At 36.4% G+C, this 54126-nt stretch carries 52 protein-coding genes and 3 pseudogenes (1 of these 55 cut by a window edge); 10 read left to right on the top strand and 45 right to left on the bottom strand.

The window, feature by feature from the left end:
- Positions 1 to 117: 117 nt before the first annotated feature.
- Positions 118 to 276: pseudogene (locus tag AAIE21_RS22685) on the top strand (IS4 family transposase); the annotation flags it as partial.
- 300 nt (positions 277 to 576) lie between these two features.
- Here the strand turns inward: AAIE21_RS22685 and AAIE21_RS22680 are convergent.
- From AAIE21_RS22680 to AAIE21_RS22665, 4 genes are all read right to left on the bottom strand, one after another.
- A complete protein-coding gene (locus tag AAIE21_RS22680; protein ID WP_343268852.1) occupies positions 577 to 948 on the bottom strand; it encodes an ATP synthase subunit I in 372 nt (123 codons plus the stop codon).
- A gap of 37 nt (positions 949 to 985) precedes the next feature.
- Positions 986 to 1441, bottom strand: a complete 456-nt coding sequence (locus AAIE21_RS22675; RefSeq protein ID WP_343268851.1) for a MarR family winged helix-turn-helix transcriptional regulator — start codon at positions 1439 to 1441, stop codon at positions 986 to 988.
- A gap of 151 nt (positions 1442 to 1592) precedes the next feature.
- A complete protein-coding gene (locus AAIE21_RS22670; protein ID WP_343268850.1) occupies positions 1593 to 3122 on the bottom strand; it encodes a cardiolipin synthase in 1530 nt (509 codons plus the stop codon).
- A 314-nt stretch (positions 3123 to 3436) separates the two neighbouring features.
- Positions 3437 to 4621 (bottom strand): YhgE/Pip domain-containing protein, encoded by a 1185-nt coding sequence (locus AAIE21_RS22665; RefSeq protein ID WP_343268849.1) that lies wholly within the window; start codon positions 4619 to 4621, stop codon positions 3437 to 3439.
- 205 nt (positions 4622 to 4826) lie between these two features.
- On the opposite strand from AAIE21_RS22665, the gene AAIE21_RS22660 reads away from it, so the two are divergent.
- Positions 4827 to 5441, top strand: a complete 615-nt coding sequence (locus AAIE21_RS22660) for a TetR/AcrR family transcriptional regulator (RefSeq protein ID WP_343268848.1) — start codon at positions 4827 to 4829, stop codon at positions 5439 to 5441.
- Positions 5442 to 6009: 568 nt separating this feature from the next.
- Entirely contained in the window at positions 6010 to 6777 is a 768-nt protein-coding gene (locus AAIE21_RS22655; RefSeq protein ID WP_481858706.1) for a hypothetical protein, read from the top strand.
- A 170-nt stretch (positions 6778 to 6947) separates the two neighbouring features.
- Here the strand turns inward: AAIE21_RS22655 and AAIE21_RS22650 are convergent.
- The 5 genes and pseudogenes from AAIE21_RS22650 to AAIE21_RS22630 all read right to left on the bottom strand — a co-directional run bounded on the left by AAIE21_RS22650 (position 6948) and on the right by AAIE21_RS22630 (position 11415).
- Positions 6948 to 7135, bottom strand: a pseudogene (locus AAIE21_RS22650) (hypothetical protein).
- Between the two features lie 223 nt (positions 7136 to 7358).
- Positions 7359 to 7670, bottom strand: coding sequence for a heavy metal-binding domain-containing protein (locus AAIE21_RS22645; protein WP_033678739.1), 312 nt, complete (start codon positions 7668 to 7670; stop codon positions 7359 to 7361).
- Between the two features lie 309 nt (positions 7671 to 7979).
- Complete coding sequence (locus AAIE21_RS22640; protein ID WP_343268846.1) at positions 7980 to 9263, bottom strand: hypothetical protein; 1284 nt, start codon at positions 9261 to 9263, stop codon at positions 7980 to 7982.
- Positions 9264 to 9678: 415 nt separating this feature from the next.
- The gene (locus tag AAIE21_RS22635; protein WP_343268845.1) at positions 9679 to 10533 is read right to left on the bottom strand and encodes a phospholipase C; all 855 of its coding nucleotides are present in this window, start codon (positions 10531 to 10533) and stop codon (positions 9679 to 9681) included.
- Between the two features lie 120 nt (positions 10534 to 10653).
- Complete coding sequence (locus tag AAIE21_RS22630; RefSeq protein WP_343268844.1) at positions 10654 to 11415, bottom strand: hypothetical protein; 762 nt, start codon at positions 11413 to 11415, stop codon at positions 10654 to 10656.
- 678 nt (positions 11416 to 12093) lie between these two features.
- Here AAIE21_RS22630 and AAIE21_RS22625 point away from each other — a divergent pair.
- Positions 12094 to 12339 carry a hypothetical protein gene (locus AAIE21_RS22625; protein WP_343268843.1) on the top strand — a complete coding sequence of 82 codons (246 nt, stop codon included), beginning with the start codon at positions 12094 to 12096 and terminating at the stop codon, positions 12337 to 12339.
- A gap of 165 nt (positions 12340 to 12504) precedes the next feature.
- Here the strand turns inward: AAIE21_RS22625 and AAIE21_RS22620 are convergent, their stop codons facing one another.
- On the bottom strand, positions 12505 to 12819 hold the full coding sequence (locus AAIE21_RS22620; RefSeq protein ID WP_343268842.1) for a hypothetical protein: 315 nt from the start codon (positions 12817 to 12819) through the stop codon (positions 12505 to 12507).
- Positions 12820 to 13281: 462 nt separating this feature from the next.
- Between AAIE21_RS22620 and AAIE21_RS22615 the strand changes: the two genes are divergently transcribed.
- Entirely contained in the window at positions 13282 to 14172 is an 891-nt protein-coding gene (locus AAIE21_RS22615) for a Vgb family protein (protein ID WP_343268841.1), read from the top strand.
- Between the two features lie 142 nt (positions 14173 to 14314).
- Here the strand turns inward: AAIE21_RS22615 and AAIE21_RS22610 are convergent, their stop codons facing one another.
- Together AAIE21_RS22610 and AAIE21_RS22605 are read right to left on the bottom strand one after the other, a co-directional pair.
- Positions 14315 to 15655 (bottom strand): hypothetical protein, encoded by a 1341-nt coding sequence (locus tag AAIE21_RS22610; protein WP_343268840.1) that lies wholly within the window; start codon positions 15653 to 15655, stop codon positions 14315 to 14317.
- 257 nt (positions 15656 to 15912) lie between these two features.
- A complete protein-coding gene (locus AAIE21_RS22605) occupies positions 15913 to 17376 on the bottom strand; it encodes a pyridoxal phosphate-dependent decarboxylase family protein (RefSeq protein WP_343268839.1) in 1464 nt (487 codons plus the stop codon).
- 650 nt (positions 17377 to 18026) lie between these two features.
- Here AAIE21_RS22605 and AAIE21_RS22600 point away from each other — a divergent pair.
- The gene (locus AAIE21_RS22600; RefSeq protein WP_343268838.1) at positions 18027 to 19700 is read left to right on the top strand and encodes a M4 family metallopeptidase; all 1674 of its coding nucleotides are present in this window, start codon (positions 18027 to 18029) and stop codon (positions 19698 to 19700) included.
- Positions 19701 to 19828: 128 nt separating this feature from the next.
- Here the strand turns inward: AAIE21_RS22600 and AAIE21_RS22595 are convergent, their stop codons facing one another.
- Positions 19829 to 20539: an IS6 family transposase gene (locus AAIE21_RS22595; RefSeq protein WP_343268837.1), complete on the bottom strand. Its 711-nt coding sequence runs from the start codon at positions 20537 to 20539 to the stop codon at positions 19829 to 19831.
- Positions 20540 to 20745: 206 nt separating this feature from the next.
- Between AAIE21_RS22595 and AAIE21_RS22590 the strand changes: the two genes are divergently transcribed.
- Positions 20746 to 20880, top strand: coding sequence for a hypothetical protein (locus AAIE21_RS22590; protein ID WP_343268836.1), 135 nt, complete (start codon positions 20746 to 20748; stop codon positions 20878 to 20880).
- A gap of 76 nt (positions 20881 to 20956) precedes the next feature.
- Positions 20957 to 21589, top strand: coding sequence for a type 1 glutamine amidotransferase family protein (locus AAIE21_RS22585; RefSeq protein ID WP_343268835.1), 633 nt, complete (start codon positions 20957 to 20959; stop codon positions 21587 to 21589).
- Between the two features lie 402 nt (positions 21590 to 21991).
- Here the strand turns inward: AAIE21_RS22585 and hfq are convergent, their stop codons facing one another.
- The 3 genes from hfq to AAIE21_RS22570 form a co-directional block, all read right to left on the bottom strand.
- Positions 21992 to 22180 carry an RNA chaperone Hfq gene (gene hfq, locus AAIE21_RS22580; RefSeq protein WP_343268834.1) on the bottom strand — a complete coding sequence of 63 codons (189 nt, stop codon included), beginning with the start codon at positions 22178 to 22180 and terminating at the stop codon, positions 21992 to 21994.
- Positions 22181 to 22211: 31 nt separating this feature from the next.
- Complete coding sequence (locus AAIE21_RS22575) at positions 22212 to 22541, bottom strand: transposase (protein ID WP_343268833.1); 330 nt, start codon at positions 22539 to 22541, stop codon at positions 22212 to 22214.
- A gap of 169 nt (positions 22542 to 22710) precedes the next feature.
- A complete protein-coding gene (locus tag AAIE21_RS22570; protein WP_343268832.1) occupies positions 22711 to 22989 on the bottom strand; it encodes an AbrB/MazE/SpoVT family DNA-binding domain-containing protein in 279 nt (92 codons plus the stop codon).
- Between the two features lie 223 nt (positions 22990 to 23212).
- Here AAIE21_RS22570 and AAIE21_RS29665 point away from each other — a divergent pair.
- A pseudogene (locus AAIE21_RS29665) lies at positions 23213 to 23290 on the top strand (ribbon-helix-helix domain-containing protein); the annotation flags it as partial.
- Between the two features lie 207 nt (positions 23291 to 23497).
- Here AAIE21_RS29665 and AAIE21_RS22565 read toward each other — a convergent pair.
- From AAIE21_RS22565 to AAIE21_RS22435, 27 genes are all read right to left on the bottom strand, one after another.
- On the bottom strand, positions 23498 to 24109 hold the full coding sequence (locus tag AAIE21_RS22565) for a restriction endonuclease (RefSeq protein WP_343268854.1): 612 nt from the start codon (positions 24107 to 24109) through the stop codon (positions 23498 to 23500).
- A gap of 43 nt (positions 24110 to 24152) precedes the next feature.
- On the bottom strand, positions 24153 to 25160 hold the full coding sequence (locus tag AAIE21_RS22560; RefSeq protein ID WP_343268831.1) for a DUF3991 and toprim domain-containing protein: 1008 nt from the start codon (positions 25158 to 25160) through the stop codon (positions 24153 to 24155).
- A 75-nt stretch (positions 25161 to 25235) separates the two neighbouring features.
- A complete protein-coding gene (locus AAIE21_RS22555) occupies positions 25236 to 27890 on the bottom strand; it encodes a type IA DNA topoisomerase (protein ID WP_343268830.1) in 2655 nt (884 codons plus the stop codon).
- A gap of 30 nt (positions 27891 to 27920) precedes the next feature.
- Positions 27921 to 28043: a hypothetical protein gene (locus AAIE21_RS22550; RefSeq protein ID WP_255299145.1), complete on the bottom strand. Its 123-nt coding sequence runs from the start codon at positions 28041 to 28043 to the stop codon at positions 27921 to 27923.
- On the bottom strand, positions 28040 to 28228 hold the full coding sequence (locus AAIE21_RS22545) for a hypothetical protein (protein ID WP_187427796.1): 189 nt from the start codon (positions 28226 to 28228) through the stop codon (positions 28040 to 28042). Before AAIE21_RS22545 ends, AAIE21_RS22550 begins: the two co-directional genes overlap by 4 nt.
- A 68-nt stretch (positions 28229 to 28296) precedes the next feature.
- Entirely contained in the window at positions 28297 to 29286 is a 990-nt protein-coding gene (locus tag AAIE21_RS22540; RefSeq protein WP_343268828.1) for a hypothetical protein, read from the bottom strand.
- 93 nt (positions 29287 to 29379) lie between these two features.
- Positions 29380 to 31194 (bottom strand): ArdC-like ssDNA-binding domain-containing protein, encoded by a 1815-nt coding sequence (locus AAIE21_RS22535; protein WP_343268827.1) that lies wholly within the window; start codon positions 31192 to 31194, stop codon positions 29380 to 29382.
- Positions 31187 to 31468, bottom strand: coding sequence for a hypothetical protein (locus tag AAIE21_RS22530; protein WP_343268826.1), 282 nt, complete (start codon positions 31466 to 31468; stop codon positions 31187 to 31189). The genes AAIE21_RS22535 and AAIE21_RS22530 overlap by 8 nt, the downstream gene beginning before the upstream one ends.
- A 33-nt stretch (positions 31469 to 31501) precedes the next feature.
- Positions 31502 to 31735 carry a hypothetical protein gene (locus AAIE21_RS22525; RefSeq protein WP_343268825.1) on the bottom strand — a complete coding sequence of 78 codons (234 nt, stop codon included), beginning with the start codon at positions 31733 to 31735 and terminating at the stop codon, positions 31502 to 31504.
- Between the two features lie 22 nt (positions 31736 to 31757).
- A complete protein-coding gene (locus AAIE21_RS22520) occupies positions 31758 to 32225 on the bottom strand; it encodes a hypothetical protein (RefSeq protein ID WP_174104013.1) in 468 nt (155 codons plus the stop codon).
- On the bottom strand, positions 32222 to 33430 hold the full coding sequence (gene mobP2, locus AAIE21_RS22515) for a MobP2 family relaxase (protein ID WP_343268824.1): 1209 nt from the start codon (positions 33428 to 33430) through the stop codon (positions 32222 to 32224). The genes AAIE21_RS22520 and mobP2 overlap by 4 nt, the downstream gene beginning before the upstream one ends.
- A complete protein-coding gene (locus tag AAIE21_RS22510) occupies positions 33427 to 33684 on the bottom strand; it encodes a hypothetical protein (protein WP_098720199.1) in 258 nt (85 codons plus the stop codon). The genes mobP2 and AAIE21_RS22510 overlap by 4 nt, the downstream gene beginning before the upstream one ends.
- A 248-nt stretch (positions 33685 to 33932) precedes the next feature.
- Positions 33933 to 34805: a hypothetical protein gene (locus AAIE21_RS22505; RefSeq protein ID WP_343268823.1), complete on the bottom strand. Its 873-nt coding sequence runs from the start codon at positions 34803 to 34805 to the stop codon at positions 33933 to 33935.
- Positions 34806 to 34825: 20 nt separating this feature from the next.
- On the bottom strand, positions 34826 to 35425 hold the full coding sequence (locus tag AAIE21_RS22500) for a MerR family transcriptional regulator (RefSeq protein ID WP_343268822.1): 600 nt from the start codon (positions 35423 to 35425) through the stop codon (positions 34826 to 34828).
- A gap of 49 nt (positions 35426 to 35474) precedes the next feature.
- Positions 35475 to 36596 (bottom strand): bifunctional lytic transglycosylase/C40 family peptidase, encoded by a 1122-nt coding sequence (locus AAIE21_RS22495; protein WP_343268821.1) that lies wholly within the window; start codon positions 36594 to 36596, stop codon positions 35475 to 35477.
- Between the two features lie 3 nt (positions 36597 to 36599).
- Positions 36600 to 38540 (bottom strand): VirB4 family type IV secretion system protein, encoded by a 1941-nt coding sequence (locus tag AAIE21_RS22490; protein WP_343268820.1) that lies wholly within the window; start codon positions 38538 to 38540, stop codon positions 36600 to 36602.
- Between the two features lie 9 nt (positions 38541 to 38549).
- Positions 38550 to 39410 carry a hypothetical protein gene (locus AAIE21_RS22485; protein ID WP_343268819.1) on the bottom strand — a complete coding sequence of 287 codons (861 nt, stop codon included), beginning with the start codon at positions 39408 to 39410 and terminating at the stop codon, positions 38550 to 38552.
- A gap of 13 nt (positions 39411 to 39423) precedes the next feature.
- Positions 39424 to 39714, bottom strand: coding sequence for a DUF5592 family protein (locus AAIE21_RS22480; protein ID WP_033798162.1), 291 nt, complete (start codon positions 39712 to 39714; stop codon positions 39424 to 39426).
- A 63-nt stretch (positions 39715 to 39777) separates the two neighbouring features.
- Positions 39778 to 41994, bottom strand: coding sequence for a pLS20_p028 family conjugation system transmembrane protein (locus AAIE21_RS22475; protein WP_343268818.1), 2217 nt, complete (start codon positions 41992 to 41994; stop codon positions 39778 to 39780).
- An 18-nt stretch (positions 41995 to 42012) separates the two neighbouring features.
- Positions 42013 to 42213: a hypothetical protein gene (locus AAIE21_RS22470; protein ID WP_343268817.1), complete on the bottom strand. Its 201-nt coding sequence runs from the start codon at positions 42211 to 42213 to the stop codon at positions 42013 to 42015.
- A complete protein-coding gene (locus tag AAIE21_RS22465) occupies positions 42213 to 44927 on the bottom strand; it encodes a VirD4-like conjugal transfer protein, CD1115 family (RefSeq protein WP_343268816.1) in 2715 nt (904 codons plus the stop codon). The genes AAIE21_RS22470 and AAIE21_RS22465 overlap by 1 nt, the downstream gene beginning before the upstream one ends.
- Before the next feature lie 68 nt (positions 44928 to 44995).
- Positions 44996 to 46648, bottom strand: coding sequence for a hypothetical protein (locus AAIE21_RS22460; RefSeq protein ID WP_343268815.1), 1653 nt, complete (start codon positions 46646 to 46648; stop codon positions 44996 to 44998).
- Between the two features lie 16 nt (positions 46649 to 46664).
- The gene (locus AAIE21_RS22455) at positions 46665 to 47750 is read right to left on the bottom strand and encodes an LPD25 domain-containing protein (protein WP_343268814.1); all 1086 of its coding nucleotides are present in this window, start codon (positions 47748 to 47750) and stop codon (positions 46665 to 46667) included.
- A 100-nt stretch (positions 47751 to 47850) separates the two neighbouring features.
- Positions 47851 to 48144 carry a hypothetical protein gene (locus AAIE21_RS22450; protein WP_174103674.1) on the bottom strand — a complete coding sequence of 98 codons (294 nt, stop codon included), beginning with the start codon at positions 48142 to 48144 and terminating at the stop codon, positions 47851 to 47853.
- 25 nt (positions 48145 to 48169) lie between these two features.
- Positions 48170 to 48409 carry a hypothetical protein gene (locus AAIE21_RS22445; RefSeq protein WP_343268813.1) on the bottom strand — a complete coding sequence of 80 codons (240 nt, stop codon included), beginning with the start codon at positions 48407 to 48409 and terminating at the stop codon, positions 48170 to 48172.
- Between the two features lie 25 nt (positions 48410 to 48434).
- Complete coding sequence (locus AAIE21_RS22440) at positions 48435 to 48884, bottom strand: hypothetical protein (protein WP_343268812.1); 450 nt, start codon at positions 48882 to 48884, stop codon at positions 48435 to 48437.
- Between the two features lie 590 nt (positions 48885 to 49474).
- Positions 49475 to 49723 carry a hypothetical protein gene (locus tag AAIE21_RS22435; RefSeq protein WP_098337359.1) on the bottom strand — a complete coding sequence of 83 codons (249 nt, stop codon included), beginning with the start codon at positions 49721 to 49723 and terminating at the stop codon, positions 49475 to 49477.
- A 296-nt stretch (positions 49724 to 50019) separates the two neighbouring features.
- Between AAIE21_RS22435 and AAIE21_RS22430 the strand changes: the two genes are divergently transcribed.
- Positions 50020 to 51210: an IS110 family RNA-guided transposase gene (locus tag AAIE21_RS22430; RefSeq protein ID WP_343268811.1), complete on the top strand. Its 1191-nt coding sequence runs from the start codon at positions 50020 to 50022 to the stop codon at positions 51208 to 51210.
- Between the two features lie 231 nt (positions 51211 to 51441).
- Here the strand turns inward: AAIE21_RS22430 and AAIE21_RS22425 are convergent, their stop codons facing one another.
- Entirely contained in the window at positions 51442 to 52017 is a 576-nt protein-coding gene (locus AAIE21_RS22425) for a TraM recognition domain-containing protein (protein ID WP_343268810.1), read from the bottom strand.
- 26 nt (positions 52018 to 52043) lie between these two features.
- Positions 52044 to 54126: the 3' portion of a SpaA isopeptide-forming pilin-related protein gene (locus AAIE21_RS22420; RefSeq protein WP_343268809.1), read on the bottom strand. Its footprint extends 155 nt past the window's final position; the window shows 2083 of its 2238 coding nt (coding positions 156-2238); the start codon falls outside the window, past its right edge; its stop codon occupies positions 52044 to 52046.

Here is a 54126-nt window from a genome sequence, read left to right as displayed (position 1 = left end):
CTCACCCCTAGTAAAAAAACGAGTATATATTAGGGGTCTTTGGTATGCATGATAACAAGTACTTGTTCATTCTGATATTCACTCCAGTAAAAACCTAAAAATACAGGTTGACTAATCGTAAGAAAAAACACCCAAGAGCTATCAAAGGTGTTACTTCGCCTGTTCAATCTCCTACAGCAAAACGGGCGGAAATCTCATCGATATGAGAAAAAAACGGTCTTTGATATATTAGGTGTCATTTACAATTGTACCCTGTCTTATAATCAAACCGCTTAATTCAAAAAAGTGAAACTCGCTAGGGTTTATTTCGTATGCAAATCTTCCAATCACCTACACTTGCCCTTTAGAAAAAAGAAACAATCTCGCCTAAAATTGACTTTGCATAAGCTTAGCTTGATAGCGATGTGGCGGGACCCCAATAAAAAATGAAACCCGTTAGGGTTTATTTGATATGCAGAATTTCCAATAATCTACACTGATTTTTTAGAAAAAGAAAAAAGCCATTTTTGAAAATGACTTTTATTAACCTTAGCTTAATAGCGATGTGCTGTGCCCCAAAAAAAGTTTTATGCTAATCTATTTCTTCGCATCTTTCATGCTATAATACCCTAAATTAATCACAATTAAGAAATAACCACCCATAATTCCGGAAGCAAATGTCCATATGACACTATGGTGTTCAATCTCATACATAATAATCGCACCGAGTATCGCTGCTGCAAACCGATTAATCATACCAAGCGTCGGTGTTTTTGTTTTTTTTACAATGCTATCTCCAAACTTTTCAATACGCCTTCCTAAAATCCAAACACAATACATACTAACAAGCAAGCCAATGCTTGCACCTAAAAAATGGGGCGAAAAAGGCGTCATAATCCATCCTAATAACATCGCGCCTAGCAAATAATACATTTGTATTTTAAATGCCCTTAGTGCCATACGAATCATGCTGTACTCCTTTACCTTTCTCATTGAGACTTTATTACTATTTAGGCTCAAAGGTCTTCTTTTTTTCTTCCAGTATAATTTGATTTATTTTAATTAAGGTATCGGTCATTTGCTGCAAGGCTTCGATATCAATTTTAGAGAAGTATTTCTCAATAAGTAAATCATCTAGCTGAGATAATCGTTCTATATACTTGCTACCGTTAGGACCAAGTGTAAGGAAATACTCACGTTTATTGTTAGGATTTACGTGTTTCGAAATCATATTATGTTTCAACAATTTAGATAAAACTTGGCTGACAGCACTTTTGGATATATTAAAAGTGGTCGCAATACTGTTAGCTGTAGTATTCTTATTTAAATTAATATAGATTATCATGTTCTCTTGCTGCGCTGTAAGACCAAACTCATTCTTTAACTCCTGAGATAGTAAAATGTTTAATTCATTGTAGGCTCGGTTCATGTCGGTAATTACTTCTTTATAAGAACTAGTCATATTATTCTTCCTCCAATCATTCTGTTATTTCATTGTACGCCGTTTTTCCGTTTCGACATATAGTTAAGTTCAGTTAACTTAACTATATGATATCTTTATGTTAGTGTAAAGGAAAAAGTAAGCAAATTTGTTTTGATTACTTTTTTCGGAATTATAATAAAGGGGAAATTAGACGCATTAGGGATTCCAGTATTCGTTTTCGAATACTACGTTTTTGAAATGATTTCCATCGAATTTCAGACGAATGGTTAAAGTCCTCTTCAAAATCACGTTTAATATCAAGAACTGTCTTAGATTCATAAAGTACGCTAATGATTTCATAATTTAGTTCAAAGCTACGGACATCCATATTTGCTGTACCAATTGTTGCAATTTCATCATCTACAAGTACAATTTTAGCGTGCACAAAACCATCTTTATAGCTGTAAATTGAAGCACCGGCTTTTAGAAGTGGTGCGAAGTATGATTGAGATGCTAGATCACTAATGATTCTATCTCTCTTCCCTGGATATAGAATGCGGACATCTATTCCAGCTATTGCACTTAAACGTAGTAATGTTAATGTTTCTTGGTCTGGAATGAAATAGGGTGTTGCGATCCAAATTGCTTTCTTAGCAGAACCTATAACAGCAAGTAAAGTATTACGAATGTTTGTATCATCTGAACTTGGTCCACCTGCTACAATTTGAACAGCCCCTTCTGCATGAGAATTTTGTTTACCTGGAAAGTATTTTATATTCATAAATTGATTCCAAGAATAAGTGTTTAAACCATTAGTGGCATAGAGCCAATCCTCAAGGAATATTGCTTGTAATTTGTACAATGCTTTTCCTTCTATTCTTAAGTGGCTGTCACGCCAAATTGGGAATTTTTTAGAACGACCAAAATACTCATCGCCAACGTTGAGCCCACCTGTAAAACCAATCTCTCCATCTACAATGACAATTTTACGATGGTTACGATAATTGACTGTTTCAAGTGGCCATGACGAAAGAATAGGATCAAATGCCACAACCTCAATTCCTACATCTTTCATGGGTTGCAAGAAACGATTTCGTAATGAATTACTTCCGATCCCATCATAGAGAAAGCGTACAGTTACACCAGATTTTGCTTTCTTAATTAATGCATCGCGAATTTTTGTACCAATTTCATCTACTCGATAAATAAAATATTGAATATGTATATGATGTGTAGCATTTTCAATAGCTTGTATAATGTTTGTAAATGTTTGATCACCATTTGTTAAGAGTTTTGTTGTGGTATTATTGGCAACAGGACCGCCACCGAATTTTTGTACAACCTGTGTTAAATAAGTAGAGCGCTCACTTAATGAGGAAGTGAATGATAAATCTAGGCGTTTTCCTTCTAAAATTTCACGGAATAATTTTCTTTGCTCTTCTGAACGATGTAGATGCTTCTTTCTTCTCCAACGACTTCGGCCAAAAAGAGAGTACAAAATCACACCAACAACAGGAAAAAGTGCTAATACTAAAAACCACGCTAAAGTACTTTGTGGGGAACGGTTTTCGATAAAAATAATGAAGGCAATTCCTACTATTGTGATAGACAATAGTACGTCGACAAAGTTGTATAGTGAGATAATGGATGTATTCAACAGAAAGTGAATGATAGAGACAAGTGTAAATACAAATAATAATTGAACTTTAGGGTTTTTCATCTTTATAAAATTCACCTATTCTTTCTTAAATATAGGATTCGTATATGGAAGCTGTAACCTAACGTTTCTATTAGAGAGAATCACAGGGTTGCTACTCTAGTCCGTCATATCATTTACATAAAATATAATGGATTAATAAATTATGGGGTTTCTAAGGCTCGTTTCTTCAAATTTTCTCTAATGTATTGTCCGATAAATGGAATTTTGTGATATTCCATTTCCTTTTTAATGATGCTGAATAAAGTCGAGTTCATGAAAGCCAAAGAGATACAAGGGAAATCCCTTGTATCTCTTTGGCTTTAGATCTACTCTCTCTACACTGACTCAGTAGATAAAGAACCTTTTTGTTTTTCTTTCCCTTTGAATACAACCAGTACCATAATTATAAGAGATACAAGTCCAAGAAACCCCATCGTCTGAACATATGAGCCTATCCCGTATCCTCCAAAGAAGAAGCTGCTACGAAATGCTTCTACACTGTACTTAAAAGGAGTCCAAGAATACAACCAGTGTTTTGTCACATCCGGAAGAAATTCGTGTGCCAGTGATAAGACTGGCATAGAAGAGAAGAAGACTACCATTAATATTGGTACCCCGACACGGCCAATCCAGTTGAGTACTGCACTTTGCAAAAGGAAGAACATGAAGCCAAAGAAAAGTAACAATAAGAACATTTCTCCTTGGTTCGGTATGTTTACATCGAGTATGATATGAGCAATGAAAAGAGTTAAACTTGCAATTACTGTCACGAAAACAGAACCTGCAAGAATCTGTGATAGGACTGATTTTCCTGTAACGCGTCCGTTTGTAAACTTTTGGACAGCTATAAATAAGACTAAGGAGCTGATAAGAGTAGTAATCCATAAGATTTGTGTCAGCATTATAGGAATATTTCCATTACCTGTACGTGCTTGAACTGGATGAATCAACTCCGTTTTAGCAATAAATGGGTTTGCAAATAACTTTGCCTGTTCAGTTGTTAGTGTCATATTTCTTTGTGAAAGCTGATCAAGCAAGGTATTACGGATATTTTCGTTTATCCCTCCAATGAACTTATCAATCATTTGGCTCGAAACCATTGCGGCATTATAGTTCATTCCTTGATTCACCAAGACTTGTACCTCGGCTTGTTGTCCCTTAGGTGTGGTCAGCGATACAAGTTGCTGGGATATTTCTGCTGGAAACACGATGGCAGCGTAGTACTTCTTATCCTTCATCCCTTGCAATACATCTTCTTGCGTTTGTAAGAACGTCCATTTAACTGGACTTTGCTTATTTTGCAGAATTTGCTCTTTTATTTTATCTCCTAAATTTACACTTCCTTGTCCTGGTAAGTTCACACCTGTATCCTGTATTACCATAGCGATCGGCAAGTCTTTTGGTATAGGATTAACAGTTGATCCCATAAAAGCAAAACTAGCGATGATAACAGCAGCCATAATGCCTAAAACGCCACCTAGAATCATCTTTTGTTTGAAAAATTGCTTTACTGTAAGCATTTTAAATTATTCCTCCTAGCATTCATCCAACAAAAAGATAGATAACAAACAACGTGTAGTTTATAATAAAAACATGTTGTTTATAATGAAATTATATCGTTTTTGCTACACAATGCAATTTACATTTAGGGCATAAATGTAAGATAAGAAACAACCGGATGAAATTTGTTGTTTATAATGACAATAACGAACAGGGAGGTATAAGATGTTGAAAAAGGCGGATCTGCGGATTATTCGGACAAAGAAATTTATATATGATGCTTTTATCAAACTGATAGCGGAAAAGGGATACGATGCTATTACCATTCAAGACATCACAGATGAGGCACTCATCAATCGGGCAACATTTTACTCGCATTACAGGGATAAACAAGATTTGTTAACAAAGCTTAGTGAGAATGTACTAGAAGAGTTGACAAGTAAGATGGTCCTATATGCCCATGTGCAGGGACATCAAATAGATCTTTCGGAATTCGAGGGGATTTTACAATCCATATTTGAGTGTATATTAAAACATGCAGACTTTTATAAAAGCATGCTTGGACCTCATGGCATTCATGATTTTAACCTAAAAATGCAGCAGACTATTATGGATAATCTTGAACAAAATTTCATTGAGCTTAAAATTGAAGACCATGACTTAGATATTCCAAAGGATATGGTATTCCATTTCATCACTTCCTGTGTTGTTGGGATGTCAATTTGGTGGCTTCAAAATGACATGAAATATTCACCGAAATATACTGCAAAACAATTAGTGAAGCTTATGACTAAAGGACCCTTGTGTGCAGTGGGTTTTACTTTGTTTAATGAGGGCTAGAAGGAGCAACTGTGCCGGGAAGTGCAAAGTGGTTTCTAATAAATATATTAAAGAAGAAACACGAAGTTTTTTACTACTGTGTTTCTTCAAATTTTCGCTAATGGATTGCTCGATAAAGAGAACCTTACAAAGAAAGGAATAAAATATTCTCCTCGTAGTAAACAACTCAATGGTATCAATGTATATATGGTGCCCTCTACTACCATAAGGAAGTTTCTTTTTTGAAAAATCTTAAGAAGATCTCTGGAGTGTTAGACGTTCTTTCATATTTAATTTGAATGTCCCATATGGATTTACGTGGGCATAGATAAGTGGTGTTAAAGCTCTAAAATCTTCTGGCACTAACTTTTGCAGTAAAGATTTATTTTTGCACCAGAACCACCTTTTATCAGTATGGTCAAGATAGCAACAATTCTTACGAAAACAGGGAAAGTCAAAGAAAGACTTTTGTAACAATTACGAAAGAAATTTGAGAGGTATTTAAATTAAGATAAACTTACCGATATTAATTTAAATATGTTGGTAACAGTATAATTAGAAAGTAAGGAACAAAGTCATGAAAGAAAAGATAAAGAGAAGTATAAAAAAAAGTATAAAAAAAATTCCCCCTGTAGGAATAGCGATGGGAATCTTATTCAGTTTCAACCCAATTACAAAACATAAAGCTAAAGCAGACGTTGATACAAGAGAAACGATTCTTACAACATTTGGAGATACCTATGATACGTTTCTAAAAGAGCCTTTTGTTATTCTTTTATCAGAACAAAGTGCTAAATATGATTATACAGCTAACAATGAAAACCGTGCTTACAAAGCTCCTACTTTTAACAAAGGAGAATTTGGTATTAGCATGTATGATTATTATAAAAACCAAAACTTTTCTAAAAGAATTAAAATTTTCTATGAAGATGGGAAAGTTGAGTATAAAACGATAAAACATGGTCAACAACTTCTGATTAAGCAAGCTGGTATAATAGTGGATTTAAATCCAGATGCCTCAGATCTATATGAACATGATATTTTGTATATTACACAAAAACAATTAGATGGAGGAAATACTGGTATTGCGCTTACAAATTGGCAAACATATTACTTAAAAAGTGACAATAGTGGTCAAATGAATGGTCCTTTAGCTCTAAAATATATTAAACAGGAATTCCCAAATATAAAACCAGGTAATGCTTCTTTTGACCTAATGAAACTTTTTCATGCACTACCGGAAGAGAAACGAAAACTGGCAACGATAACTTCAAATCCAGTAAAAGAATCTGGAATTTTTAGTTATACCTCTGCTGAACTTGCTGAGATAAAGAAACATAAAATCGCCGTATTTTGAGAAAAAGTAAATTTGTATATTTTTCACAAGAAAAAAATAGATTTAATCCTTGTGAGGAAAATAAGCCTTTTTACTATTTAGACTCACACAAATGATCTGCACATCAATTCATCTTTGATATACAGATCATTTGTATGATAATTTTTACAAATAATTGCGGAATAATGAGCTTACATTACTGCTTTTAAAAGTTCTGCTACTAACGGAAGTACTCCACCTACAAATTTTAAAACTGCCATTGCGATTGTCATATTATTTCCTCCTCTTTTTTGATTATTAAGATGTGGTAAATCTTTATACCCTCATTATAGTAAACGCTTATATGCATATCAATACATTTTGATATGCAATATTTCATCTTAAAACCATGTTTTATACTGTTATAATAGCATAGGTAAATTCTACAGCATTTTTCGATGAACTAAACAGCTAATGAACATGAAATTTCTCGTAAATAAAAAAGGAAGAGAATTTTTATAATTCGCTTCCTTTTTTATTTGTTGTGATGTGTTCATAAACATAATGCATCTATATTTATAGAAAATACATAACAACTATAGAAAAATCCACATTCTATCTATTTACACGCGTACCGCTGTACCGCTTACAGCCACCATTAACATTCCATCACGAACGACTTCGTAGTCTACATCAATACCAACAATTGCATTTGCACCTTTTTGCTTCGCAAGAACTTTCATTTCTTCCATTGCAATATCACGCGCTTCTTTCAATTTACTTTCATATGCACCAGAACGGCCACCAACAACGTCACGAACAGAAGCAAATAGATCGCGTACGATATTTGCACCCATAATTGCTTCACCGTTTACAATGTCAATATACTCAATAATTTCTTTTCCTTGAATCGTAGAAGTTGTTGTTACAATCATTACTAGCACTCTCCTATAATATCTAAAAATTTATTATTTCTTATACTTTTATCATCACCTTGAAATCGTAAATGCACTATCTAATTACCTTACATAAAAATGACAATTTTGTAAGATTTCATAAGTGAAAAAAATGAAAGTAAGTTTTATATGGTAGTTCTAATTGGTGAATTTATTTAAGAATTAACAGTTCATTAAGAATATAAGAATTTAAAATTTTATTAATTACACGAATAATGACATAGAATATATATTCTATGTCATTATATAAGGGGGATTCAGAAAATAAGGTATCTTTTCCGTATCTTCTTACTTTTCTAGTACATCTGAACGAACTAGTTTTAAATCATCTGTTTTAATTGCACCTGTTGAAGTAGAAGATACCTTAACTTTTGTAGCTGTATCCCAATAACCGCCACCTTGCCAAAACTGTGCAAAAGGTGAGTTTATTGTTTTATTTACAGCTCCCGCAGCGACCGATCCAGGTTTTAGGCTATACTCAGCAGTAACTTGATATAATGCTGCTGTAATCGTTTTATCAGTATCGTTAGTAAGACTAAATTTACGGGATACTGTTTGTTCTTCACTTAATGAGATACTTGTACCAAATGTACTTTGGAACTCATAACTTGCTCCAATGTTAAATATATCTTCAATACCAAAACCGGCATTCACACCTACTGTGTGGGCAAATGATTGTGATTGTTCATTAGTCAACCCTGTTTTGATGTCAAATGTTACTTCATATCCTGTATTTTTTGCTGGAATTGATGCTGATCCACCAGGAACTTTCTTAAGGTATTTCTTTTCAGTTAGTTCAGCATCCTTTAGTGGGTTAAATGGTGTCTTCGCTGAATAACCAATTGTTACAGCCTTTTCAGCGCCCCAATTATTGTCGCCCCAAATGACTTGGATTCCAAGTTCATCTAAACTTTTCTTTCCAAATTCCTCCATAATGGCTCTTTTTAAGTCACCTGGTCCTTCGAAAAATTCTGGGTTTCTCCAGTCATCTTCAGCATCGCTTTTTTCGTAATATTTAGATTGCAATATTTTTTGCACATCAGGATCATTTGGATCTTGTGCATATCGAGTTTGGAAAAAGTTTTCTAACGTTTCCATAACAAGCCCTTTTACAAAAGCCTCTCCGTAAGTGCCTCCAAAATATTCTGCAATTTGAGAGTCGTCAAGCCCCAGGAATTTTAAGTCATAATAAAATCTAGGTTTTGGATCCATATGTTTTAGTTCTTTGTTTCTCCAGTCCCCAATAATTTTATTGTTGTTTGTATAAAAATAATCTAAGTATACATATTCAAGAGGTTTCGCTTGCTTGATATGAGGTGGTGTAACAGATGGAAAATTCGCTCTAATAATATTATTATTGATATAATTTGCATCAAATTCTTGGTTTACATTGGAATTTTCTTCAGATACCTGTCCCTCTTTAATATTTAATGATGGATTTTCTTTTTCAACAGAAGTAATTGCGCTAGAACCTGAAGATACTGTACTTGCTTCTGCTTTTAAAGAAAAAACTGGACTTGCTAAAACAGCAAATGCTAATGCTGCGGGAATTACTTTTTTCTTATAATTCATATGATCTCTCCCTTTCTTTTATCATCTCTACAAGATTACAAAAAATGAAATTATACTGTACATTGCTTATACTTTTTACTTCGGATTAAAATAAAATCACTTTCGATATATTTATCTTATTATATATATCTTTCAATTTACTTTCATAAATGTTACAAAAGTCTTTCATTGATTTGAAAGGCTTGGAACTTTCTAAAATATACTTATCAAACTCAAATTATAGTATTTACTCTCAGGATGACCCTTGAACCCAATAGTCGTTTCCGTTTTACTTGATTCCGCTATTTGCGGTCAGCAAGACTTCCACATCAAGATTCAGAGAGAAACAAAGAAAATAGGTGGGGGATGAAGCCCCCACCGTTGGAAGTTTCACTTTATAACATACATAACTTTTGCCATGTATAAGTGTATTTTGTTATTTGTTATTCACGTACGTATCAAACCATAAATGAATATATCCAGCTGTAATACGCTGTGCTTCCATTAAACGTTTTCCTGTTACCGGTGTTACTTCAGAACGCCATTTGTCAGCAGAGTCTTGTGATACCGCTGCTTTTAAGAACCAATTCTTCGTATTGTCATTAACAATTGATGGGAAATCAGCTTTTGCTGCTGATGCTGATGCATGAACCCACTCTTCTGGATTTGCACTTTTCCAATTCCAATAGCCATTTCCATCTGTTACTTTATAATTGTCTTTCACTGTATCAACGAAGTTTTCATATTTTGAGTGGAAGCCAAATGGATGCGAAATGTTAGTAAAGTTGGCTGCATGCATTGGTTGGTTGACATCCCCTAAATAGTGAAGTGATAATCCTAAATAAAAGAATGCATTTTTCAGATCTTTATTTTGATAAGCTTCGCCAGCTAGTTTAAAATATTTCGCTCCTGTTTGCTTTGCTTGTTTAGCAAATGGAATATACGTTTTTCCTGAATCAGGATCATAGAAATGTGAAGCGAATGTGGAATTATCATAGTATGGGTTTTCATAATCCGCAGAGTAAATGCCTTTCTCTAGATCCGTACGCCATTCATTTAATAGAGCTGTCTCATTTTGCTTCACAACAGTCGTATTTTGGGACATAATATCAATGGCTCTGTTTACAATCCATAAATGAGAACTTACTCCTTCATTATGTATAGATTCTGCTGACCATCTTTGAGCAATAGGTGGATCATACTGGTGATTACCTTCATGTGCAAACGCCACACTTTGAATAGGAGCTGTTAAAGCAATTACAGAAGCTATAGCAAACATTTTTCTTTTCATAAATATTCCTCCATTTGATATATAATTTAACTTTCCTTCATAGCGTTTTCTCTTACCTTACCGGAAGACACGTTAAATGCTAATAAGTACAGTTTTATAAAGCTGAATGTAACAAATACCCTATTGTAAAGGTACCAATTCATAACCAGATTGATATGGCGGCGCAGAACTTCCCCATAGTTTATCTTGATTTGAAAATGGTTGCCCTGAAGGCTCTAGTTCGAAATATGATGTAACTCCATACTCAGAATTTTGTGGATCTGCACTGTACCAATCACAAGGTCTACCCATTTTATCTCTAAGATAATCAGTTTTACCTGTTATTAAATTGATTTCCTTTGCATTTTGTTCCTGAACTGTTAACGTACTTTTTGATTGATCGCTAAAATAGATCCAGCCGCGATTCCCTGCATTGACATATTTTTTAATTCCTCCTGCCTCAGCATTTGGTCCCCCAATCCACATTGACATGGTAACTGGCGTATTATGTCTTATATATCCATCACTTTCTACCCCATCTGGAGTTTCAAAATTGATAGGTGTACCATAGTACTCATTACCTTTTGTATCCTTATGAGTCTCAGCAGTACCATAATAAGATTTATCTTTATACTGAATTACATAATGCCAACCCGCAAACTTCTCATAAGTTACTCCAAGTCTCTTCTCACCTACACCTGCATAAGCAGCATACCGAGGCTTACCATCCCAAATTTTACGTACCATTATATAATCTTTAGATGTCTTGACTGGATCCCCATAAATATCAAGTATACGACTGTCCTCAGCTGCATAAACAGAATTTGTAGGGAAAACAGTAACGATCAAACTAAATATGAATGCTAATAATGTAAGTATTGGTAGTTTCCTTTTCATAAACATGTCATAGTCCCTTCTTATTTTTACTAATGGTTTTACCATCTGCGCGCATCGTCTACTAGTAGATAAGCCTCATCCTAAATAACAAATCTTTCATTTCTCTTTCATAAATATTACAAAAGTCTTTCGAAGGTCTGACCTCTTTGCTGATGAAACTAGCACACAAAAAAGAAAACCCGCATGTTCATTAGCTATATGATTAATCTATTTAATTATATATATAAATTATATAAAAATATGTAATATTGCATATCGAAATGTATCGATATTAATGTAAGCGTTCACTATAATGAAGACATAAAGATGTACCACATCTTAATACATAAAAAGAGGAGGAAATAACATGGCAATCGCAATGGCAGTTTTAAAATTTGTAGGTGATTACTTCCATTCGTACAAGAGCTTTTAAAAGCATTTATGTAAGTTTATTATTCCGCAATTATTTATAAAAATTATCATACAAATGATCTGTATATCAAAGATGGATTGATGTGCAGATCATTTGTGTGAGCAAACTTTAAACAAGAAAAAGAATCCCAAAAATCATAAGGGATTCTTTTTCTTTATTTGTAATTATGGCTTTAACATTTTTCTACCGATAATGAGACGTTATGTTAACCTATCATGTATGGAATATACATTCCCTATATATGGTAAAATCCTTTTATAAGGGGGATGCATATGGAAAAAGATACGGACGTAATTAAAGAGTTACGGGAACTAAATCAAAAAGTTTCTCACCTTGAAAAAATACTTGAAGAGACAAAATATGAGACAAGAAAAACAACTAAAAGGGTAGGGCCTGTTCGTACCTTTACAGAAGCTGTAATATCTTTGCTATTTGGTTTGTTTATCGTTGGACCAGTTATAATATTAGTTATAACAGCTGTTATGTATGCTTTTGCATGGATAGGACCAAAAATATAAAGCCTTGTCTTAAAAGATAAGTTAAATTATTTCTAGATTATTTAACTTCCGAAAACGATAATTATGTAAATTAGCTGTCCATATAGACGGCTCATTGTATTTTTTGCTTAGCATGAGTTTTTTCTAAAATGCTGGCGTCGTAAATAATTGTTTTTTATAAAACAATTATTTACGACGCCTTCTCTTTGCTTTTTTACGCTGATTTGTATGACTATATTTTTTTATATGAGTACTTCTGTTCTTCTTATAATTAGGTAACTTAACTATAAGAACAGTAATTGCACAAAAAATGAAAAATATAAGGTTTGCAATCATCCAAAGCTTAATATCATAGTCATATAGCTTACTAAAATACTTTTTGTCAGGAGTAATATGGCTTACGTTACTGTCAATTGCTTCGAGGGTGTAAGGAATAACCCAAAAGGAACCAATTAATATAACAATTGTTCCAAGAATGAAACTGAGTATATGTTTTATCAAGTTCTATTCCCCTTTAATTATGTTTATTGTATACGTTCATATAGTATATATGATTCTGGTGCAAAGACTGTATTTATTTGAAAAAGGTATTTAAATTTCTATTGGAATCTATTTTTATAAATGGGTTCTCGCCACATCACAATCAAGCTAAGAAAAGCAAATATCCCAAAACAAGAAAATTGGCACCTCCAGGTGAAAATGTACAATTTTTTGTTTTGGGGGCGTTATAAAATTCTTAAGTTGATGGGTATGTGACGGTACCCCACATCCATCAACTTAACGTATATTTTTATACAAAATGAGGTCTTTCCACTTAGTTTTTTATTATCTTTTATAGATGCTATAAAAGTAGGCATATTAAATAAACCCTGACGGGTTTCAAATTTTTTTACTATGCTACCTGATGAGTAGAAGTGGTATACTCATCAACAACACCCAAAATTTTCAATGGGAGGAAATGATATGAGGATCAAGATACAAGAATATGTAGTCAATGAAATAGATTCAGGACCATATGGAATAACCGTAGGAAAAGACGGGGCATTGTGGTTTACGGAACAGAAAGGGAATCGAATTGGTAGAATAAATGCTAATGGTGAAATAAATTCTTTTCCCATTCCGACAGCAAATGCAGGAGTTATGTCAATTATTTCGGACCAGAATGGTGACTTATGGTTTACGGAATATAACGCAAGCAAGATCGGTAAAATGTCGATGAACGGTCTTTTTGAAGAATATGCACTCCCTGCAACGAATGCTGCACCTTTTGGCATAACGGAAGGACCAGATGGAGCAATATGGTTTACAGAAATGAATAACGGTAGGATCGGAAGAATAACAAAGTCAGGGGAAATCACCGAGTTTGAATTGCCTAACTCCAAATCATTTCCCTCTTTTATTACTCTGGGATCAGACGGGGCATTATGGTTTACACAGAATCAGAACAATACGATTGGGAGAATAACCACTAAAGGTGAGGTGACAGAATATCCAATCCCAACACCTAACTCCGGGCCAGTTGGAATTGCGAGCGGACCAGATGGAGCAATATGGTTTGTGCAAATCATGGGCAATAAAATTGGTAGAATTACGTTCGAAGGTGAGGTCAAAGAATTTGTTATACCGACGCCGAACGCTCGCCCTCATGCCATAATACCCGGGAAGAACGGAGATCTTTGGTTCACGGAGTGGGGAGGTAACCAAATCAGCCGAATTACAGTTGAAGGAGTTATTACGGAATATACGATACCTACAAATAATGCAGAGCCACATGGTATCACGTTTTGTCCGAATGGCGATATTTGGTTCGCTGAAGAGTGTAATCAAATTGGACGCCTAACAATCATTACATAATAGGTATATCATCCATCACTATGAAACTCAGAAAAGTAAATAGCCCAAAACGAGAAAATTGGCATTTCCAGGTGAAAATGTACAATTTTTTTGTTTTGGGGTGTTATAAAATTCTTAAGTTGATGGGCATGTATAGTGACCCCTAAGAAACAATTACCTCAGTATTACCCTTGAAAAAGTCTGTTAGAGGAATTTCATTCTCTGACGCCACTTTTCTGAAATCGGATATAAATTGCGGATTTACTTGAATATGTGTTTTCATACTTTCGTAAAAACTACCTGATGTTAATCCTGCAAATAATGTGTTCAACTCTTTTACAACAACACCATCTAAAGGAATGTTTTTAATATAATACATTATTCTATGGGAGTTACTATTTGCCATTTTGTAACCACCATATTTATTTAAATTTCCGCTTTCAAAAAAATCTTTTTTCATAAAAGCAAAAAATCCGGTTCCCTTTAAAACTTTGGTTTGATCTTCATTAGGCATACTAAAGATAGAAAGGCAATTAGTAAGTTTTTGAATAAAACCTTGCAATTCTATATCAGGTATAAGTTTATGTGTAAGTAAAACATAAACCAATTCCCAAAAATTACTATAATCAATATATATTTTAGAAAATATGCGTTGTTTCCAAAGAACTCGAACAAACTCATCGTTACTGTCTTTCAATTCGATAAGTTTATCAGGAAAATGTGTCATAAAATCACAAAATATTTTTTCCTCAGACATAATAAACTCTAAAGAAGCATTATAAACTTTTGAATCTGAAGAATATATTATTTGTCTCCAAAATAATCTTACTGATTCGTCTGGATCAAAGCTTAAACTGATATTTTTATCATAAATCTCTTTTAAGAGCTCAGATATCTCAGATGGTTTCACCACTAATGGAATATCTTTAATTAAATAAGATGCATCCGATGTAGGGTCAATATAAATAGATTTAAAATGCTTATCTATTCTAGCTAATAATCCTTCTTTTCCTCCATTTACTACGAACTTCATAAGGTTTGATTCAATAAATAACCAAAACATATCAACATGACTATATCCAATAACAGTATCTTTAGCATGAGCACATTCATTTCTTTTTCTCTTCCAAAATTTTATATCTTCCATTATTTCATCATTAATTAAATAATAGTTATTTTGTGATCCTGCTCTGGATTGCGTCGTATTAAACACAGCAGTTTCCCAAGCATTATCATTTTTTATTTTTTCTCTTACTTCTTCCCATTTATCATCTTTAACCAAAGCAGGACATTCACTTTTCAACAAACGCTCCTTTAATATTTTCATAAAACCTAAATAAGACATCAAAAATGACGCTCGATATGCTCCCACTCTATAACATAATATAGATTGGGGTCCCGCCAACATTTTAACGAAAATATACGCTAAGTCTTCGATAATCACCGGCTTGGCGTTTTTTCTTACTCTAATCCGAATAGTCCGGGTCGTGCTGCCCGGAACCAACGGTTATTCAACGTCCTACTGTTTAAGCAGTCATTGGCGGACATCAAGTATACGTTCTGAAATACCTAATGACTACTAATCTTAATTAGTGATCATTAGAAATGCGGAAGGTCTATTATGGAAAAAGACGAGTCAAAATTTAGACGACCTTAATAAAAAGAGATAGAACGGCTTTCAAAAAAACATTGGACTATTCTATGTCGTGACATGACTATTGGAACAGCTCACTAATGGTATAATGTCTTCCTTGGCAAAATTCAGCTCAGACCGTTCGGATGTCTCTCCAAATATTTTGCTCTTGCTCCATTCAGCAACTCCATCAATACCATAATATCTTCCTCAGTTGAATCGTAGTTCGTAATGCAAGCTCGCAGTACTGGAGCCTTGTTTATTTCGTATACTGAAATCCATGCCTGCCCTGAACGTAATATCTCTTGACATATAAATGATGCGAAATTCGATTGGATCTTTGAGTGAATATTGGAATCTGTAAAGCATACGACAGGCAATACGGTATCATTGACAACCTTCCAGTTAGAGCAAGCAAGCTCCCAGCGTAACCGATTGCCCATCTCTGTCTGGTGCTGCACCATGCTGCGATAGCCTTCCCAACCAACCGTTACAAGCGATAAATACACTTTCAAACCGATAAACCTTCGCGACCATTGAATCGAATGGGTGAACGGATCAATAACATCCAGATCAAATCCTTCTTTCGGCATATAATCTGCCGTGATACTGAATGTTTTATGTAAGATGTCCTTATGTCGTGTAATATAAATTCCCGCCCCCATCGGGACAGACATCCACTTGTGCGCATCGAAGGTAATGGAGTCAGCTCGGCCAATACCATGAAGTAGTTCAAGCAGTTCTGGTGCAAACACGGAGGCTCCACCGTACGCAGCATCCACATGCAGCCACAGTTGCTCACGTTCAGCCAAGTTTGCCATTTCGTTAATGGGATCAATCGCTCCGGCGCCGGTCGTTCCACCCGTCGCAATGATGAGAAAAGGAGTGTATCCAGCAGCGCGATCCACTTGAATTTGATGATGAAGCGCATGAACATCGATATGCATTTCAGAGTCCGTCGTAATAATGCGAAGGGAATCCGTACCCAGGCCGCAGGAACGCGCTGCCTTTACCAGAGAATGGTGGCTCTCAGCAGAGGCGTACATGACGGGATTCGTGGGGAGTGACCTCAGCCCCTCTTTGGTATAATATGGAAAATGATGCACTAGTGCGGTCAGTACGGCCGTCAAATTTGCTTCCGCTCCCCCCGTTGTAAATGTCCCATCTGCTGCCTCTGCTGAATAACCGAATTTTGAAGCTATCTCTTTCAATACATAATTCTCCATTTCGACCGCTACAGGTGCATGGCTCCAGGCTGCAAGCTGCGGATTGAATGCTGCAGTAATCGTATCCGCCATAATTCCCATGAAGTTGGGCCGCGGATTATATAGACCGAAATATCGCGGGTGTGGCGTATGTACCTGGTATTGCCTTAATCCCTCCAGGATATGATAAATCGCCTCGCGCGCGCTGACGGGATGCTCAAAAGATAATCTACGTGCGTATTCTGCAACCGCATCCACGCTGAGTTCAGGTGAGACACGAACCTCGCGTATGTGCGTCATATAGTCATTGATTTGCTCCAACAGATAGATTCCAATGTCCATGCGTTCGTCCGTATCAAGATTAAGAATTGAATTATGCTTCATCATGTGGAAAATGCATCTCCCTTCATCTTGTAAAATTCCATTGCTGATTCAGATTATACACTCGTAGAACTCGGGTGTATGCATCTTTGAATAAAACCGCAACATTTCGAAACAATATCTCTCCACTTGGCGACGCGGTCGGCGCACGCCAGCGACGGTAGCCAAAATGAATAATCCACCATAAAATTTGAAACGTGAGCAAGCATCTATACTTAGAGTAGGAACTATTGGCTTTATTGTATTGAATATTGGCTTAGCGTATATTTTCGTTAAAATGTTGGCGGAACCCCTATATGAATAAGCCAACAGGTAGCGAGTGATTCCTTAATTCGATTGTGTAGTTAATTAATTATTAAATGATATTTGATTCCCCTTCTCGCTTAAACCATCATTTGAATTTTTTATAAAATCTCTATTTCTCAATTTATATTTATATAATATGCAAAATTGCATATTCATTATGAAAACTTAGAAAACTCAACAGTTTAAGGTCTTGTACAACCAAAATATAAGTAAACAAACCGGAATAATTTGAATTATTTCCCATTTTTTACAACCCCCTACCTTTACAGGATGTATATATATAAATATAATTTTCAAAAAATATAAATATTCTGTTTGAAACAGGATGTAAAAACAAAGGAGAAGAAAAAATGAAAAAATCCGTCGTTACATTACTAGCAACCGGGATGGTTTTAGGCGCTCCATTTTCAAGTGCCTTTGCAGCCGAACAAGTATCACAGCAAGAAGCTTTGAACAAAATGGAAGTCGTTCAAAAACAGTGGAATGATGAAAAAGGAAATCCATCCTTCCTTTCAGGAGAATTATCTGATAAAAAGGTAGATTCAGAAAAAGCAGTAAAATCGTTCCTTGAAGAAAATAAAGAATTATTTAAAATCAACCCACAAACTGACTTAACACTGAAAGAAGTAAAGTCAGATGATTTAGGAATGAAACATTATGTGTACATTCAATCTATTAATAAAGTTCCAGTTGATGGGGCACGTTTCATTGTTCATACAAATCGTGATGGAAAAGTAACAACAGTAAACGGAGACGTACATCCCGCTGCCGCTGACCGTTTGAAAGGAAATACAAAGGCAAAGATTTCAAAAGAGACTGCCCTTTCAAGTGCATGGAAACATATTAATCTAGCAAAAAAAGATACATTGGTAGAAACAAATGGGACTCCGTTAGAACAAATAAAAGAGCAAGCAAACTCTACAAATGAAAAAGCAGATTTAGTTATTTATGAAAAAGACGGGAATTATTACTTAGCTTATAAAGTACAATTACAATTCGTTAAACCTTATGGAGCAAACTGGCAAATCTATGTAAACGCAGCAGATGGAACAATTGTAAAGTCATATAATGCAGTTACAGATGCAGATACTCCGCAAAAAGGCTATGGTAACGGCGTATTTGGGGATCGAAAAAGTCTGAATACAACTTACAGCAGTCAATATGGAAAATACTATTTAAAAGACACAACAAAGCCGATGAACGGCGGCTTCATTGTGACAAATACAGTCAAAAACGCTACTAATTGGCAAAATCCAACTAATTACTCTCTATTCGATGCAGATAATGCTTGGGTAGATAAGAGCCAAGGTCCTGCAGTTGATGCCCATTTTAATGCAGGAAAAGTATATGATTATTATAAAAATGTTCATAACCGCAATAGTTTTGACGGAAATGGTGCAACGATTCGTTCTGGAATCAATTTCGGAACCAAGTACAATAATGCATTCTGGAATGGACAACAAATGGTTTATGGAGATGGTGATGGTATTAAATTCGCACCGCTGTCAGGTTCGCTTGATGTTGTTGCACACGAACTAACACATGCGGTAACTGAAAAATCAGCTAATCTTGAGTACTTAAGTCAATCCGGGGCACTAAATGAATCTTTTTCTGATGTATTTGGATATTTTGTTGATCCAACCAACTGGGATTTAGGAGAAACTGTATATACGCCAAGAGTTGCAGGAGATGCACTTCGCAGCTTATCAAATCCTGAAAACTATGGCCAACCTACTCATATGAATAACTATCAATATTTACCAGAAACAGATGAAGGAGACAATGGCGGCGTACATATCAATAGCGGTATTCCAAATAAAGCTGCTTATTTAACAATCACTGCTATTGGTAAAGAAAAAGCAGAAAAAATCTATTACCGTGCTTTAACAACGTACCTTACAGAAAAAAGTGATTTCAGCGAAGCACGTGCTGCTTTATTACAATCTGCTGCTGATTACGATGGCGTTAATAGTGCGACATATCAAGCTGTGCAAAAAGCTTGGAATGACGTAGGAGTAAACTAATAGTTTCATTGATAGAAGAGTATAAAAGGACAAACTTGCTAGGAGTACCTGGCGAGATGTCCTTTTTTGGTTCTGGTGCAAATAATATGTAGATTAGAAATAGCAGTGTAGATTCCTAATGAAATCTACTACTTTGCGGTGTGACCGAAGAGTTGATTGATTAACTTGATTTGTTTTTTGACAGACTTCTCCCCTTGCAAAGTCTGTCCTTTTTTAATCATTCTCATCGCTTCCAGTCCAGCCAACACTCGTTTAGCTGATTGAAAAGATTTCAATCCTAACATGGTACGTACTCGCTTCTTGATAAAACGATGATCTTGCTCGATTATGTTATTCAGATATTTTATTTGTCTTATTCGGATGTCAGCGAGCATCCGTTGTTCTTTCTTCAATTGTTCTATAGCGATAGGATACGCTGGATTTTTATCAACGGTCACAACACGAGGTTTAGAAACATGAAAAGACGGCAAAGCTTTCTTAAAAAAGCGCTTTGCAGCCTTGTGATCTCTTGTTTTACTGAAGATAAAGTCAATGGTGTTTCCTTCGGAATCAACAGCTCGGTATAAGTACATCCACTTTCCTTTGACCTTAATATACGTCTCGTCTACTCGCCAAGAATCATTCGTTTTCTTAAGATGACGACGAACTCTCTTATCTAGCTCAGGACCATATTGGTGAACCCAACGCATAACCGTTGTATGAGCAATGGATAAGCCCCGTTCCTCCATTATTTCGACTAAATCACGAAAACTGAGGTTGTACCGCAGGTACCATCTTACCGTTAATAAGATAACATCAGGCTGATAATGCTTCCACTTGAATACATGTTCCTTTTCCATACCAATCACACCTTTTCTAGAGTAATAGAATCAGTATATCCAAGTTTTAGAGATTACTTACACGTATATTAAAGTTTTTGAGACAAATATATCAAGAATATAATTAATTACATCTGTACATTTGGGTTATTATGGTATAGGATAGATCACGAACGTATGTTTCGTGTTGGTGATGTCTTTTATTAAGTTAGAAAGGAGGATATTAAATGAAAAAAACTATGAATTTATCATTCTTTATATTTGTATTTGGATTAATTATTTTCAAAAATAAGGATTTGCGGAACTTAATTTCTAAATTTCCACCAGTTAGACATATATTAGTTCTCGCGGGAGAGAAATAAAATTATTTGGAAGGTAAATTTATTAATGCGTGAAAAAAATTAAAGAGCGTTTCAATTGTGATCGGAGTGTTATTGGATGCAAACAAAAAAAGTTTACCTTTATGTATTTAATACAATGTCAGACTGGGAATATGGGTATTTAATTGCTGAATTAAACTCAGGAAGATATTTCAAAAAAGATATAGCACCTTTAAAAGTAGTTACAGTAGGAACAAATAAAGAAAGTATTACTACGATGGGAGGACTGAGCATACAACCAGATATTTCTCTTGATGAATGTACTCTTGAGAGTAAAGACCTTTTAGTCTTACCTGGAGGGAATACTTGGAGAGAAGATGTTCATCAACCTATCTTAAAAAAAATTGGCGAAGCTTTAAAGCTTGGAACGATTGTTGCTGCAATTTGTGGTGCAACTGAGGTCCTCGCGAATATGGGATACCTAGATTCTAGAAAGCATACAAGCAATGACTTAGAGTATATTAAAATGGTCTGTCCTAATTATAAAGGAGAAAAATTTTATGAGATGAGACCTGCGGTATCTGGTGAAAATTTGGTTACTGCATCAGGGGTTGCACCTCTAGAATTTACGATGGAAGTACTGAAACAATTAGATGTATTTGCACCCGATACATTACTTGCATGGTATAACCTAAATAAGACTCATAATCCTGAATACTTCTTCCAGTTAATGCATTCAATAAATAGATGAGCTAACGGAAGGGACGTACCCTCGAATCTTAGGATGAACCTTAAGCTATTTCTCATTTCTTAATTGGATAACACAGTTCCGAAAGGTGTACCTTTTGATACTACAAAAAATAAATTTCTCAATACAGATATAACTGTCATCTACGGTTTTGATATTAAAAAATATAATATAATAAAAATAAGATGGTTATTACCTTTTGTTTTCCTCCTTATGCTGAAGATAAGATCGCATTCCTCGATCTTATCTCTTTTCTTTCTAGAAATTTAATATAAAAAGAATCCTTATCTAAGGATTCTGCAACAAGAAATAACAAATATATAAACAATAAAAAGAATTACTTATATTATAGTTTATATATTTATATTGTAATATTGAGAAATATTTACGTGAATCCAGTATGTATTATGTAGCAATCGTTGAAATGGCTTGTTTGTAAACTAATTGCTGCTTACCATGAGCCATCATAAGAACAGTGAATTTGTCTATCGCAAGGATCTCCCCACGTATTGGAACTCCGCTTTTTAAAAATACAGTAACCTGCTCTTTTTTCTCTTTTAGTTGTTCAAACATATCCTCTTGAAAATTTCGCATTGTTTATTCCTCTTTTCTGTTATATTTATTTTTAATCTAAGTTGTGCAGATTTTCATTACCAGGTCTTTGTGTTTCCCGTTCGCTTTCGATTTTTCGAAACCATTTACCGATTTTACTTAAATAATATCTCTTTACTTCCCCATATGGAATCCAAATTTCACGTTCTTCGATTCGATCCATTACTTCACTAAGAATCTCATCATGCTCGTATTTTTTAGGTCTTCTATGATTCAGTTGTACAAATTTTGTATATTCCCTACGAAGCCAATTAGAAATGCGTTCTTTTTGTTGTTGTCTGAGATGCGACCATTTCTTATTTGTTTGACGGATCTGTCCATTCACTTTTATATGATTTTTCATAGACACGCCTCCTATTACTGTCAAAATGAGAATATAGAATTATCGTAGCACATCGACCTCAAAAAAGGGCAAGAATCCCTTGGTGAAAGTATGTATTTTGTTTATTAGTAAATACGGTACGTGAAATTATTTATATACATTTTGAAAAAGCTCCTCTGAAAGGAGCCAATTATTTTACAAGATTCTTCTGTAATTCCTCTATTATAAGCTCTGCACCTGCTGGACTTAGCGTAATCTTTCCGTCTGCTAAAGAGATATTTTTATCAGATACTTCTCCTGTTATTACACAAGCACCATACGCTTCATATTTTTTCAAGATGATCTTTTCACCTTCTACATAAATCTCTAATGGTGTCTTTTCTTCAATTTCCAGCGTGCGTCTTAACTCCATTGGTATAACGATACGTCCTAATGAATCTAATTTTCGAGTTACTCCTGTTGATTTCATGAAATCTCTCCCTAATATATTCTATAGCTCTATATGTCTCATACCCTATGCCATTTTTTCATTGTAACAGGCTTTCTCCGTACATGAAAAACATTATGACCCAAAAACTTACGACCAGAAGCAAGATGTTTTTACACTTTTGCTTAAAGGAAATAAACCTATCTTCCATTCACATACTCCTTTCTTTTTAGAATTTATCTACCTAACAGCTTTTTATATGCTACATTGGCATGAAAATAAGCTAAAAAATCGAAATGAAGCAATTCGCCAACTCGTTGAGAAAGGGTTAAGTCGCAAATAACGACTAGCCTTTTCTATTTCCTCCAAAAAACCTTACATCATTTTTATAACCTCCAATAACTTCTATAACGCATTTTGTTTTATCCAATACCTATCGTATTTCCTAACAAATAAAAACTCGATACAAAGGAATCTGAGAGTCCGTTTTTTGATAAGAACTTCATTTTTTGAATAAATTAAAAAAAGAGCTGAATGTAGTTCTTCCAGCTCATCTATTGATTGCTTCCGTATGCGTACAAGATGGAAATTGAGAACAACCAAAGAATTTATTAGCATTTTCCTTTGAATATCGAATGATTAATTGATTTTTACAAATCGGACATTTCCGTTCTGCAGGTTCAACTTGCTGATACACATCTTCTGCTTTTTGCTCTGGATTCACCTTATTAATGAAATGTTGAAGCCCTACACGATCTATCAATTTTACATTGCATGCCTTGGCTAATTCCTCTGCTTGCTTTGTATAATAACTATTGGTTACAATCCATGCTTCATCTGCTTTATAATACGCCTTCCCTGTATATACTTCTTGCACAGCCCGAACCCCAACTCGATTCTTTATCCCATATCGTTTCGCCTGAATCACAATACGATTTTTCCCTTTTAATACGATGTCAACTCCATAGTCACAGGAACATTTTGTGACTTCTGGACGGTATCCAAGTTCTCGAAAGAGAGCCTTTAGATACACTTCAAACTGATATCCATCCATTTTATCTATAATGTGAATACCCGACTTTGCCATTCTCTTCAGGATTCGAATATCACGTATTTTTCCGTATCCCCAATTCAACATATGAAAGATAATATAGATACCCATTCCATACAAAAAAAGCTGTAATATTCCTAGTGTTGGTGATGAATTATACACTTCGTTCCATCTCCTTTTTCTGTCTTGGTACCAATTGTTTCTTTTGCTGTCCTTGCGGTTGTATATGAGATTGTTGCTGTTTTTCTGTTGATTGTATGACCTTCTTCAGTACATCATTCCAATCTTTTTCTTGGGAAGGAAGGTGCATTTGGACACGTGGATTAATCGTTAAAGCTCCCATCTTTTCCGTAAATTCTTTCCCCGCTTTATCATTATCTACTGCGAGGACAATCCGATTCACGGGAAATCCTTCATCTTTTGCCTCTTTAAATGTGCGTAAAACTGTCTTCATCTTTAGACCATTCATACTGACTAGCCTTGCATTTTGTAGTCGATTTTGTTGTAGCGTCCAATAGGAAAGAAGGTCAATCGGACTCTCAAAATAATAAATGGATGTTGGTTTTCCAACATCCACCATAAACCCTGTATGCGGTTTTCCATTCGGCAAAATTTGTTTAAAGGAACCTCGTTTATTTGCCATCTTAACCGTCCCTTGACGCTCTGCCCCTACTATATTTCCTGTCCCACCTTGTTCTCGCCATTTGAATACAACATTCTTCTTTTTGTCCTGTGCAATCAAGTCTTGACCAATCAACCAATTTACTAAACGAGCGTCAATCTTCCGTTCATCAGTTAAATAGTGCTTAATGGCTTGTTTATCCTGGACTTCTAAATGCCCTGGATAACGGAAGGGCTCATCTTGTGTTGGTTCTTCTTCCTTAGAAGATGTAAAAGTAGGATAATCACCAAGATTCACGTCTCGAACTGCTTCTTGAAAAGTCATACCATAGTACATCCTGGCAAAGCTAATCGCCCCGTATCCTTTCTCTCCTCGGCTATTCCATGCAAACATATTATCCCGAATAATTAGGCTGTCATGCTCGGTATGACGATAATAATTGCCCTCCTTTTGAAATTTCTCCCCTTTGGCCTCTAAATACGATAACAGATCCACATCTTTTGCTTTCATGACTTCCTCCTCTGCCAGTCGATATGTCATGTTGGCACCTCCCCTTGTTGTGAATGGTTTCAAGAATAAAAAAAGAGAACTGTTTGTATCAGTTCTCAACATCGTTTATTTTCCAAATAAGAATTTTAATCGTTTCTCTTGCGTACTGTAGGATAAACGAGCATCAAATTTCTTCCCATTATTTTTGGACTCAAACCCTTTGATTTGATCGGTCATATTCTTTTCTAATATTTTGATCACATTGTTACTGCTAATTTTTTTCCCAGATACCGTCCCTGGAATAATGAATTCACAAGTCTTTTTATACTGTTCACATAAATAGTTTGTTTTTCCTACAATCACTCGGCTCTTACACAGTGGACATTTTCCTAATGTGCGATCATCAATCGTTGGAAAACGGAATTTTAATCCTTCTTGATCCAGATAGAGTGCCGCCGTAAATTCGCCCTTTTCTCCTTTAAATCCTTGAATGAAATCTGAGCATTGCCCCTTCAGAATCTTTTTCAATTGAGAAGGAGGAATCGCTTTTTCTTTGATTTTTGCTGGTAACATGAACTTACAACCATTTTTATATTCTGTACATCCAAAAAATGTTTTCCGGTGAAGAATATCTCCCTTTTTACAATCTGGACACTTACCAAGAGACAGCTCCTCTGTCGTTGGAAACTGGAATTGCACTTTGCCTTCTCGGAATACTAAATGCGCTGAAAACTCTTTCTCACCAGTTTTAAAGCCTTTTAACAGATCCGTTTTCTTACTTTCAAACAGCTTTTTTATTTGTGCTTCAGGAATCGCCTTTTCTTTAATTTTCTTTGGCATACGGATCTCACACTCTGGATAATTACTACATCCATAGAAGTTTCCTTTATGAAGGATTTTCCCCTTTTTACATGGGCAACGGCATACTTCAATTTGTTGATTCCAATTCAAAATCATTTCATCTGCCACTTTTTCTTCCGTTTCTCCAAGTTTCTCAACCGTTTCTTTTACAAATGTATTCGTATTTTCCACAAACTCACCATATGGCATCTCTTTCTTTTCGATCATATGAATCATCCCTTCCATTTCAGCCGTATAAGCTGGATTTTTGATTTCATCTATCGGAAATTTCTCTACAAATGCACGACCAATTTTCGTTGTACGAATTTGGCCATTGGTAACTGTGATATAATTTCTCGTTGCGAGTTTTGGAATAAAGGTTTCTTCTGTCGCAACTGTTCCAATCCGCTTCCCCTTCATTAACTCTTTTAAATGGTCATCATCTAATTTACGACCAGCGGTCTCCATAAACGTTAGAATCGAGCTTTCTGTATGAAATGCTGGTTTCTTTGTTTTTGACTGCATTAAGTCATGTTTTACGATTTGGAAGGAGTCTCCCTCATATAAAAAAGGGATTTGAAAGCTTTCCACAGAACCTTCTTCCATGTCCTCATGAAATACGCTTAAAAATCCCTTCTCTTGAAGAACCTTTTCTTTTGTACTATATATGTTTTCTTCTTGATCTATAAACTGTGCCTCACGTACCAAATAAACAGCCGGTGACATAAAGTTTCCAATAAATCGTTTCACAATGAGGTCATATAATTGAATTTCTAATGGTTTTCTATTGGTCCCGTCATATGGTTTTTTTGTCGGGATGATGGCAAAGTGACTATCTACAAGTTCATCATTAAATGTGGCATGTTTTTCTGTGATGGTATGCGGATCTACAAGTTGCACCAACTCCGCATAATTAGTAGACTGCAAGGCTTGAAATACTTCCTGTACCCGGCTTACCTTTTCCGTTGGTAAATGCCTAGACGATGAACGGGGATAGGAAATCCAACCTTCTTCATATAAACTCTGAATATGTTTTTTTGCGGTCTCTGCACTCACTTTTAATTTCGCATGAGCATCTTTATACAGATCCGTCAGGTTATATAATAATTTGGGTTTCTTCTTTCTCGTATTCTCTTTAAACTCTGTTACTCTTAATTCCGTACCAACTAATTTTGCACCAAGTTTTTGCAAAGGAGCCGGATCTAATAACTGGTCTTCTGTCTTCATAACAGCTTCTAATCCATTCTCTGTGATGAGTTTTAGATTATAGTAGGTTTGTTCCTTATAATTTTCTATGGCTACCTCACGTTGCCAAATCTCATGTAACAGGCACATTTGCACACGCCCTGTTGCTAATAAAAATTGATTTTTAGCAAGTTTCGTTGTACATCCTCTCGTTACATTGATTCCAAGAAGATAGTCCAGATATTGCCTTGCTTTTGCGGAGTTTGCAAGCCCGTCATAATGTTCTCCTGGCTCTAATCGGTTTAATCCCGCCTCTAATTCTGCTGGCTCATACGAAGCAAGCCAAAGGCGAGATTGTCGTTTATTTACGCCCGCATATTCATACATTTCACGATAAATCAACTCGCCTTCACGGTCTCCATCACAAGCGTTGACCACATGATCTACATCCTGACGTTGCAACAAATCTACTAGAATATTGATTTGTTCGATATAATCTTGCTTCACTTTGTATTCCGGCTCTAACAAAAGGGGCAAGTGTTCAAATTTAAATTCTTTGTATCTCTCATCTATTTCTTCTGGATGCTTCAGCTCCAATAAATGACCCGAACACCAACTAATAATGTACTGATGGTTCTCAAAGTAACCAAAATACGGCTTACTTCCCATATGCTTCTCTGCATTTCGAAATCGTGGTGACTTCAATAATTCGTATGCAACTTTCGGCTTTTCCGCAATAAATAATGTTTTTCCCATTACCCATTCCTCCTCATGTATGTAACATCTTTAATTTTGACGCTTGATTCTCCGCATTTTGAAGCGTTTCATCACACATTGCCCCATCCATAAACAAATGTTCAATGCCACGACTACAAGCAACATACAGCCAGCAAATAGCCATGGATTCATGACATCTTTCTCCATTCCCAATCTTTCTGCAAAAACACATACATTTGCTTTTTCTCTGACAATATTTCACGTGCCATTTGAATTTTTTCTTTTGGAAAAGAAATAAAAATCAATTCTTCAGCATTTTTTGTTTCCGCCCATACACCCGTATAGTCAATGTCTACGATTTCAACGATATTTACCATTCTTTTCTCTCCTTTCGCTGTTTAAAAAAAGAAGAGCACTGTTTCACAGTACTCTCCTCAACCTATATCTATCTAGCATGTTCCATTTCCGCTTCTTTTGGCTGCTCGTTCTTTTTGACACCTTTGAACCGATGAAAAATCTGTGCGAATTTATTTTGACTTTTTGGTTCTTTCTCCTGGTTAGACTCTTTTTTATTGTTTTTATCATATTCCTGTTTTTCTTGATCTAGGGCTTTTTCAATATTCGTCAGCTTTTCCCGTTGGGAATCTGTCAAGTTCAGCCCTTTCAATTCCTGAAGCGCTTCTTTCTTTAGCTTGTATACTTCAGGATAAGAATGTATTTTCTCGAATTCTTTCATTTCTTTGACACGCTCTTCCCGACTTTTCGTATACTTTTCTTCTTGTTGCCCTGGACTATTATCCTGTTTTTCTTTTGATGAGGTTTGTTTATTTGAATCTGATCTCTTTTCATTATCAACTCCTAATAACATAAGCAATTCTGCCTGGTATTGTTCCTTGAAACGTATCTCATCCTGAGAAGGAGCAATCTCTTCTAAAATTTGTTCCTTATACGACTCTTTATATGCCTCTTTGGGCATTGCTTTAGGCATTACCACATGATTTTTTTCATCTAGTGGCTCTAGAGATTCGGCTGACCGTTCTACTTGGTACTCCGTCTTAGGGTTAGCTGTTTCGTCCATTCTTTGCCGCTCAATCGCTCTTTGTTTTATCAAATTTTTCACCACATCAGACAACTGCTTCTCTCTTGTAAGTCGAAGAGAAGATTTCGACCAATTCTCACCATCTATTTCTTGTTCATATACTTTTACTTTCCCCGTATCATGATGAATATCAATTGTGATATCTCCTTGCCCCCAGTCCATTGCGCTTGTCACAGATGGAATTGCAAAACGAGTAACACCAGGTTCCACTCCTCTTCGTTTTTCATGCATATTCCCTTCAGGAAACCTTTCTTTTTGTTTTCCAGTCATCTGAAGTGCTTGTTTATACAAAGCTTCTCTGATTTCTTCCTGCTTCAGTTGTTCTTGTATAATCATTTTTCACTTCCTCCTTTATAATAAAAAATCACTTCTCGTTCTCAACGATAAGTGATGACATTGTTTCTTTATTAAGTTGTGTACACAAGCCATCTATCGCTCTAATTCCACCTCTTGTTTCTTTTTCTTTGCAACATTTTGGAATTGTGCAAAGTTCGAGAATGGCTCAAACTGCTTTTCCCAATCAACCACTTTCGATTCAGTCTGCTTCGTAACCGTAACTCCTTCTTTGTTCAACTTTTCTTGTACTTTACTTTCTAATTGATTAACAGACTCTTGGGTAATGAGTTCATTATCAATTGCTACATTTTTGGTTGTAAAATAACGTTCTTCCACCTGTACACGGCTTATAATACTATCAATATCGTTCACCGTTTCATTAGATTGAGCCCGTTTAAACGCTTCATATTTTTCACTTAATTCTTTTTCCATCGAAGCCGTAACATGTTTAGCTGTATGAGGAATTGGCTGTAATTTTTGTTCTAATGACTCAATGGGCGCATATCCTTCTTTCTTCATTTCTTTATATAACTCTACTTCTTTTTCACTAAACATTGGATTTTTATGATCTTCTGCTTTATCTACCAAAACACCATATCGTTCATCCTTTACTATTTCATCTAGACTCATGATTGCATCCTTTTCATGTAGAAGAAACGATTGATTGCCTTTTCCGTCGAAGATGGAATTCTGAACTTTTTCATATACATCTGGTTTCAAAATATTGTCCAAATAGACATTTTCTCGACTACCGCTTTTCTCCATTAAAGAAACATATAAGTCGTCTCGATCAGACTTATCAGGATTCCATACTGATAAGTAGTTGATTTCTTTTGTCACGGCATCCATCATGTGTATTCTTGCAACTTCCTCATCTTGTTTATCCTTATCCAAGACTTCAATCGTTACCAAATGAACAGGTGTTTCTTTTACATTCTCCATACTTTCCACCTCTTTTTCTTGTATTTGTTCTTTCTCTTTTTCCAAAATTTCTTCAATGGTTTCAATAAATTCAGTAGAAGTTTCATGTACTTCTTTTAGTAATTTTGATTTCTCTTTTAATTCTTTTCCTTGTGTCCAGTTGGCTAAGTATCCCAATGAATATTCGCTTGTATCAATTCCAAAATAAGAAGAAACCGTATAAGCTGTCATTTCTGCTTGAAACTCTTTTTCGGGTGCTGTGTAACTCATATGTGTTTCTGCTGTATGGAGTTTTGCATGGGCTAGTTCATGAAAAAGCGTTTTTACATTTTGCAATTCACTATTTCGTGGGTTTAAAGCAACCTCTTTGGTTAAGGTGTAACTCACCCCCTTTGCAACCCCAAGCTCATGTTTCGGTTCAATAATTTTCACACCGTTCTTTTCCGCAATAGCTTCCATTCCTTTGTACAAACTCTTATAATCTTTCACAGTTCCTTCTAGCCAACGATTTGGAAAAATACGAGGTAAATCTTCCGCTTTTGCGTTCGTTTGTGACACATCGAATACATAGCCGACAGAAAAATATAAGCGACCCGGTTTCACTTCTACACTTTTAGATTCAATTTGCTTCTTCTCTTCTTCATTTGCCTTCGCAATAGGTTTCCAAGTACCATCTTTACCTTTAAATTTTGTTGTTGTCTGGTTCGGAACTAGAATCTGAATTCCTTTCTCACCTTTTTTTACAGAGAATCCTTTTTCTTTCCAAAAAGAAAAGGAACCCACAGCTCTGGATCCCTCAAATTGATTCTGTATTAATGCAATATTGGATGGTGAATAACGATAAAACTTTGCCATAAATGATAAATACTCTTTTAAATCTTCTGGTGAACGAAAATAACCTTCTATACTCTTTTCCATCTTTTTTGTTAGTGCTACTACCTTTTGTTTTTTCTCTTCAAATGAAACAGGGGAACGCTTTTTATTCATTGTTTTCCGCTCCCTTTGAAGAAGCTTCTATTAATTCATCCATCGTTTCTTCATTCCATGTTTCTAAGTCTGTTGGAACACATATTTTATGAGTTTTCATGTTGATGGGAATCAATAAATCGTTTTCTGGAAGCTCAATATAATCAAATAACTCTTGTTCTTCCTCTTCTGTTAATGGGATTGTTACTTCTTGATTTGCGATGTGAAAAGTAACTTCTCTTTCGCCAATAGATTTTATAATTCCAAGTTCAATGTTTTCATGAAACAATAGCATTTTATCTTCTCCTCTTTTATTAATCATTTATTTTCAATCCACGATTGTATTCTTTCTCATAAACCATTTTGTTACCTTATGACTCCAAACAACACATACAATAGCAACAATAGAATAAGAGAGGGAGTACACTCCCATCTTATGACACATATATGCACCTAATACATTTGCATAACCAAACAACAACCATATCCCCCCTGTAACATAGGGGGAAGTTTTGTTCGCAACTTTTGTTAATTGCTCAAACACTTTTTCTAACTTTCTCATTGCATACATCATCCTTTCTTTATCAATTCACCTCCTCCACTGGCACAAATACTTCTTGTTGTTGCCCCCTCGAAGCTTGATAATCTATCTTCTTTTGTCGTTTATGTGCAATTCTTTCCTCTACTACCTCCCTTATATGTTTTGTTGCTTCTGTTTCTGCAATATCAGTTGTACAAACCCCTTGATACTGTTCATGCTCATAGATGCCATTCATAAACTCAATTAACATTTGTGTATTTTTATCAGCACTATTCGTACCCAGTCGGATTTTTGTTAACTCTTCTTTTAATACTTCATGAAGATGTTTTGTCACAACTTCCGTAATATATCGAAGCGACCATTCTTGTTGTTTCGCTTCTTTATGTTCTTTACAAATTCGAGCGATTGCGTCACCGTTATAACCATTTCGGATTTTATGTTCTTCCATATATGCTGTAATATATTGATCTGTTTCCTCATCGATAGAAAACACTCTCCTAATCTTTCTCATCGTTCATATCCCCTTTCATTTTGTTGTTGAATTTCTCTCTGAAGGCGTTCATAGTAACGTTGATTTTTCCAACTTTCATATTCACTTTTGAACGCACCCTCCATTTTTCTTAATGCATACTGCATCGAAACATTTTGTTGAAAGTTCTTTCGCTGACTGGGCTTTCGGTCTAACATTTTATCAATGCGTTGTCGTTCTTTATCGTATGCTTTCATCTCTTGTAAAAACGCATTTCCCATTCGCTTGTGAAGCTCTTCTATTTTATTTTCTTTATAATTTTCATATCGTTTCTTATCACCAGAACCTTCTCCATATGCTCTCTTTAATACATCTACTTCTTGATCTAACTTTTGAAGAAACTGTTTATAATCTTCTTTATGATGCTTCTCAATATATTTTTTCGTTAATGCATCAAGATGAGGACGGAGTGGGCGTAATGTATTGTAACTGTACTGCCATTGCCTTTTATCCTCTGGTAAGCGTTTATAAATAAACTGGAATAATGGTTTTAGTTCTCGGTTGCGCCATGTGAATGTGGAATCTTCTTTCTTTTTCGCAACCATATTCTTTCGAATCAAATCATTAATCTGTTTTTGTTCCTGACCACGATCCATAATATTTTGAACAACTTTTCCCTTCATCGCATCCAATGTTTTTTGTTTTCGCTTTCCGCGATCTCTTGTCGGAAATGGTTCAACAGTTGCGACATGAATATGAAGGTTATCCGTATTATAGTGAATCGCTCCTGACCAAATGGCTGTATGTTCTAGCTTCTCTCTTTTTAACATTTCTTTCATCGCTAACCGGGTGACATCCATTAATTTTGTTTCATCTACAGTACGTGTTTTAGGATCATACACACCATGTTCAGCGAGCCAGTCATTATCAAAAGTGATGACATCTTGCCACATAATACTTTTATTCTTTTGAGCGAGCTGAAACATCTTTTTTAGGTCTTTCTTTTCATTTTCCTTTAAACCGTTACTATGCTCAGTGAAGAGGGAAGATGTCTTCTCTGCATCTCCCATATAATCCTGATACAGAGAAAACATTTTCTGATGTGCTTCCCCTTCTCTCTTTGCATCTTCTCGGTCGACATACTCCACATAATCCTGAAATGTTTTTCCATCCGCCGTAACAAAACGAGACACAGTCACAACACCAGGCGTCACCTTTGCTTGTGAAGGACTTGTTGAATGACTCATGCCTCATCATCCTGCGTCATCATTTGTAAAAAAGCATTCATTTCTTTTACAGCTTCAAAACAACTTTCCATCGCATAGATATTTTTTTCTAGCAACTGTTGAAGATACAATTCACGATTTTGTTGTTCCCGGTAAAACGCCAATGTTTCAATTTGCCCTTTTAAAAATTCCTGTCTTGAAATGTTTTTCTTCTTTGCAATTTCATCTAATCTTTTGATCGCAACTGGACTCAAATTTCGGATTTTAATGTCCATATATTATTTCGCCTCCATTCGTTCAGAACACTACACCCAAGAGAGAGAAGAGCATAAGGGTTTTTTGCCCCCACCGAGGGTGTGGGACTAGGCAAAGCCTAGTAAAATCGTGGGGTCATGAAAGTAACTCAAGTGTTGAGGTGCTGTTGACTCAAAATCGCCTGATGTTGATGTCCAGTAGACCCAAATGTTGAGGTGCTGTTGACCTAAAACCCCTTAATGTTGAGATGCTGTTGACCCAACTTTTTTCACGAACGCTCTACATCTTTTGCCTTCTCATCTAATTTTTTAATCTTTTCTTTCACTTGACCTTTCTCCCATTTATATAGTTCAACCTTCTCTTTTGACTGGTTAATATTCGTTTCTTTTGAATTGATTTTCGCATCTGTTTCCATTTTTTCTGTTTCAGTTTGGTACTTAGAATCGTTCTTCCATTCTGTGATTTGCTTTTGCCACTCTGTTTGTTTGGATGTTTCTTGTTTCATGACTTCATCGTACTGTTTTACTTTTTCTTCTAAGATTTTTTGTTCCATACCGATAAACACTTTCGCATAAGCGCCTTTACTCTTTTGTGAAATCCCCTCTTCTATTTCTGTTTTCTTTTGATCGGAGAAGAATGATTTTAAGAATGTTTGCTTTTCATCTTCTTTTGAAGTTTCATTTTCTCCTTCAGCCTTTTGCTTCGTCTCTACTGTTACATCTCGATTATTTTTTTCAAATATATCGAGCGCAACTGCTTGCCATTTTGGAGATAGTTCTTTCACTTGTACAACCATATTTTCATCATCTTGGTACACCACTTTTACTGGTAATTGAAGATTCGGATTTGCTTTTTCTTGCGCCTGGAACTGATACTTTTCTCCATCTCCTCCCTCTACATGAAGAAACATTTCTATTGTATGAGAAGCTGGATCATACGCTCTTTTCTCTATTGTCATGGTTCGATTTCCAAACAACGCAACCGGCTTTTTCAGCTCTGTATGATAGACTGGTTCTTCATAGGGTAAATATAATTTCGAAGTAAAAAAGCCAAAAAAACCAAAAAACATAAATCCTACAATCAATCCATATATCCATGATTTTTTACGTCTTAAATTCACACCATTATTTACAACTTCCATTTACTCAACACCTCACTTTTTTAAGATGTAACGATCTGAACTGCTAGTTCTTCTACATTAGTTACTTGCCAACTCTCTTGATTTTTTTGTACCGTTACTTTCATCACATTTTTCGTTTTATCTGTTGTTCCATTCGCACCAATCGTCACGGTATTTTGAAATTCTGCGATCACTTCTACCTGAGAAGCACCAATTTTATAGTCTTGTAAATATAACTTCATATCAGATGGCTTAGATACGTATGTGTCCCCCATTTCAAATGTATCCGTTGGATAAAAGAGCTGAAACACTTCATCCTTCATTATTTTTTTTGCTTGTTCTCTTCGTCCTTCATACCCCTGCTTTTCTCGATGAAAGGATAACTGAATAAACTTCTCGACTGCCGAAAGATACGATTGTCGTTCTTGTTCCTGTTCCGAAGGAAGTGTTTCTTTCACTTTCTTTTTCAGTTCTTCATTTTCAGTTTGTAACACCTGGTTACGAACTTTTAATTGCTTTACATCACCCGTTTCATCGTTACGAGAATACAAAAAGATGTTCAAAAAAGTAACGCCTGCAATGACAATTGCAAGCGTTACAAACCAGACTTTTCTTTTATCTTTTTCATTCGTTTCACTCACTCATTCCGCCTCCTTAACTTGTAATCTCTTATCCAGTTTTGTTATAGTCTTAGTAACGTCTCACATGTCCTTTAAAGACTCGACTCCAATATGCATCCGATAGATTTTCGATTGAAACTCCTTTATTTGTTTGACAACCAATGAATGTATTCTGGTCAATGACAATCCCAACATGACCATCATGTTTATACGTATCAAAGAAAATAACATCACCAGCTTTCATCTCCATTGGTGAAATTTGTGTACCAATTTTATTCAAAGTTTCTGTACTCACCAGTCCCACAGAACCCACATTCATCCCCACTTGTTCAAATGCCCAGCGGACAAAACTTGAGCAGTCAAATATACCTACAGCAATTTCAGATTGTTTTCGTCCACCACCAAATACATAGGTAGAACGTCCAATCCATTGACGACCAACATCGGCAACTTGCGAGCCAGAAGAACCGCCTCCTGCGCTTCCTCCACCGTCATTTACTGGCACGCCAGGTATATAATATTTCAGTACCGCATCAGTATAAAGTGCGTCGCCGTAGCATGCCCCATAGGGTATCATTTCTGGTCTTACACAACGATACATACCCGTATGTTTTACCTTCTGATATGTTTCTGCGGAGAACTGAATCGCTAATTCTTTTGTGTATTTCCCACCATTTTTAGCAATAAAATCAAAGAATCCTGTTCCAAAGTTGTAGGCCTGCAAAGCGGTTTTTATGTGATCCATATCACCTGGTCCCGTTACACCCGCTCGCTCAATCGCATGCTTAAATTCCTGTACTCCCGCCCAAATGGAGTAATCAGGATCCGTAATACAATTTGGTTGTTTACAATACTTTGTGTTATAAGCTCCTTCAGAAGATTGCATGGGGTCAAGTCCACGTCCGCCACTTTCTTGCATCATTTGAGCCAACATTAAGGGTACAAATCCTTCTACACCAAATTCCTGCGCATACTTCCGAATGGTAGGCTCCCATTTCAACACTTCAGCCGAAACATTTGCTGTCCCCATACCACCCTGTGGGTATGTAATATCCCCTTGTTTTTTATTCCCTTCCATCCCACCGATTAGTGTCATTGTAGCTCCTATAAGAAAGGTTCCAAGAAGAAAAAGTAGACTCAGAGCAATCACAATGAGCCACTTTTTCGGAATTATCTTCAGTACAAGATGCATGAATTACGCCCCTCCTCCAAATACCGCTAACTCTTCTTCTGTCACATCGACTTTAAATAAAATGTTCTTTACGGCACTGATACATAAGAGCACATCTCCTGTTGGTAAAAACGGTATTTCATTCAGTTCACTTGTACTGATTTGCCCCGCAAACACTCGTCGTAACATGTCTAGATTGTTGCTGTCTTGTTGCATAATAAATTTGTACTGCGTAAGCTCAAAGAGTGTCTTAATTTTTTCTACTGCTGCCACACTTGCATCCTCTGGCACAAAGTCTCGGATAGAATGACTTGCAAATACAATCCCTGCAAAATATTTACGTGCTTCTCGGCTAAACTTAATCGTGAAATCCACCGCATGTTGACTACGTTCACTCGTATTAATCAAATGATGGGCTTCATCCATGATAATGAGATAACGAATCACATCTTCAAATTGTATTTCTTTTCTATCAAAGGCTTTCCACTGTGGCAATCCGTTTTCTAACATCTCATCCCACATCAAGTTCATCACACTGAAAATCTGTGCTTGAAAGATTTCTTCTTTTAAACTCATGAGATGACGCAATGAAAAAAAGACGATTTGCTCTTTAGAGAAATCTTCTACCGTGGAAATACCGTTAAATAAATGTCCATAATTGTCTACTAAATTAATAAGGTTTAATTCAATCAGTTCTAGCCGTTCCTTACGAGTCGGACTCACATTAGAACGGTATATTCCTTTCTTTATATCTTCATATAATTCTGTACGAACAAAATGTAAATAATCTGAGAAAATCGGATATTCATTTGCTGGTAAACTCGTAATATGATTAACAGCTCCCGATTCATCACTCCATAATTTCTTAGCTACATACATTTTACGCAGTAAATTCTCATACTCCTTAATTTCATCATCTTTTGCTTCTGGCGCAATAAAGCGATAAAAAATACTCATTTTAGATAAATGCTGGGTAAACGAACCTTCTTCTGTTTTAGCCGTTTTATATACTTGAAGCGGATTGATTTGTCCTTGCGATCCATCTAATGCAATTTGCTTCCCGTTATACTCTTGCACAATATCTTCAAACTCACCTGTAATATCAAACCCACGAATCTTATATCCCTTCATTGCATTATCACTCATAATTTTTTTCAATAAGGTTGACTTGCCGGCTCCCATTTTACCAATTACAACACCGTTATAACTTTTTCGTTGTTTATCTTTATGGAACAAATCAAAAATGACACTCCCCTTTGTTTTGGTCGTTCCATAGTAAATACCATATGGATCATTTAGAAAGGTAAAGTGAAATGGAAACCCTCCTGCTAAAGAAAGAGCCGGTATTTCTTTCCCATTTCGTTTATTGATATATTTCTTTTGCATCTCGAAGCTTGATGTTAAAGAAGCCCACTCATGTTCTTGTTCATTTAGGAATATGGCACCCCTAAAATTATAAGATTCTAATGTTTCCATGACTTCTTTTGCTTGTTTTTCTAGCTCTGCCATCGTTCGTGCTGAAATATAAATGCGTAAATGTACTCGCTTCAGCACCTCTCCTTTTGATACTTGTTGATATAACGTTTCTAACTCATTAAACTGTTGTTCCGCTTCAATACGCTCAATATTATCTTTAGCGTTCGCATGTCGAACGCTTTGTTCTGCCATTGATTTATTAATCGATTCAACCACAATTTTTCGGCTATCACTGATAATATCAAGCGTTGTAATAACATTCGGCATATTCATGATTGGTTCTAACCAAAAGTCATTTACCGTTGTTTGATACCCATATACATGAATACAGGATTGTAATCCATCTCCACCTTGAACATATACTTCTTGGAATTTAATACCCCCTTGCGGTTGAATTTGGGCAACTAATTCCTTGCTGATTTGTTTCTTTTCTTTTTTCTCTTCTTTCTTTTTCTTTCTCTTTAAAAAATTAAGTACAGACACATTCATCACCTCTTTTTATTTTTTTGTACCAATTTTTGAATTTTGATTATGCAATTTATATAAAATTTCTATTTTCTTTTCCTCTTCCATCTCTAACAATGGTATACATCGTTGTAAGTACCGTTTTGACGATTCCACCCGCTCTTTCACAACAAATTCGTTCTCACCATACACAAATAAAAAGTACTCCCGGTTTGTGCGCCCCCACTCTAAATACTGAAGTTCTTTCAATTTTTGTACGAGGAAGCGTTCATATAACGGATTCTGGCATGTTTCAATTTTCTTCAGTAGAAAACGTTGTTGTCGTTCTGTAGAAACTGGAAAATTCATAGATACAATCTTGATGGACTCTTGGTATGATTGATAATAATGTGCAAGGTGATAAATCGCATATTCCGCTTCTTCCTCATTCATGGAATAAATATCCGTACCCTGGATCTGTAAGATATCTACAAAACCTTGTTCTTCTCGAAATTCAAAGACCCCTGATTCTGTCATATCAATAATCGGAATCACCTCAGCAATACTTTTTTTGATATGAGGTGGCTTCTCTTTCTTTTTGGCTTTTTTTGCTTTCTTCTCTTTTTCCGTCTTCCCTTTGCTTCCCGAATCTTCGTCAATCTTCGCTGTTTTTTTCACAACATCTTTTTTCTTTTTTCCAAGATGTTGCATCAAGTTTTTCTTCTTTTTCTTTGCCGGCATTTCTTCTTCTCTCAAAGGAGCAACCGTTGGTTGTACTTCTTTCTTTTCCTGAAATCCTTTGATTTTTACGACTCCCCTTGGCTTTTTTTCTTGCTTTGGCAATTGCGGGGACGGCTTGGCTTCGCTCTTCTTTCCTACTCCGTTATTCATTTCTTTTTCATTGAATAATGCCATTCCATTTCCTCCTTTAGTCTTGTTCCTGGTCAATTGCACAATACGTAGAGCGTTTTCGAGCTAACATAATAAACAGTACCTCAAACATCCGTTTTTGCGGGTTTGTATTGGGTCGAACAATTAAAAGGACACCTACAATCAACATAAAAATATAATAGGGAATTTGAAACATCGGATGAACCAAGGGCTTAGTTGTCATGGTGAAAACCACAAGCCCTATAATGAACAAGAGATCAAAAAGATATAACACTTTGTTGATTTTCAATTCCGTTCGTATTTCTTTTGGAATACGATAGTTTGCCATTTTCATTTCCTCCTTTTTAAGCGAAAAAAATAAGCATTCCATGTATGCTTACTGTGTTGTAACCTATGCATCTTTTCTACGACTTTTAGGTGGATTTTGATTTGTATTTTGATTTGTATTTTGCCCTTCATTCTTATCTTTTCGTTTGTTTCGCAAGCCCTCTCCTGTATTTTGTCCAAGCTGATAAGAACGTCTTGTCTTTTGTACGGTTGGAGAATTATGAAATGCATTAAAGAGACGATCCTTTGCATATTGCCCAATCGTACGGTTTTCTCTTTGTGGTGCTGGAATATCCTCTGTAGAAGTTGTTGCCGTATCTATCGGACGAGATGAACCAGAAGAGCTTTCACCACTTGAAACTGTTCCGTTATGGCTTGGTTGAGATGGTTCTGATGCACTTGATGGTGCTCCACTACTACTTGGTTGAGATCCGTCTGTTGCACTTGATGGTGTTCCGCTACCACCTGGCTGTGATGTTCCTGTTGTACTTGATGGTACTCCGCTACTACTTGGTTGAGATCCGTCTGTTGCACTTGATGGTGTTCCGCTACCACCTGGCTGTGATGTTCCTGTTGTACTTGATGGTACTCCGCTACTACTTGGTTGAGATCCGCCTGATACACTTAATGGCGCACCGTTATTACCATTCACACGAGTTGGATTCTCACTTGCATTCTTCTTATTTTGAGAAGGTGTAATCCCTTGCGTTTTGGAACCATTCGCTCCTCCTGCTGTGCTTTTTGTTAAATTAGCTGAAGATCCACGTTCTCCATTTTGAGCATCTTTATCAAAACCGGATGATTTGATTTCATCTTGCAAGGACACAGCGCCGTTACCTGCCTCGCCTTGGGATGCTTGATTATTTTCTTTTCCATAACTGGATTGATCTATTTCATTTTGTAAAGATGCATTATCAGTTCCAGTTGCGCCGCCCTCGGCACCGCTTTGTTTTTCCTTACTTTCCGTTCCATTTTCCTTACCTTTTTGTTCTTTAGATTGCTTCTGATTTTCTTGTTCACTACCACTTGTTTTCCCTGCATTCTTATATCCACTTACCATACCTGCGGCACCTGCACCGACTTGTAATGCACCACTTCCTGCCTGTTTGAACATACCAGCCGCTTTGGATGCCATATTACTAGTTGCTTTACTAAGCCCTTTTCCAAGTGCGTATCCACCGGCAACGACTCCCCAACCATTTTTCAATCCTGCATCAATACCAAAAAGACGTTCACAAATAACGGGACCATCTACAACCGCAAGGCTCAAACAAATTAACGCCACAACATAAGCAATGCCATTTACATGTTCATGAATATAATTCATACCGATGAGATAGAGCTTTAATGAAAGGAAAATCATAATCATGATGAGAAACGCATTTAAAATGTTCATCAGGATATGCTTTGTTTTTTGTCCATTTGCCACATCTGCCGGTGCAACTAAGTTTGCTAGAATGTAGCTGAAGGCTAATTCGAAGCATAGTTTTCCTAATTTGATTGCTGTAAATAGTAATGTCATACCAATTACAAATAATGAAGAAGCGATTTTCCAGAACTCCCAGTCCCAGCGGTAATATTTATCTGGCCAAAAATCAAACCAACCATTTTTCAAGTCTATCAGTACTTCTTTTCCATCTGGTGCAACACTAAGTTTCTTTTCTAAAATTTTTTGTCCATCCTCTGAAAGCTTAGTATCTTTATTAATTTTAGAATCTTTATCAATTTTTTCTAGGATATCAATACGTCTGATGTTCTCTTCTGGAATTTTATTAGGTTCTTTCAGTTTTGTAGTTTTCCACTTTTCTATATCAAACTGTGCTACATCTGTAAGACCATCCTTTATAATCTTTTCACTGGTAGTTCCACTGCCTTTGAGATCCACTGCCTTAATTGCCTTATCTGTAAATTTATCTGCTTGCATCATCGCCGTACTTAGTAGCACAATTACCCCCATACTGATAAAAATATTCACCGCAATCTGTTCACGATTTGTTTTCCGATTGAATATTAACGTATATCCAATATAAATGAGCGAAAACGCAAATAACACATAAAAAAGAGGCTGAAAGTCTCGCACAAAAGATTGTACTTCTTCTGATGCAAATAACGTTTTGACTAACAAAATTTTATCTGTAATTCCTTCTAATGCATCCACCAGATACGATAACCCTAAAATAATCATCCAACCAATCGAACGGAGAATATAATTCGTAAATCCACCAATTTCTAAGTATTCACTAAATGTTTTTAGTATTTCTAACACTTTCTCATCATTCATGGTTTCACCCGCTTTCTCTTAGGCTTCAAATACTTCTTGTATCGTCATATCAAGATAATCATCCACTTCGTCTACTCGTATCACAATCGGCGCCTCACCGGTTCCGCCTGGCTGTAAGACTACAACACCATTTTTCAGCCCTATCATTACCTCTCTTCCCGCTATTACTTGATCCCCGTAAACTTGTAAAATATGTTGTAAGGAATTTGTTACTTGCATCATACTTCCTCCTTTACACCTTCTTTTTCTAGTAAACTATCCATAATTTCACCGTATTTTCCATTAATCAAACGATACGTATTCTTATCGATTTGTCCTGTCGTCACTAATATTTTTAGATCTTCTATAAAGCTTTCCATTGTACTTGCCTGAATATCCGCTAATGGTCTATTCCATTGCCTCATACATTTCTTTTCAATCACACTCCAAATGGAACGATGTGTTTCAAAGAATTCTTCTGCTGGTTTTTGTTTCCAATTTTCTAAGGTTAGTGGTTCAAATACATGAGCTGATTCTGCTACTACAACAGGTTCTGATGAATATGCTTCTTCAGGAATTTCAATCTCTTCATCAATATCCGCAAATTGTGGTTCCTCAGGCTCTTCTTCTGAAGGCGTAGGCACAGGTTCTGGTTCAGATCCTGGTACAATTTGTTTCGGCTCTTCTGGTTGCCCATTTGACTCCTCTTCTTGTTTTGGGAAGAAATCAATTATGAGATCCCTTGGATTCACATATTCATGTAAAGAACGAATGTCGATATCTAAAATGGATTGATCCGTATCAAAGTCATCTCCTAAGTACTCCCAACGGTATTTCATAACCGTTTTTCCTCGGTTCAAAATGGGAAACGGCTCTATCTTTTCAAACTTATTATCCCGACGCTTCATAAAGCGTATTACTGCACTTTCTCCTTCTTGGAATCTCATTAACTCCGTTGGCGTTAATAATGGTTTCGTATCAATCCCTTCTGTTTTACTCTTATCAATTGATAATCCTTTTCCACTTCGAGATAATGAATTGATTGTTTGATTTCCTAACTTTTCAGATATTTCTTTTGCGGTTTCTTTATTACCAGATTGAATATAAATTTGATTCCCGCAATTGTCTTGAATTGTTGTACTTGCGTCTCCATATTTCATTTTTAACTGCGGAAGAGCTTGCACGATGAGGTTAAAACGGATATTACGCCCCAAACAAACTGTAACGATATTCCCCATATCATCAATCGCTGGCATATTACCAAATTCATCCAAAAGAAAAACTACTTCTCTATGACATTTCCCACCACGAGCTAAACCAGCATATTTGGAGAGTACAAAATATAGCTGTCTAATAAAGATTGAAGCAATCACATGATTACTAGAATCGTAATCTGGAACAATCATAAAGACCGCAATTGGTTTCTCGAAGATGACAATGTTATCAATTTGTAATCCATCTTGTTTTTCGACAACTTTGAATGTCGTTTCACCTGTCTCTCTATTAACCGTTTGAATTTCTATAATCGTTTTCTTCTTTGTTTTGCTTTCCATCACATGAATACGCTGACCTTTTTTTACGCTTTGCTGGAAATTCAGTTCAAAACGCCCTTCTGTATCTGTTTTTACACTTTCTTTCGATCCATCAGGAAAGATAATTTGTACACGTACCCTTGGTGTCCCTTTTCCTTGCAAGCTCTTTCCAAAGCCAATTCGTTTTAAGTCGATACTATTACGAGACGTCATTTTCGCAATGCCATCAAAAGTAAAGATGGATAGTTTACTCATTGTAGTACTAAAGATACTCCCTCGTGTGGTACCACCTTTTGCAAAGCTAGAAGTTGCAAATTGCATCTTCGCAACACTCTCAGCAGGAAGCATTTCAAAATATATATCTAATGCATTTTGTGTATTTCCTTTTGCATCAATTACAATTTCTTTGGAGCCAAGCTCTGATAACATGTTTGCGACTGCATACATCGAAATTTTATCCTCTGTCTTTTCCTGGATACATTTATCTATAACCGCTAAGATTAATGCATTACATAAACTCATCGCACTATTATTCCAAAATGGATCTTTTACATTTGGATTGTAGTAAAGTGAAAATGATAATGTATTACAAAGTGTTTGAGCTGTTGCTGTATCCCCTTGTTTGTAGGCGTCTTTGATAAGCTGAAGCAAATTGTAGCTCATCGACTCTAACGGGTTAATTAAATTTAAAACTTCAATATGAAACCCTCGTTTTTCCAGCGTTTTTTTCGATGCCGCTAGCAATTCACCCTTCGGGTCATTGACGATTAAAGATGGCTGTATTTTGGCACGAGAATATGCATCAATCGTTGGAAATACAAAAGTTTCCCCTTTACCTGAACGAGTCGTACCAATGATTAAATTACTAACAGCACCATCATCAATTAATAAGCGACCTGCTTTTGCACTATCTTTTAACTTTTTAATTTCTTGCCATTTTTCCATCCCTTTTGCTTCCATCACTTTTTTTGCTTGCCGTAAAATGGATTTCAGCGAAATTTCATCATACCTAGAAATGACCACACCACCTTTTCCCTCATATCGTTCGGTCTTTTCAGGAATCGCTCGATATTGTCGTTTCACTTCATCAAGTGTTGCAAAACGAGAAGAATCTTTTTGATTCTGATTTAAATCTTTAAAACTGGAACGAATCTTGTAGGCGAATTGCATGGTACAAAAGCTAGCAATTAAAAATAATACGAGATAGAGTAACAATGGATGTTGAAAGGTATATAGATCCTCTATCCCAATATGAAAGGGCTTTGGATGTAATAAGTCTGAAAATGTTGTCTTCACCAGTTCTACGATGACGTTCCCCAGAAAATTTATGATAAGAAAGATTCCACCAAATAAAAAAGCACTCATTGGGATGAGTACTTTCCATTCAGCTAATTTGTATTTCAATGGTGCTTTTTGATGCACATTATCCCCTCCTTTTTAGAAAATAAAAGAGCTGGTTGAACATTCAACCAGCTTGTTACCTTTTACTATTAAACTAAAACAGATGATTTCGGCTTATCTCCTCCATCTGTTGGTGGATCCACTGGCGGTTTTGGCTTATCTCCTCCATCTGTTGGTGGATCCACTGGCGGTTTTGGCTTATCTCCTCCATCCTTTGGTGGGTCTACCGGTGGTTTTGGCTTATCTCCACCGTCTGTTGGCGGATCTACCGGTGGTTTTGGCTTATCTCCTCCATCCTTTGGTGGATCCACTGGTGGTTTTGGCTTATCTCCTCCATCCTTTGGTGGATCCACTGGTGGTTTTGGCTTATCTCCTCCGTCCTTTGGTGGATCCACTGGTGGTTTTGGCTTATCTCCTCCGTCTGTTGGCGGATCTACCGGTGGTTTTGGCTTATCTCCTCCGTCCGTTGGCGGATCTACTGGTGGTTTCGTATCTCCCGGATCCGTTGGTGGTTCTACTGGTGGTTTTGTATCTCCCGGATCCGTTGGTGGTTCTACTGGTGGTTTTGTATCCCCTGGATCCGTTGGCGGTTCCACTGGTGGTTTCGTATCTCCCGGATCCGTTGGTGGTTCCACCGGTGGTTTTGTATCTCCTGGATCCGTTGGTGGTTCCACCGGTGGTTTTGTATCTCCCGGCTCTGTTGGTGGTTCTACTGGTGGTTTTGTATCTCCTGGATCCGTTGGCGGTTCCACCGGTGGTTTCGTATCTCCCGGATCCGTTGGTGGTTCCACCGGTGGTTTTGTATCTCCCGGCTCTGTTGGCGGTTCCACTGGTGGTTTTGTATCTCCCGGATCCGTTGGCGGTTCCACTGGTGGTTTCGTATCTCCTGGATCCGTTGGTGGCTCTACTGGTGGTTTCGTATCTCCTGGATCCGTTGGCGGTTCCACTGGTGGTTTCGTATCTCCTGGATCCGTTGGCGGTTCCACTGGTGGTTTCGTATCTCTCGGATCCGTTGGTGGCTCTACTGGTAGTTTCGTATCTCCTGGATCCGTTGGCGGTTCTACTGGCGGTTTTGGTTTCTCTGGCTCTGTCGGTGGTTCTACTGGTGGTTTTGGCTTCTCTGGCTCTGTCGGTGGTTCTACTGGTGGTTTTGGTTTCTCTGGCTCTGTCGGTGGTTCTACTGGTGGTTTTGGTTTCTCTGGCTCTGTTGGTGGTTCTACTGGCGGTTTCTCCGTTGGAGCCACATCTACAATGCTTGCTAGTGATAAGTCTGTATTTTGATCACCAAATGCAAATTGGTCACCTTTAACTGTTACTTGCGGACTTCCATCTGTAATAACTGCAACCACATTGTCTTTCGCTGTATCATGAATCGTTTTATCTGAAGTTTCGTTGTCAAATAGAGTTAGAACACGAGAAGTTGTTTCATCTCCATTTTGAAGATTACTTGCAATTGTCTTATCCTTATAATTTACTTTGTTTTTATCAATGTCTAAAACGTATGCAACCTCTTTATCCTGACTTTTTATCGCATTTTCTGTTATTGTTTCAAAGTCTTTTTTATTTATATCTTCTTTTTTTTCTTCTGGTTTATTTTTATCAGCTTTTTTGGTTATAGCTGGCTTACTTTTTGCTGTTTCCTTACTTCCAAACCAACTACAACCAGCACTACCTAATAACAACGAACCACCTACAGCTACAATTCCCATCTGTCTAAAAAACTTCTGATAGTTTAATGGCATAGCATTTCTTCCCCCTTTAGATCTCGCTTAATTCCTTATCAATTTTTTCGATTTTCGCTTTCTTTTCTTCTTCACTCAGCGTGGATTGCTGTACATCTTTCTTTTGTAGCTCTTTCACCTCTTTCATTAGCGTTTTGTTTCCTTGTGTTTTGGCAAAAGTAAAGCAATCATCAAATTTCTTCTGATTCACATAAGCTTCAGCTACAAGTTTTTCACGTCTACCGTCCATATTGACTTTGCCTTTTAATCGAATTACATCCTCATATTTCTTATTGAGTACTGCCTTTTCAAAATCAATCACATCATTTTTAACATTTATCTCATTTATTTTTTTCATATTGTCGATACCGATATAGTAAGCTACAACACTCTCCGCAAATTTCGCTTCATACTGTATGGCCTTATTTGCCTTTCCACTTAATAAGTAAGAGAATAAGACTGCTTTTTGACTCTCTTTATCTAGCCCTTTATAATCCAATTTCTCAAACTCTTGAATTGCCTTTGGATATTGTTGAATAGAAGCTTGTTGAAGTCCTTTCACTAAATGCGTATCCGGCTGATTCGTTCTTGCTTCAACTGAATTTGTTGGAACAGTATACAAGGAAAAAACACTTACAGCTCCTACTACAATCCCGCCAACCGCTCCCCCGATAATTTGAAACAGGTGTTTTTTGTTCTTTTTTCCTTTTTCTAAAGGAAGCTCCTCATTAGCATGTTGTTTCCCTCTAGCTCCGTTGTTTTCTTCTGGTGCTTTTACCTCTTCAGGTGGAGCAATTTCCTTTAAAAACTCTTCAATATCTTGTCGCATCAGTTCTAACAGTTCTTCTTTTTGTTCCTCTTGTTCTTCATCCATTTCCATGGCAGACAGTTTGTTTTCTACATGTTCATACAAATGAGAAGCATAACCAGCCCCTAAAGACAATGTCCCTGCATACAACTCATTGTCTTGATCTAAAATATGAAAATCTACATGGACAATGTTTTCTTGCTCCTGTAACGCTTGTTCGAGTTGGTACGAAATCTTACAAGCATCCTGTAACGACATCTTCTGAAAACTTTTAATCTCTGGTATTGTGCTTTTGGTAAACATGACTTCTAACATAAACTATCTCCTCCTCCCCTTTCTAACGCTCTACATTGGCATATAAAAAGAAGCTATACAATTGCATAGCTTCTTTACCAAAACGTATTTTGTTGTATCCTCACATCCAAAAGAACAAAATGGATCCAAATTTGATATTACTATTAATACCTTCTGCCAATCCCTTTGCACCCATTACAATGATTAATCCTACTGCTGAACCAATAAACCATCCTTTACTTTGGTGTCTTCCTCTTTCCCCACCCCAGATCAGGTAGTAACCACCGATACAAAATGCGATAGCCGCACTAATGATTCCTAAACGTTGTGCCCAGGTTAATACTGATTCACCTGTTTTCACTAAACTAGCCATGCCATCTCCGGCACCTAGAATTAATTGGTTTAATTTAAACATATCCTACACTCTCCTTATATTTGTGTTATACAACTTCACTTGACTGAGAAAGATTCACCGGACGTTCAGGTGCCCTACTAGAACCTTTTTCTTCTTCTACAAATAGAGTGAGTGCTTCTAATATTAATTCTTGATTTCCTTCAATGAACTGTTGATGTTGTGCATGGAGCCAATTTTGATAACTTTCTCCTTTGACTTTCAACAACTTTTCGACCAAGTCCCGTGACTTCTTTAAATCACGTTGTGTAACAGTTGGATTAGACAATTTATTACACCGCCTCTCTATCCACTTATTTATCGATATACATTTCCTTCATATTACGTACAAACACATCTAATTCTTTTTCTAACTCAGATGGTTTGTATTTATCTAGTGCGATTTGTTTTTTCAGCTTCCCTTTTTCATAATAAGCCAATGTTTCTCCATTTTGTTCTAAACCATAATCTGCTTGGTTTTTCTCACCATCATAATTAGGGTGATTACTATCTAATTCCTTACCATTTACACCATTATTCTTTAACGCTCTTTGAATTTGATTCATATAGCCCACTCGATCCTCTTTACGGAAAGAATACATTACAAATCCTGTTCCATCCTGTGACATAAATTTTTTCATCTCTTGAGGGCTTAATTCTTCAAGTTCTCCTTTCTTGCTATTTGAGAATACCAGTGTGGAACCAATCCCTAAGATTGCAACCAATGTAACAATAACGGCAATGAGTTTTGATTTTCGAGTCATAATTTGACCTCCCTATTACTATTAAACAAGCGATTTTGGAGTCTACTGAGAGTTCAGATCGTTTCTCCACATCTGGTTATTATTATAGCAAGAATATTGGGAAAATAATGATTAATTACCATTTATGGCTGATATGGTAAACCCTATATTGGCATGCATATGAACATTCATCCCGACCGACCTTCATAAGCCCAATACTGCACAACGTTTTGGCATGTACGTAGAACCTTGTGTATCTACTGTTTTTTGTTTTCATCGCTTCTTTAGAATGTCATACTGGGATATTCCTCACGATTACTAACTCCTACAGATGATGGATACACCGTATTTTTCCCATGGTCACAGGTGCGTTTTACGTATTCACGCACCGAACAATAAATCAATCGTATACCCAACCTTTTTAGTGACCGTTTCGAAAGGGGGCACGCATGTGAAATTGTCAAAGGACAGTTGTGCTTCGATAAGGAAAAACTTTCGTTTTGACCGTCTATAAAAATAGTTACGAAATTGTTGGTTTTTCCATTATCGTCAGATAAATCTATCTATCTCAGCACACTCCAAAACCGCTTGTTTTTTTCTCGAAAATCATCTTATTTCCGTCGTTGGCACACAGTCGTCAATTCATCATCCTGGTTTCTTCTCTTGGCAATTACTTTTTGTTTTTCATCCATGACTGAACGAACACGGTAATAGATCTCTGCAACCCTTTCAATATTTCCTGTTGTATTTTCTACCGCTACCGCTCCTTTTAACTGATACACTTTGCCATCGAATGTTTTGACACTTTGTGCACGTGACGACGATATATCATAGAATGCAAGTCTCTGCTCTTTTCCCATGTGTATCGCCTCCTCGTATGATTAAGTTAAGTTTTATAGGCACGGAATGTACCTATAAACCCAAGAGTATCTATTTTTATGAGATACTTATATTTGTAGATAGAGTGTTGCCGATCGCCTCCTTGAATCTTTGTATTCGTTTTGAAGAATGGTACCTCTGTCTAATAAGTAGTTTACGAATGAGTTGGATGTTGATGGCTATTAGCCATTCTTCGTATCTCTTACGAGGTAGTAGCGCTTATTAGTTCAGAGGAGGACAACACTATCTAACACTAATTAAAATAGGAGTGTAATCTATGTTCTATTTAGGTATTGATATCGCTAAACATAAACATTATGCGTCCATTATCAATCACACTGGAAAACCTATTACTAAGCCATTTCCCTTTCGAAATCACAGAGAAGGTGGACAAGCTCTATTAAATTGGGTGTACCAATACATTGAATCTCCTACAGAACTACTCATCGGAATGGAAGCAACAGGACATTATTGGTTAGCTGTTTATTCCTTTCTACTCGATCATGGTTTTTCAGTCATTGTGTTGAATCCAATTCAAACCAACGCCTGGCGAAAAGGAACTGAAATTAGAAAACGAAAAACAGATGCCATTGATGCCACTATGATTGCCGATGTCATTCGATTTGGCCGTTTTCTTGAAACTCCACTTATAGACGAGAAAATGTTCGCTTTAAAACAAATGAGTCGCTTTCGTAACACACTTGTAAGTAACATGAGTGATTTGAAGCGAAAGGTTCTTGTCGTATTAGATCAAACTTTCCCAGAGTACCAAAGTATTTTCTCTGATGTTTTTGGTAAAACTTCTTCACAACTCTTACTTGAATATGCCTCTCCTAGCGACTATGAACAGATATCTATTGACGATTTAACAAAAATCATCGAGCAAACCAGTCGTAATCAACTTGGGAAGAAAACGGCCAACAAACTGATGGAATTAGCCTCTAATTCTTTTGGTGTTACCTTCTGTAAAGACGCTTTTTCCTTCCAACTAAAAATGTTAATGGAGCAAATTCGCTTTATCGAGAATCAAGTCAAAGAATGCGAAGAACAAATGTCCCAACTTTTAATTGACTTAGATACTCCTATCACAACAGTACCTGGTGTTGGTCCTATCTTAGGTGCCACCATATTAAGTGAAATTGGAAATATACATCGTTTTGACAAGCCTTCTAAACTTGTCGCTTATGCAGGTATTGATGCCTCTGTGTCTCAATCTGGACAATTTGAATCATCAGGTACTATATCCAAGCGTGGCTCTTCCCATTTGCGTAGAGCTTTATTCCAAGCGGCTATTACAGCTCATAAACATGACCCTGTATTGAAAGCTTTTTATGAAAAGAAACGGAAGCAAGGAAAGCATTACTATGTTTGTATAGGAGCTGTGGCCAGAAAGCTGTGTTACATTATCTACGCCATTCTTAAAAAGAATAAGCCTTATGAAGTCCCTCCACATCCAACAGAAACTTGACTTTTTCATTTTTTTGAAACACTTTATGTTTATTTGGTGTACCCTTTTTTAGGAAAAACACCCCCTATTTATGAAGTGAATTTCCCCTTGACTTCTCATAGTTGGTCTTCGAAAAGGGGAAGGACTTAAAATCCCCCCTTTCATCTTGTATAGTTTTCTAGCCATCTATATATCGCGAATGGCTGTGAAATCCCTAAAATCCTGATAAAATCCTTGTTTTGAAAGGTAAGACTATGCTAGAACCGTTGTCTGACATGAGGTAGCAATTCTGTTTGCTCCGTGTTTTCCGTATATACGCTGTAAAACGGAATGAGATTCTACAACGATAGAAGTTCGAATATTATAAGTGGCACTTTTCTCTAAAAACTGCTCCATATGAGGGATGGGGTAAAGATTGAATTGATAAAACACTAGATGTATCGGTCTGATTTTCTTCTTCTCTGTTAGGAAATGAAGAAAGTGAGATAACGCTTCTCCTCGATCCTCATAGGTGCTATTATTTGTATCTATGCTAATATACGTGACAACCTTTTGATGATCTTCATAATCTAAAGAGACTGTTTCGCTTAACAAATCATACTTTACAATGCGATAGCCTTGTTTTAATTTCTGTTGATGTGTATCTTCGTAAAATTGACCCGTCGGATCAAAAATAAAGATAAATCTTTGCTCTGCTTTTCTTACCCCCTCTATCACTGTTTGATACGCCTCTTGAGAATCTCTAATTACATCTACACCCTTTTCCTCTCGATTCGAACTCTTCATTGCCTGTAGAAGCCCTGAGCATCTTTGAATGACTCCTAGCATGTCTTTCTCTCCTTTCTTACTTTTAATTATTGAGCTTTTTTGCGGCTCCTTACTGCAAATACAGCTCCAATTGCGCCAAGTACGATACATGCAAGCCCAATCCATTTTATGTACGGATTTTCAGCTTTACCGCCTGTTGTAGGAAGGTTTGCATCTACTTTTTCTACTTGCTTTGGTGTTTGTTCTAGTTGTGGTTTTGTAGCGATTTGTTGTGGTTTCTCTGGTTGTGGTGTTTCTGGTTGTTCTGGTGTCTGTGGTTGTGGTGTTTCTGGCTGTTCTGGTGTTTGTGGAGTCTCTGGTGTAGATGGTGTCGGTTTCTTTTGATCCTTCACTGTATGCTTGATAATTTCTCCATCCTTTTTAATCTCAAAAGAGAAGGTTTCTTCGTTAATCAGATAACCTTCTGGCGCAAATGTTTCTTTATATGTGTACTTTCCTGCTAGGAGTTTTTCAAACTTCGCAATCCCTTCCTTGTTTGTTTTCCCTTTTACTACTTCCTTCCCTTTCTCGTTATAAATTGTAAACTCCGCTCCTGGAAGTTTGTTGTTTCCATCAGCTACGTCTACTTTCGTGATTTCTAAAATGCCTTCAATTTTTTTATCCTTTACAATATGTTTAATAATCTCGCCATCCGCCTTAATTTCGAAAGGGAAAGTCTCTTCATTCACTACATAACCTTCTGGCGCAAATGTTTCTTTATATGTGTATTTCCCCGCTGGGAGTTTTTCAAACTTTGCAATACCGTTCTCGTTTGTTTTCCCTTTTACTACTTCCTCCCCTTTCTCGTTGTAAATTGTAAACTCCGCTCCTGGAAGTTTTGTATTTCCATCGGCTACATCTACCTTTGTGATTTCAAGTGAACCTTTGGCCTGTGCATTTTTTGCGATTAGTTCAATTGTTTTTCCATTCTCAGTAACATTGAAAGGAATTGGATCTTTTACTAAGATGTAACCAGTTGGTGAAGATTTTTCAATGAATTGATACTTTCCAAACGGTAAGTTATTAACTTTGATTAAACCGTCTTTATCAGTTGTATATTCCTGAAGTTGATTTCCTTTTTCATCTACAAGGACAAACACGGCACCTGCTAATTTCTTTTTACCATCCTGATCTACTTTTAAAAGTTGCACATTCCCTTTGATTTTTGTATTTTCTACAGTGATTGTTGCAACTTCACCAGTTTTCACTTCAAGGGTTTTGGGTTGGTCATTTAATACATAACCAGTAGGAGCTTTCACTTCTTTTAAAGAATACTTTCCAGCTTCTAAACCAGAAAGGCTCGCTGTCCCCTCCTCATTGGTAGTAATCGTGCCTATCTTTTCGTTTGCACTGTTGAATACTTCAAATACAGCACCTTGTAACACTTCTTTTTGCTCTCCTACTTTTACAACCTTCAATCCACCAAGGGATTTCCAGTGTACTTGTAGATCAGTACTTACTTTCTCTTCATTTCTTTCTAATAAGACTGTTGCATCCTGTATTTTGTCATTCCCCTTATAGGCTACTGCATGCAACTTAGAAAGATTAGAAGATACTTTCAAGGAAAAAGTACCACTTGGAGAGGATTTCGGTACAAGGATACGGAATTGTTCTCCTAGATTGAACTGTTGTTTCTCTTCTCCGTTTGTTGAAACAACTTTTGTTCCAGTTGGTGCATTGGTTAGTTGGACTGTAAATACACCGTTATTTGCATTACTTTCTACTTGATAGTTTGTCGTCTCAAAGTACTCACCTTTTAATTTTGCTTCTTGATTGTCTGTTGGTGTTACATTCATGTACAGTTCTTGTGTTTCCTGACTCGCATCTGCCCCAGCAATAATTGCTTTTACAGCTTTAGCAACATTCGCATTCTTATGCTGAACTTCATTAATGTCAATTTGACCCAATGCCGCCCAAACAGAAATCTGTGTTGCATAATGCGCCTCTTTCCAGTTAGAAACCCCCAGTTCTTCTGGACTCTTTTGTGGGTATCCATTTAGAAGGACTCGGTACACAATATTATCTGTGCGTCCCATCTCTGGAAGGTCGTTTCCATTGGGACTAAGTTTTCCATACGTTAAACAGTACGCAATTTGACCATTTGTATTCTTCAGTAACTCTGTTCGTAGT

It is taken from the genome of Paenibacillus sp. 102, assembly GCF_039549175.1.
Classification (GTDB): Bacteria; Bacillota; Bacilli; order Bacillales; family Bacillaceae_G; genus Bacillus_A.
Note: the sequence above shows the minus strand (reverse complement) of the source record. Positions and strands in the feature narration are given on the sequence as shown.

Excerpts from the sequence above, each read along its gene's own strand:
- AAIE21_RS22585 (WP_343268835.1), top strand. The coding sequence starts at position 20,957 with ATGCAAACAAAAAAAGTTTACCTTTATGTATTTAATACAATGTCAGAC.
- AAIE21_RS22495 (WP_343268821.1), bottom strand. The coding sequence starts at position 36,596 with ATGCATCTTGTACTGAAGATAATTCCGAAAAAGTGGCTCATTGTGATT.
- AAIE21_RS22435 (WP_098337359.1), bottom strand. The coding sequence starts at position 49,723 with ATGGGAAAAGAGCAGAGACTTGCATTCTATGATATATCGTCGTCACGT.
- AAIE21_RS22600 (WP_343268838.1), top strand. The coding sequence starts at position 18,027 with ATGAAAAAATCCGTCGTTACATTACTAGCAACCGGGATGGTTTTAGGC.
- AAIE21_RS22635 (WP_343268845.1), bottom strand. The coding sequence starts at position 10,533 with ATGAAAAGAAAAATGTTTGCTATAGCTTCTGTAATTGCTTTAACAGCT.
- AAIE21_RS22455 (WP_343268814.1), bottom strand. The coding sequence starts at position 47,750 with ATGTTAGAAGTCATGTTTACCAAAAGCACAATACCAGAGATTAAAAGT.
- AAIE21_RS22520 (WP_174104013.1), bottom strand. The coding sequence starts at position 32,225 with ATGAGAAAGATTAGGAGAGTGTTTTCTATCGATGAGGAAACAGATCAA.
- AAIE21_RS22625 (WP_343268843.1), top strand. The coding sequence starts at position 12,094 with ATGGAAAAAGATACGGACGTAATTAAAGAGTTACGGGAACTAAATCAA.
- mobP2 (WP_343268824.1), bottom strand. The coding sequence starts at position 33,430 with ATGAGTCATTCAACAAGTCCTTCACAAGCAAAGGTGACGCCTGGTGTT.
- AAIE21_RS22510 (WP_098720199.1), bottom strand. The coding sequence starts at position 33,684 with ATGGACATTAAAATCCGAAATTTGAGTCCAGTTGCGATCAAAAGATTA.
- AAIE21_RS22645 (WP_033678739.1), bottom strand. The coding sequence starts at position 7,670 with ATGATTGTAACAACAACTTCTACGATTCAAGGAAAAGAAATTATTGAG.
- AAIE21_RS22555 (WP_343268830.1), bottom strand. The coding sequence starts at position 27,890 with ATGGGAAAAACATTATTTATTGCGGAAAAGCCGAAAGTTGCATACGAA.
- AAIE21_RS22565 (WP_343268854.1), bottom strand. The coding sequence starts at position 24,109 with ATGGGTATCTATATTATCTTTCATATGTTGAATTGGGGATACGGAAAA.
- AAIE21_RS22590 (WP_343268836.1), top strand. The coding sequence starts at position 20,746 with ATGAAAAAAACTATGAATTTATCATTCTTTATATTTGTATTTGGATTA.
- AAIE21_RS22545 (WP_187427796.1), bottom strand. The coding sequence starts at position 28,228 with ATGGTAAATATCGTTGAAATCGTAGACATTGACTATACGGGTGTATGG.
- AAIE21_RS22480 (WP_033798162.1), bottom strand. The coding sequence starts at position 39,714 with ATGGCAAACTATCGTATTCCAAAAGAAATACGAACGGAATTGAAAATC.
- hfq (WP_343268834.1), bottom strand. The coding sequence starts at position 22,180 with ATGCGAAATTTTCAAGAGGATATGTTTGAACAACTAAAAGAGAAAAAA.
- AAIE21_RS22540 (WP_343268828.1), bottom strand. The coding sequence starts at position 29,286 with ATGATTATACAAGAACAACTGAAGCAGGAAGAAATCAGAGAAGCTTTG.
- AAIE21_RS22680 (WP_343268852.1), bottom strand. The coding sequence starts at position 948 with ATGATTCGTATGGCACTAAGGGCATTTAAAATACAAATGTATTATTTG.
- AAIE21_RS22575 (WP_343268833.1), bottom strand. The coding sequence starts at position 22,541 with ATGAAAAATCATATAAAAGTGAATGGACAGATCCGTCAAACAAATAAG.
- AAIE21_RS22525 (WP_343268825.1), bottom strand. The coding sequence starts at position 31,735 with ATGAGAAAGTTAGAAAAAGTGTTTGAGCAATTAACAAAAGTTGCGAAC.
- AAIE21_RS22550 (WP_255299145.1), bottom strand. The coding sequence starts at position 28,043 with ATGAATCCATGGCTATTTGCTGGCTGTATGTTGCTTGTAGTCGTGGCA.
- AAIE21_RS22530 (WP_343268826.1), bottom strand. The coding sequence starts at position 31,468 with ATGCTATTGTTTCATGAAAACATTGAACTTGGAATTATAAAATCTATT.
- AAIE21_RS22615 (WP_343268841.1), top strand. The coding sequence starts at position 13,282 with ATGAGGATCAAGATACAAGAATATGTAGTCAATGAAATAGATTCAGGA.
- AAIE21_RS22560 (WP_343268831.1), bottom strand. The coding sequence starts at position 25,160 with ATGACATATCGACTGGCAGAGGAGGAAGTCATGAAAGCAAAAGATGTG.
- AAIE21_RS22475 (WP_343268818.1), bottom strand. The coding sequence starts at position 41,994 with ATGAATGATGAGAAAGTGTTAGAAATACTAAAAACATTTAGTGAATAC.
- AAIE21_RS22630 (WP_343268844.1), bottom strand. The coding sequence starts at position 11,415 with ATGTTTATGAAAAGGAAACTACCAATACTTACATTATTAGCATTCATA.
- AAIE21_RS22440 (WP_343268812.1), bottom strand. The coding sequence starts at position 48,884 with ATGACTCGAAAATCAAAACTCATTGCCGTTATTGTTACATTGGTTGCA.
- AAIE21_RS22660 (WP_343268848.1), top strand. The coding sequence starts at position 4,827 with ATGTTGAAAAAGGCGGATCTGCGGATTATTCGGACAAAGAAATTTATA.
- AAIE21_RS22670 (WP_343268850.1), bottom strand. The coding sequence starts at position 3,122 with ATGAAAAACCCTAAAGTTCAATTATTATTTGTATTTACACTTGTCTCT.
- AAIE21_RS22485 (WP_343268819.1), bottom strand. The coding sequence starts at position 39,410 with ATGGCATTATTCAATGAAAAAGAAATGAATAACGGAGTAGGAAAGAAG.
- AAIE21_RS22470 (WP_343268817.1), bottom strand. The coding sequence starts at position 42,213 with ATGCAAGTAACAAATTCCTTACAACATATTTTACAAGTTTACGGGGAT.
- AAIE21_RS22665 (WP_343268849.1), bottom strand. The coding sequence starts at position 4,621 with ATGCTTACAGTAAAGCAATTTTTCAAACAAAAGATGATTCTAGGTGGC.
- AAIE21_RS22605 (WP_343268839.1), bottom strand. The coding sequence starts at position 17,376 with ATGATGAAGCATAATTCAATTCTTAATCTTGATACGGACGAACGCATG.
- AAIE21_RS22535 (WP_343268827.1), bottom strand. The coding sequence starts at position 31,194 with ATGAATAAAAAGCGTTCCCCTGTTTCATTTGAAGAGAAAAAACAAAAG.
- AAIE21_RS22570 (WP_343268832.1), bottom strand. The coding sequence starts at position 22,989 with ATGAAATCAACAGGAGTAACTCGAAAATTAGATTCATTAGGACGTATC.
- AAIE21_RS22430 (WP_343268811.1), top strand. The coding sequence starts at position 50,020 with ATGTTCTATTTAGGTATTGATATCGCTAAACATAAACATTATGCGTCC.
- AAIE21_RS22675 (WP_343268851.1), bottom strand. The coding sequence starts at position 1,441 with ATGACTAGTTCTTATAAAGAAGTAATTACCGACATGAACCGAGCCTAC.
- AAIE21_RS22490 (WP_343268820.1), bottom strand. The coding sequence starts at position 38,540 with ATGAATGTGTCTGTACTTAATTTTTTAAAGAGAAAGAAAAAGAAAGAA.
- AAIE21_RS22640 (WP_343268846.1), bottom strand. The coding sequence starts at position 9,263 with ATGAATTATAAGAAAAAAGTAATTCCCGCAGCATTAGCATTTGCTGTT.
- AAIE21_RS22595 (WP_343268837.1), bottom strand. The coding sequence starts at position 20,539 with ATGGAAAAGGAACATGTATTCAAGTGGAAGCATTATCAGCCTGATGTT.
- AAIE21_RS22505 (WP_343268823.1), bottom strand. The coding sequence starts at position 34,805 with ATGGAAGTTGTAAATAATGGTGTGAATTTAAGACGTAAAAAATCATGG.
- AAIE21_RS22425 (WP_343268810.1), bottom strand. The coding sequence starts at position 52,017 with ATGCTAGGAGTCATTCAAAGATGCTCAGGGCTTCTACAGGCAATGAAG.
- AAIE21_RS22460 (WP_343268815.1), bottom strand. The coding sequence starts at position 46,648 with ATGCCATTAAACTATCAGAAGTTTTTTAGACAGATGGGAATTGTAGCT.
- AAIE21_RS22450 (WP_174103674.1), bottom strand. The coding sequence starts at position 48,144 with ATGTTTAAATTAAACCAATTAATTCTAGGTGCCGGAGATGGCATGGCT.